This is a genomic window from Faecalibacterium hattorii, assembly GCF_003287455.1.
Lineage (GTDB): Bacteria > Bacillota > Clostridia > Oscillospirales > Ruminococcaceae > Faecalibacterium > Faecalibacterium hattorii.
Genome location: NZ_PRLC01000021.1, coordinates 1 through 46,658 on the forward strand (window position 1 = coordinate 1; position 46,658 = coordinate 46,658).

45 protein-coding genes, 4 tRNA genes and 1 pseudogene are annotated in these 46,658 nt (G+C 58.7%); 37 read left to right on the plus strand and 13 right to left on the minus strand.

What is annotated here, in order from left to right:
- Positions 1-296: 296 nt before the first annotated feature.
- The 20 genes from ybaK to C4N23_RS12545 all read left to right on the plus strand — a co-directional run bounded on the left by ybaK (position 297) and on the right by C4N23_RS12545 (position 24,374).
- A complete protein-coding gene (ybaK, locus tag C4N23_RS12455; RefSeq protein WP_112146383.1) occupies positions 297-779 on the plus strand; it encodes a Cys-tRNA(Pro) deacylase in 483 nt (160 codons plus the stop codon).
- Between the two features lie 59 nt (positions 780-838).
- Entirely contained in the window at positions 839-1,000 is a 162-nt protein-coding gene (locus C4N23_RS14105) for a hypothetical protein (protein ID WP_181567128.1), read from the plus strand.
- Positions 1,001-1,211: 211 nt separating this feature from the next.
- On the plus strand, positions 1,212-1,712 hold the full coding sequence (purE, locus tag C4N23_RS12460) for a 5-(carboxyamino)imidazole ribonucleotide mutase (protein ID WP_055189495.1): 501 nt from the start codon (positions 1,212-1,214) through the stop codon (positions 1,710-1,712).
- Positions 1,712-3,190, plus strand: a complete 1,479-nt coding sequence (purF, locus tag C4N23_RS12465; protein WP_112146385.1) for an amidophosphoribosyltransferase — start codon at positions 1,712-1,714, stop codon at positions 3,188-3,190. Before purE ends, purF begins: the two co-directional genes overlap by 1 nt.
- 4 nt (positions 3,191-3,194) lie before the next feature.
- Positions 3,195-4,241, plus strand: a complete 1,047-nt coding sequence (gene purM / locus C4N23_RS12470; protein ID WP_112146387.1) for a phosphoribosylformylglycinamidine cyclo-ligase — start codon at positions 3,195-3,197, stop codon at positions 4,239-4,241.
- Positions 4,235-4,831: a phosphoribosylglycinamide formyltransferase gene (purN, locus tag C4N23_RS12475; RefSeq protein ID WP_112146389.1), complete on the plus strand. Its 597-nt coding sequence runs from the start codon at positions 4,235-4,237 to the stop codon at positions 4,829-4,831. Before purM ends, purN begins: the two co-directional genes overlap by 7 nt.
- Before the next feature lie 130 nt (positions 4,832-4,961).
- Positions 4,962-5,756, plus strand: coding sequence for an IMP cyclohydrolase (locus tag C4N23_RS12480; RefSeq protein WP_097839226.1), 795 nt, complete (start codon positions 4,962-4,964; stop codon positions 5,754-5,756).
- A 12-nt stretch (positions 5,757-5,768) separates the two neighbouring features.
- The gene (locus C4N23_RS12485) at positions 5,769-6,950 is read left to right on the plus strand and encodes a phosphoribosylaminoimidazolecarboxamide formyltransferase (RefSeq protein WP_055189485.1); all 1,182 of its coding nucleotides are present in this window, start codon (positions 5,769-5,771) and stop codon (positions 6,948-6,950) included.
- Between the two features lie 455 nt (positions 6,951-7,405).
- Positions 7,406-8,707, plus strand: coding sequence for a phosphoribosylamine--glycine ligase (purD, locus tag C4N23_RS12490; RefSeq protein WP_112146391.1), 1,302 nt, complete (start codon positions 7,406-7,408; stop codon positions 8,705-8,707).
- 496 nt (positions 8,708-9,203) lie between these two features.
- Positions 9,204-12,899: a phosphoribosylformylglycinamidine synthase gene (locus C4N23_RS12495; RefSeq protein WP_112146393.1), complete on the plus strand. Its 3,696-nt coding sequence runs from the start codon at positions 9,204-9,206 to the stop codon at positions 12,897-12,899.
- Between the two features lie 137 nt (positions 12,900-13,036).
- Positions 13,037-14,482, plus strand: coding sequence for an adenylosuccinate lyase (gene purB, locus C4N23_RS12500; RefSeq protein ID WP_112146395.1), 1,446 nt, complete (start codon positions 13,037-13,039; stop codon positions 14,480-14,482).
- Positions 14,483-15,184: 702 nt separating this feature from the next.
- Positions 15,185-15,886 (plus strand): pseudouridine synthase, encoded by a 702-nt coding sequence (locus C4N23_RS12505; protein WP_112146397.1) that lies wholly within the window; start codon positions 15,185-15,187, stop codon positions 15,884-15,886.
- Positions 15,887-16,150: 264 nt separating this feature from the next.
- Positions 16,151-17,236, plus strand: a complete 1,086-nt coding sequence (locus tag C4N23_RS12510; RefSeq protein ID WP_055189472.1) for a PucR family transcriptional regulator — start codon at positions 16,151-16,153, stop codon at positions 17,234-17,236.
- A gap of 577 nt (positions 17,237-17,813) precedes the next feature.
- Positions 17,814-18,578, plus strand: coding sequence for a cell division ATP-binding protein FtsE (gene ftsE / locus C4N23_RS12515; protein ID WP_112146399.1), 765 nt, complete (start codon positions 17,814-17,816; stop codon positions 18,576-18,578).
- Positions 18,575-19,480 carry a cell division protein FtsX gene (locus C4N23_RS12520; RefSeq protein WP_112146402.1) on the plus strand — a complete coding sequence of 302 codons (906 nt, stop codon included), beginning with the start codon at positions 18,575-18,577 and terminating at the stop codon, positions 19,478-19,480. Before ftsE ends, C4N23_RS12520 begins: the two co-directional genes overlap by 4 nt.
- 16 nt (positions 19,481-19,496) lie before the next feature.
- A complete protein-coding gene (locus C4N23_RS12525) occupies positions 19,497-20,837 on the plus strand; it encodes a murein hydrolase activator EnvC family protein (protein ID WP_242983796.1) in 1,341 nt (446 codons plus the stop codon).
- A 160-nt stretch (positions 20,838-20,997) separates the two neighbouring features.
- Positions 20,998-22,404, plus strand: coding sequence for a S41 family peptidase (locus C4N23_RS12530; protein ID WP_112146404.1), 1,407 nt, complete (start codon positions 20,998-21,000; stop codon positions 22,402-22,404).
- 452 nt (positions 22,405-22,856) lie between these two features.
- The gene (rsmA, locus tag C4N23_RS12535; protein WP_112146406.1) at positions 22,857-23,714 is read left to right on the plus strand and encodes a 16S rRNA (adenine(1518)-N(6)/adenine(1519)-N(6))-dimethyltransferase RsmA; all 858 of its coding nucleotides are present in this window, start codon (positions 22,857-22,859) and stop codon (positions 23,712-23,714) included.
- 115 nt (positions 23,715-23,829) lie between these two features.
- A tRNA-Thr gene (locus C4N23_RS12540) sits at positions 23,830-23,904 on the plus strand.
- A gap of 164 nt (positions 23,905-24,068) precedes the next feature.
- On the plus strand, positions 24,069-24,374 hold the full coding sequence (locus tag C4N23_RS12545) for a hypothetical protein (protein WP_112146408.1): 306 nt from the start codon (positions 24,069-24,071) through the stop codon (positions 24,372-24,374).
- Positions 24,375-24,439: 65 nt separating this feature from the next.
- Here the strand turns inward: C4N23_RS12545 and C4N23_RS14340 are convergent, their stop codons facing one another.
- Entirely contained in the window at positions 24,440-24,571 is a 132-nt protein-coding gene (locus C4N23_RS14340; protein WP_280953126.1) for a hypothetical protein, read from the minus strand.
- Between C4N23_RS14340 and C4N23_RS14240 the strand changes: the two are divergent.
- The 3 genes and pseudogenes from C4N23_RS14240 to C4N23_RS12555 all read left to right on the plus strand — a co-directional run.
- Positions 24,552-24,602: pseudogene (locus tag C4N23_RS14240) on the plus strand (hypothetical protein); the annotation flags it as partial. The gene C4N23_RS14340 and the pseudogene C4N23_RS14240 overlap by 20 nt on opposite strands.
- Before the next feature lie 21 nt (positions 24,603-24,623).
- Positions 24,624-24,755 carry a hypothetical protein gene (locus C4N23_RS14345; RefSeq protein WP_280953127.1) on the plus strand — a complete coding sequence of 44 codons (132 nt, stop codon included), beginning with the start codon at positions 24,624-24,626 and terminating at the stop codon, positions 24,753-24,755.
- 24 nt (positions 24,756-24,779) lie between these two features.
- Positions 24,780-25,013: a hypothetical protein gene (locus C4N23_RS12555; RefSeq protein WP_112146411.1), complete on the plus strand. Its 234-nt coding sequence runs from the start codon at positions 24,780-24,782 to the stop codon at positions 25,011-25,013.
- Positions 25,014-25,021: 8 nt separating this feature from the next.
- On the opposite strand, the gene C4N23_RS12560 is transcribed toward C4N23_RS12555, so the two are convergent.
- Complete coding sequence (locus C4N23_RS12560) at positions 25,022-26,371, minus strand: AAA family ATPase (RefSeq protein WP_097839236.1); 1,350 nt, start codon at positions 26,369-26,371, stop codon at positions 25,022-25,024.
- Between the two features lie 174 nt (positions 26,372-26,545).
- Between C4N23_RS12560 and C4N23_RS12565 the strand changes: the two genes are divergently transcribed.
- A tRNA-Tyr gene (locus C4N23_RS12565) sits at positions 26,546-26,631 on the plus strand.
- Between the two features lie 152 nt (positions 26,632-26,783).
- Complete coding sequence (locus C4N23_RS12570) at positions 26,784-27,035, plus strand: DUF6061 family protein (protein WP_112146413.1); 252 nt, start codon at positions 26,784-26,786, stop codon at positions 27,033-27,035.
- A 98-nt stretch (positions 27,036-27,133) separates the two neighbouring features.
- Here C4N23_RS12570 and C4N23_RS12575 read toward each other — a convergent pair whose 3' ends face one another.
- The 4 genes from C4N23_RS12575 to C4N23_RS12590 form a co-directional block, all read right to left on the minus strand.
- On the minus strand, positions 27,134-27,310 hold the full coding sequence (locus C4N23_RS12575; protein ID WP_242983797.1) for a hypothetical protein: 177 nt from the start codon (positions 27,308-27,310) through the stop codon (positions 27,134-27,136).
- 17 nt (positions 27,311-27,327) lie between these two features.
- Positions 27,328-28,593, minus strand: a complete 1,266-nt coding sequence (locus C4N23_RS12580) for a plasmid recombination protein (RefSeq protein ID WP_112146417.1) — start codon at positions 28,591-28,593, stop codon at positions 27,328-27,330.
- A gap of 364 nt (positions 28,594-28,957) precedes the next feature.
- A complete protein-coding gene (locus C4N23_RS12585; RefSeq protein ID WP_112146418.1) occupies positions 28,958-30,274 on the minus strand; it encodes a DNA primase family protein in 1,317 nt (438 codons plus the stop codon).
- 73 nt (positions 30,275-30,347) lie between these two features.
- Positions 30,348-30,953 (minus strand): CHC2 zinc finger domain-containing protein, encoded by a 606-nt coding sequence (locus C4N23_RS12590; protein ID WP_112146420.1) that lies wholly within the window; start codon positions 30,951-30,953, stop codon positions 30,348-30,350.
- A 249-nt stretch (positions 30,954-31,202) separates the two neighbouring features.
- On the opposite strand from C4N23_RS12590, the gene C4N23_RS12595 reads away from it, so the two are divergent.
- The 6 genes from C4N23_RS12595 (at position 31,203) to C4N23_RS13840 (ending at position 35,265) form a co-directional block, all read left to right on the plus strand.
- The gene (locus C4N23_RS12595) at positions 31,203-32,033 is read left to right on the plus strand and encodes a helix-turn-helix domain-containing protein (protein ID WP_112146422.1); all 831 of its coding nucleotides are present in this window, start codon (positions 31,203-31,205) and stop codon (positions 32,031-32,033) included.
- Positions 32,017-32,682, plus strand: a complete 666-nt coding sequence (locus C4N23_RS12600; protein ID WP_112146424.1) for a sigma-70 family RNA polymerase sigma factor — start codon at positions 32,017-32,019, stop codon at positions 32,680-32,682. The genes C4N23_RS12595 and C4N23_RS12600 overlap by 17 nt, the downstream gene beginning before the upstream one ends.
- 64 nt (positions 32,683-32,746) lie before the next feature.
- The gene (locus tag C4N23_RS12605; RefSeq protein ID WP_112146446.1) at positions 32,747-33,277 is read left to right on the plus strand and encodes an RNA polymerase sigma factor; all 531 of its coding nucleotides are present in this window, start codon (positions 32,747-32,749) and stop codon (positions 33,275-33,277) included.
- The gene (locus C4N23_RS12610; protein WP_112146426.1) at positions 33,270-33,959 is read left to right on the plus strand and encodes a DUF4367 domain-containing protein; all 690 of its coding nucleotides are present in this window, start codon (positions 33,270-33,272) and stop codon (positions 33,957-33,959) included. Before C4N23_RS12605 ends, C4N23_RS12610 begins: the two co-directional genes overlap by 8 nt.
- A gap of 181 nt (positions 33,960-34,140) precedes the next feature.
- Positions 34,141-34,614, plus strand: coding sequence for a hypothetical protein (locus C4N23_RS12615; RefSeq protein ID WP_112146428.1), 474 nt, complete (start codon positions 34,141-34,143; stop codon positions 34,612-34,614).
- Positions 34,615-34,767: 153 nt separating this feature from the next.
- The gene (locus C4N23_RS13840; protein ID WP_146746489.1) at positions 34,768-35,265 is read left to right on the plus strand and encodes a hypothetical protein; all 498 of its coding nucleotides are present in this window, start codon (positions 34,768-34,770) and stop codon (positions 35,263-35,265) included.
- Between the two features lie 172 nt (positions 35,266-35,437).
- Here the strand turns inward: C4N23_RS13840 and C4N23_RS12620 are convergent, their stop codons facing one another.
- Complete coding sequence (locus tag C4N23_RS12620) at positions 35,438-35,794, minus strand: hypothetical protein (RefSeq protein WP_097779587.1); 357 nt, start codon at positions 35,792-35,794, stop codon at positions 35,438-35,440.
- Positions 35,795-36,027: 233 nt separating this feature from the next.
- On the opposite strand from C4N23_RS12620, the gene C4N23_RS12625 reads away from it, so the two are divergent.
- Genes C4N23_RS12625 through C4N23_RS12635 form a run of 3 tightly spaced genes read left to right on the plus strand, consistent with a single transcriptional unit; the run spans position 36,028 to position 38,157 of the window.
- Positions 36,028-36,333, plus strand: coding sequence for a type II toxin-antitoxin system RelB/DinJ family antitoxin (locus tag C4N23_RS12625; RefSeq protein WP_097779588.1), 306 nt, complete (start codon positions 36,028-36,030; stop codon positions 36,331-36,333).
- Positions 36,330-36,650 (plus strand): type II toxin-antitoxin system RelE/ParE family toxin, encoded by a 321-nt coding sequence (locus tag C4N23_RS12630; RefSeq protein WP_055187107.1) that lies wholly within the window; start codon positions 36,330-36,332, stop codon positions 36,648-36,650. The genes C4N23_RS12625 and C4N23_RS12630 overlap by 4 nt, the downstream gene beginning before the upstream one ends.
- Before the next feature lie 13 nt (positions 36,651-36,663).
- Positions 36,664-38,157, plus strand: a complete 1,494-nt coding sequence (locus C4N23_RS12635; RefSeq protein ID WP_112146430.1) for a recombinase family protein — start codon at positions 36,664-36,666, stop codon at positions 38,155-38,157.
- A gap of 355 nt (positions 38,158-38,512) precedes the next feature.
- Here C4N23_RS12635 and C4N23_RS12640 read toward each other — a convergent pair.
- Positions 38,513-38,588, minus strand: a tRNA-Pro gene (locus C4N23_RS12640).
- A gap of 28 nt (positions 38,589-38,616) precedes the next feature.
- Positions 38,617-38,690 (minus strand) — tRNA-Gln (locus C4N23_RS12645).
- A 189-nt stretch (positions 38,691-38,879) separates the two neighbouring features.
- Here C4N23_RS12645 and C4N23_RS12650 point away from each other — a divergent pair.
- Positions 38,880-39,707, plus strand: coding sequence for a CPBP family intramembrane glutamic endopeptidase (locus tag C4N23_RS12650; RefSeq protein ID WP_112146432.1), 828 nt, complete (start codon positions 38,880-38,882; stop codon positions 39,705-39,707).
- A 57-nt stretch (positions 39,708-39,764) separates the two neighbouring features.
- Here the strand turns inward: C4N23_RS12650 and tsaD are convergent, their stop codons facing one another.
- The 3 genes from tsaD to C4N23_RS12665 all read right to left on the minus strand — a co-directional run bounded on the left by tsaD (position 39,765) and on the right by C4N23_RS12665 (position 43,628).
- Positions 39,765-40,772, minus strand: coding sequence for a tRNA (adenosine(37)-N6)-threonylcarbamoyltransferase complex transferase subunit TsaD (gene tsaD / locus C4N23_RS12655; RefSeq protein WP_097839238.1), 1,008 nt, complete (start codon positions 40,770-40,772; stop codon positions 39,765-39,767).
- 3 nt (positions 40,773-40,775) lie between these two features.
- Entirely contained in the window at positions 40,776-43,343 is a 2,568-nt protein-coding gene (polA, locus tag C4N23_RS12660) for a DNA polymerase I (protein WP_112146434.1), read from the minus strand.
- Between the two features lie 96 nt (positions 43,344-43,439).
- Positions 43,440-43,628 carry a ferredoxin gene (locus C4N23_RS12665; protein WP_097839240.1) on the minus strand — a complete coding sequence of 63 codons (189 nt, stop codon included), beginning with the start codon at positions 43,626-43,628 and terminating at the stop codon, positions 43,440-43,442.
- A gap of 118 nt (positions 43,629-43,746) precedes the next feature.
- Here C4N23_RS12665 and C4N23_RS12670 point away from each other — a divergent pair, with 118 nt between their 5' ends.
- Complete coding sequence (locus tag C4N23_RS12670; protein WP_112146436.1) at positions 43,747-44,088, plus strand: arsenate reductase family protein; 342 nt, start codon at positions 43,747-43,749, stop codon at positions 44,086-44,088.
- A 112-nt stretch (positions 44,089-44,200) separates the two neighbouring features.
- Positions 44,201-45,124, plus strand: coding sequence for an Ice-structuring protein (locus C4N23_RS14350; protein WP_112146438.1), 924 nt, complete (start codon positions 44,201-44,203; stop codon positions 45,122-45,124).
- A gap of 83 nt (positions 45,125-45,207) precedes the next feature.
- On the opposite strand, the gene C4N23_RS12680 is transcribed toward C4N23_RS14350, so the two are convergent.
- Complete coding sequence (locus C4N23_RS12680; RefSeq protein ID WP_112146440.1) at positions 45,208-46,206, minus strand: glycosyltransferase family 2 protein; 999 nt, start codon at positions 46,204-46,206, stop codon at positions 45,208-45,210.
- Positions 46,207-46,658: the final 452 nt, after the last annotated feature.

Consider the following 46,658-nt stretch of genomic DNA (forward strand, 5'->3'; position numbering starts at 1 on the left):
TGCCAAGGCCTCTCACTTTGGGAGAGGTGGCATCGCGAAGCGATGACGGAGAGGGCAAGCCCGCTCACGGCGGCGCACCGCGTAAGTTTAGATCAAGCCTTTCGGAAGTCTGCCCCATCGTAAGCGCCAGTTAAAACGGGGCGACAGGGCCTTTGTTTAGCACTGCGTCAGATGAGGCCGAGGCCAAGCCCGGCAGAGGGAGTCCTGCGCCTTTGTTTCGCACTGCGCAAGATACGGCAGGGGAAAGAAACCACGAAAATTCAAAATCATTCAGAAATTCAAAGAGGGATCATACCATGGGCAAAGAAGCAAAAACGAACGCAATGAGGATCTTGGAGCGGGCAAAGGTGGCCTACACGGCCCACGAGTACCCCCACGAGGAGGGGGTGGCCGTGGACGGCATCCATGTGGCGCAGAGCTTGGGCGAGGACCCGGCGTGCGTGTACAAGACACTGGTGACACAGGGGGCGAGCCGGAACTACTTCGTCTTCGTGATCCCGGTGGCAGCGGAGCTGGACCTGAAAGCTGCCGCCCGCAGCGTGGGCGAAAAGAGCGTCGCCATGATCCATGTGGCCGACATCAACAAGGTGACGGGCTACGTCCGGGGCGGCTGCAGCCCGGTGGGCATGAAAAAGCAGTATGTGACCGTTTTTGACGAAAGCGTGCTGGCGCAGGAGAAGGTCTACGTCTCCGGCGGCCGCATCGGCACGCAGGTGTGCTGCGCTCCCGCCGACCTCATCAAGGCGGCGCGGGCTACGACGGCGAAAATTATTTTTTGAGGTCGTACATCCTTAAAAAATCATACCCTACAAATAAGTCATACTTAAAAAGAAAATGAATGTCGAAACTGCACAAAACTTTTGAAAGTTTTTTGGAGCAAGAGAACACAAGGGAGAAATTGCCCAAACACCCTTTGCAAAGCGGATATTTTGCCGTAAACTGTATCTATCAGAAGGATGGTGCGGGTCTGCCGCGCCGTTTGCAGAGGGTGGAAAAGTGAGTTTCCCATAGAAGTTCGGAGGGGTTACGGAATGCTGGAAATGCTGCATGAGGTCATTCGTCGTCCGCGTGCGGGTGCAGTGCAGGGAACCCGTGTAACTTTGTGTGGGAACACTTTGCAGATTTCGCAGGAGCAGAAGGCCGTGGTGTAGGCACACCACAGCCTTTTTTGTTTGTGTGGACACGGGAAAGAGAAAGAGAGGCTTCGGAATATGATTCGTAAAGTTGCTGTGATCATGGGTTCGGACAGTGATTGGCCGGTGGTAAAGGGTGCGTGCAGCCAGCTCAAGGCGCTGGGCATCCCCTTTGAGGCGCACATCCTTTCGGCCCACCGCACCCCTGCTGAGGCGGCGGCTTTCGCCAAGAGCGCCAAGGACAACGGCTTCGGCGTCATCCTGTGTGCGGCGGGCATGGCGGCGCATCTGGCCGGCGCTTTTGCAGCCAACACCACCCTGCCGGTCATCGGCATCCCCATGAAGGGCGGCGCGATGGACGGCATGGACGCGCTGCTGGCCACAGTGCAGATGCCCAGCGGCATCCCGGTGGCCACGGTGGCCCTGAACGGCGCGAAGAACGCCGCATGGCTGGCGGCGGAGATCCTCGCTCTGAGCGACGACGAGCTGGCTGCCAAGCTGACCGACGAGCGCGCCGCGATGGCATGGCAGATCGCCGCCAAGGAACAGAAACTGCAGAAAGAAATTGAGGAACTCTAATGTCTGATTTTGCATATCCGCTTCACGAAGAGTGCGGCGTTTTTGGCATCTATGACCGCGCGGGCACCGAGGATGTGGCGGCTGCCGCCTACTCGGCGCTGTACGCGCTGCAGCACCGCGGGCAGGAGAGCTGCGGCATCGCGGTGAACGAGGACGGCGTTATCACCGGCCACCGGGACCTCGGCCTTGTGAACGAGGTGTTCACCCCGGCGGTGCTGGCCAGTATTTCCAGCCCGGCAGCCCACATGGCCACCGGCCACGTCCGCTACGCAACGGCGGGCAGCCGGGTGCGGGCCAACGCCCAGCCCATGATCGTCCGGCACGGGCGGGGCACCATGGCCCTGTGCCACAACGGCAACCTGACCAACGCCTTGGAGCTGCGCCGCCAGCTGGAAAATGAGGGCGCCATCTTCCACGGCTCCTCCGATACCGAAGTCATCTGCTACCTCGTCACCCGGAACCGGCTGCGGATGGGCAGCATCGAGACGGCAATCAGCAAGACCATGGATGTTTTACAGGGAGCCTACAGCCTTGTTATCATGTCGTCCACCAAGCTCATCGCGGTGCGGGACCCCCGCGGCTACCGGCCCCTGTGCATCGGCGCGCTGCCCGGCGGCGGCTACGTCTTCGCCAGCGAGAGCTGCGCGCTGGACGCCGCCGGAGCGACCCTGCTGCGGGACGTGGAGCCCGGCGAGATCGTCGTGGTGGATGCCCGCAGCGGTGAGCTGCGGAGCATCAAGGATCACTGCGGCCGGAAGGATACCCAGATGTGCGTCTTCGAGTACATCTATTTCTCCCGCCCGGACAGCATCATTGAGGGCTGCTCGGTCCACGAGGCACGCAAACAGGCGGGCCGGTTCCTTGCACAGGAACACCCCGTGGAGGCCGATGTGGTCATCGGCGTGCCGGATTCCGGTCTGGACGCCGCGCTGGGCTACTCCGAGGAGAGCGGCATCCCCTACGGCATCGGCTTCATCAAGAACAAATACATCGGGCGCACCTTCATTCAGGGCAGCCAGAAGCAGCGCGAGAACAGCGTGCGCATCAAGCTGAACGTGGTGTCCAGCACCGTGAAGGGCAAACGGGTGGTGCTGGTGGATGACTCCATCGTGCGCGGCACCACCTCCGCCCGCATCATCAAGCTGCTGCGGGACGCCGGGGCGGCGGAGGTCCACTTCCGCGTGTCGGCACCCCCCTTCAAATACCCCTGCTACTTCGGCACCGACATCCCCGACCAGAAGCTGCTGGTGGCCACGGGCCGCACCGTGGCCCAGATCAACGAGATCATCGGGGCGGACACGCTGGGCTACCTTTCCACGGAGCATGTGGTCCAGCTGGCCAAGGGTGCCAACTGCGGCTTCTGCACCGCCTGCTTCACCGGGGAATATGCCGTGAAGCCCGACGAGGTGCTTTCGACCGATATTCACGAACGCCACCTGAACGACCGTCCCAAGGACGAGAAAAAGTTAGGAGAGTAAGACCATGGAAAAGAGCTATTCGGAAAGTTATGCAGCCGCCGGTGTGGATATCACCGCCGGTTACCGCTCTGTTGAACTGATGAAGCAGTATGTCGCCCGCACCATGAACGAGCACTGCATCGGCGGTCTTGGCGGCTTCGGCGGCCTGTTCGAGCTGGACTGCACGGGTTACAAGCACCCCGTCCTGATCTCCGGCACCGACGGCGTGGGCACCAAGCTGAAGATCGCCATGATCATGGACAAGCACGATACCATCGGCATTGACTGCGTGGCTATGTGCGTCAACGATGTCATCTGCGCCGGTGCCAAGCCGCTGGTCTTCCTCGACTACATCGCATGCGGCCGGAATCTCCCCGAAAAGATCGCCGAGATCGTCAAGGGCGTGGCTGAGGGCTGCGTTCAGGCCGACTGCTCCCTCGTGGGCGGCGAGACGGCTGAGCATCCGGGCATGATGCCGGAGGACGAATACGATCTGGCCGGTTTCACCGTGGGCGTCGTGGACAAGGAGAAGATCCTGAACAACGACACCATGAAGTCCGGCGACGTCATCCTCGCCCTGCCCTCCACCGGTGTGCACTCCAATGGTTTCTCGCTGGTGCGCAAGATCTTTGATATCGACAAGGACCCCGACGTGTTGAAGACTGCCCCGGCAGAGCTTTCCGGCAAGACGCTGGGCGAGGCTCTGCTGGCCCCCACCAAGATCTACGTCAAGCCGGTGCTCAAGGTGCTGGAAGAGGTGGACGTCAAGGGCATCTCCCACATCACCGGCGGCGGTTTCTACGAGAACATCCCCCGCAGCCTGAAGAAGGGATGCTGCGCCCGCATCAAGAAAGCGGACGTCCGCACCCCGGCCCTCTTCCACCTGATGCAGAAGGTGGGCAATATCTCCGAGCACGACATGTTCAATACCTTCAACATGGGCGTCGGCATGGTGCTGACCGTGCCCGCCCAGCAGGCCGACAAGGCACTGGACATCCTCCACGCCAACGGTGAGCCGGAGGCTTACAAGCTGGGCGTCATCGCAGAGGGCGAGGGGGTCGAACTGTGCTGAACATTGCCGTGTTAGTGTCCGGCGGCGGCACCAATTTACAGGCCCTGCTGGACAGCGAGGCCCGCGGGGAGAACCCCAACGGCAGGATCACGCTGGTGGTGGCCTCCAAGCCCGGCGTCTATGCGCTGGAGCGGGCCGCCAAGGCCGGGGTGGAAGGCGTGGTGGTCCGCCGCAGGGACTACGAAAGCAGCGAAGATTTCGACGCCGCTCTGCTGAACCAGTTGAAAACCCACCACATCGACCTTGTGGTGCTGGCCGGGTTCCTCTCCGTGCTGGGGCCCAGCGTCATTGCGGCCTACCCGCGCCGCATCCTGAATGTCCACCCGGCGCTCATCCCGTCCTTCTGCGGGCCGGGCATGTACGGTCTGCGCCCCCACGAAGCGGCGCTGGCCCGCGGCTGCAAGGTGACCGGTGCCACCGTCCACTTTGTGAATGAGGAGTGCGACGGCGGGCCCATCCTGCTGCAAAAGGCCGTGGACATCCTGCCCGGCGACACCCCCGAAGTGTTGCAGAAGCGGGTGATGGAACAGGCGGAGTGGAAGCTCCTGCCCAAGGCCGTTGCCATGGTTTGCAGTGGAGAGATCGAATAACCTCTCAGTCGAGCCTTCGGCTCGCCAGCTCCCCTAATAGGGGAGCCCTTGGCAGGACGGCAAACAAGTGCGAAAAACAAAAAATGTCGGGCTCCGCTGTGAGACGAAGCGTGTGCTAAAGGAGAACCTTATGGAGAAAATCAATCTGAACGAGTATCTGGCATCCAACGAGTACCCCGGCCGCGGCATCGCGGTGGCGATGGCCCCGGATGGGCGGCAGATGTTCATCGGCTATTTCATCATGGGCCGCAGCGAGAACAGCCGCAACCGGGTGTTCGACCCCATCCCGGAGCGGGGCGGCATCTGCACCATGGCCGCCGACCCCGACAAGCTGGAAGACCCCAGCCTCATCATCTATAACCCCGTGCTGACGCTGGGCAGGACCCAGATCGTGACCAACGGCGACCAGACCGACACCATCTACGACCTCATGAGCCGGGGCAAGAGCTTTGCGGACGCTTTGCGCACCCGCACCTTTGAGCCGGACGGCCCCAACTACACCCCCCGCATCTCGGCGGTGGTGTACGAGGACGGCAGCTACCAGATGAGCATCCTGAAATCGGCTGACGGCAACGGCGACAGCGTCCAGCGCTATTTCTTCGATTACCCGCAGCCCGTGGCCGGTGAGGGTCATTTCATCAGCACCTACAAGCACAACGGCAGCCCCATCCCCAGCTTTGAGGGGGAGCCGCTCCGTTTTGCGTGCCCCCGCACCATCGGCGATTTCGCCCACGGCCTGTGGCAGAACCTGAACCCCGATAACAAGGTCAGCCTGTTCGCCCGCGTCATCGACCTTGACACCGGCGAGACCGGCGACATGATCTTCAACAAATACGACGCCGTCTATAACGACGACGAAGACCCCGAAGAACCCGCCCTGCTGCCCGAAGAGCTGGAGGCTCTGGCCGCAGAGAAACAGAACTAAGGAGGAAGACCCATGAACGAACTGGCATTGAAGTACGGCTGCAACCCCAACCAGAAGCCCAGCCGCATTTATATGGAAGATGGCTCCGACCTGCCCGTGACCGTTCTGAACGGCAAGCCCGGCTACATCAATTTTCTGGATGCCCTCAACTCCATCCAACTGGTCAAGGAGCTGAAAGCGGCCTGCGGCCAGCCCGCAGCGGCCTCCTTCAAGCATGTGTCCCCGGCGGGCGCAGCGCTGGGTCTGCCCCTGACCGAGGTGGAGCGGAAGATGTACCACATCGCCCCGGACGCTGTGCTCTCCCCGCTGGCGTGCGCCTACGCCCGCGCCCGCGGTGCCGACCGGATGTCGTCCTTCGGCGATTGGATCGCCCTGTCCGATGTCTGCGACGTGCCCACCGCAAAGCTCATCCAGCACGAAGTGTCGGACGGCATCATCGCCCCCGGCTATGAGCCGGAAGCACTGGCGATCCTTGCCGGCAAGAAGAAGGGCAACTACAACGTGGTGGCCATCGACCCGGACTACAAGCCCAACCCCGTGGAGCACAAGCAGGTGTACGGCATCACCTTCGAGCAGGGCCGCAACGAGCTGACCATCAACGCCGACACCATGCTGACCAACTGGGTCACCGAGAACAAGGCCGTCTCCGACGAGCAGAAGCGTGATCTGGTCCTCGCCCTCATCACCCTGAAGTACACCCAGTCCAACAGTGTCTGCTACGCCTACAACGGCCAGACCATCGGCGTGGGCGCGGGCCAGCAGAGCCGCATCCACTGCACCCGCCTCGCGGGCCAGAAGGCCGACAACTGGCAGCTGCGCCACATGGACAAGGTGCTGAACCTGCCCTTCCGGGACGATGTCTCGAAGCCCAACCGCGACAACGCCATCGACGTTTACATCGGCGACACGCCGGAGGATGTCATCGGCGACGACGTCTGGGCCGAGACCTTCACCGAGCAGCCCGCCCCCCTGACGGCCGAGGAAAAGAAAGCCTACCTCAGCCAGATCACCGGCGTGTCCCTCGGCTCGGATGCGTTCTTCCCCTTCGGCGACAACATCGAGCGGGCCCGCCGCTCCGGCGTGACCGCCATCGTCCAGCCCGGCGGCTCCATCCGCGACCAGCAGGTCATCGACACCTGCAATAAATACAACATCGCGATGGCCTTCTGCGGCATCCGGTTGTTCCATCACTAAAAATGCTTCCTTGCAGGAACATGCGGTTTCTGTCGCATTTGGCATATCGTAGGCCCGCTTGAAACGCCCTCTCCCCACCGCAAGCACCCGCTAAACCGGGGCCCAGCGGCCACGGCGGCGGGCTTGCCCTCTCCGTCATCGCTTCGCGATGCCACCTCTCCCAAAGTGAGAGGCCTTGGCAGTCCGTAAAGTTCCCAGTTTATACTTTACGCCCTGCTGTCGCAAGGGGAGCCGAAGGCGCTGCGCTCAGACTTCACGCCTTTGCCAAGGGCTCCCACTTTGGGGGAGCTGGCGCGAAGCGCCTGAGAGGGCGAGCCCGGCAGAGGGAAGGCTGCGCCTTTGTTTAGCACAGCGTACCGCAAGGCAGAGAGGGCAAGCCCACGGACGGGTTTAGCGGGGGTCTAGGATAGAAAAATGAAACCGTATGCTCAGCAGAAAGGTTGGGAGGTTATAAAATGTCTAAAAAAATACTGGTCGTCGGCGGCGGCGGGCGGGAGCACGCCATCATCAAGGCGCTGAAGAAGAGTCCGGACTGCGGCGAGATCTGGTGCGCGCCGGGCAACGGCGGCATCGGCTACGACGCCAAGTGCAAGAACATCAAGGCCACCGATGTGGAGGCCATGGTGGCCTTTGCGGCGGAGGAAAAATTCGATTATGTGGTGGTGGCGCAGGACGACCCGCTGGCACTGGGCATGGTGGATGCGCTGGCGAAGGTCGGCATCCCGGCCTTCGGCCCGGACAAGGCGGCTGCCCGCATCGAGGCCTCCAAGGTCTTCTCCAAAGACCTGATGAAGAAGTACGGCATCCCTACCGCCAAGTATGAGACCTTCGACGACCCCGCCAAGGTCATGGACTACATCAAGGCCGAGGGCAAGTACCCGGTGGTCATCAAGGCGGACGGTCTGGCGCTGGGCAAGGGCGTGCTCATCTGCGAGGACGAGCAGCAAGCCGCTGACGGCGTCAAGGAGATCATGCTGGACAAGAAGTTCGGTGCGTCCGGCAACCACGTAGTCGTGGAGGAGTTCCTCACCGGCCCGGAGGTCAGCGTGCTGAGCTTTACCGACGGCAAGGTGGTCAAGCCCATGGTGTCGTCCATGGATCACAAGCGGGCCAACGACCACGACACCGGCCTGAACACCGGCGGCATGGGCACCGTGGCCCCGAACCCCTACTACACCCCGGCCATCGCCGCCGAGTGCATGGAGAAAATTTTCCTGCCCACCATCAAGGCCATGAACGCCGAGGGCTGCCCCTTCAAGGGCTGCCTTTACTTCGGCCTGATGCTGACCCCGGACGGCCCCAAGGTCATCGAGTACAACTGCCGCTTCGGCGACCCGGAGACGCAGGTGGTGCTGCCGCTGCTGGAGAGCGACCTGCTCAAGATCATGACCGCCTGCACCGAAGGCACGCTGGCCGACACCGAGGTGAAGTTCTCGGACGGCGCGGCGGCGTGCGTCATTCTGGCGTCCGGCGGCTACCCGGTCAGCTATGAAAAGGGCAAGCCCATCTCCGGCCTGACCGACGGCCAGCTGGCAGGGGAGGCCAACATCACGGTCTACCACTCCGGCACCGCCATCCGGGAGGACGGCACCCTCGTCACCAACGGCGGCCGTGTGCTGGGCGTCACCGCCACGGCTCCCCGCCTGACCGCCGCCATCACCCAAGCCTATGCCGCCGCCGAGAAGATTCACTTCGAGAAGCTGCATAAGCGGACGGATATCGGCCTGCGGGCGCTGAAGGCGATTGCGGAGCAATAACAAAGGCCTGATATCCAAACTGAGGTGCAGCCTTGCCGGAAGCGGGCTTGCCATCGCCCCGGTTTAGCTGGCGCGAATGATGGGGCAGACTTCCGAAAGGCTTGATCTAAACTTACGCGGTGCGTTCTTGTCAGCGGGCTTGCCCTCTCCGTCATCGCTTGCGCGATGCCACCTCTCCCAAAGTGAGAGGCCTTGGCAGTCCGCCAAGTTTCCGGTTTTATACTTTACGCCCTGCTGCCGCAAGGGGAGCCGTCAGGCGCTGCGCGGAGACTTTCCGCCTTTGCCAAGGGCTCCCACTTTGGGGGAGCTGGCGCGAAGCGCCTGAGAGGGCAAGCCCGCTGCCGTGGCCGCTGAGCCCCAGTTTAGCGGGTGCTTTCGGTAGGCCGAGGGCAAGCCCGGCGGAGGGAAGGCTGCACCTTTGTTTAGCACAGCGTACCGCAAGGCAGAGAGGGCAAGCCCGTGGGCAGTTGAATTTGAACATATGGAGGAAAATCCTATGGTATATCGTATCTACGTTGAAAAGAAACCCGGCTTCGATGTGGAAGCCGAGGGGCTGAAGAAGGAGCTGGTGAGTCTGCTGGGGGTAGCGGGCCTGACGGGGCTGCGGCTGCTGAACCGGTACGACGTCGAGGGCATCGACGAGGCGCTGTTTGAGCAGTGCGCCTCCACGGTGTTCAGCGAGCCGCCGGTGGACAACACCTACGCCGAGCTGCCCCAGTCCGAGGGCGTGTCCTTCGCGGTGGAGTACCTGCCCGGCCAGTTCGACCAGCGGGCCGATTCCGCCGCCGAGTGCATCCAGCTCATCAGCCAAGGCGAGCGCCCGCTGGTGCGCTCCGCCAAGGTCTACCTGCTGCAGGGCAGCCTGACCGAGGCCGAGGTGGCCGAGATCAAAAAGTACGTCATCAACCCGGTGGAGGCCCGCGAAGCCTCGCTGGAACCCAAGACCACCCTCAAGATGGAGTACCCCGTCCCCACGGCGGTGAAGGTGCTGGACGGCTTCAACCAGCTGGACGAGGAGGGCCTGAAGGACTTCATCGCAAAGCAGGGCCTTGCCATGGACCTCGGCGACATCAAGTTCTGTCAGGAGTACTTCCGCAGTGAGAAGCGGGACCCCACCATCACCGAGATCAAGATGATCGACACCTATTGGTCCGATCACTGCCGCCACACCACCTTCGGCACCATTCTGGATGATGTCCAGATCGACGACGAGGTGGTTCAGGCTGCGTTCGACCGCTATATGGCCATGCGGAAGGACCTTGGCCGGGAGAACAAGCCCCGCTGCATGATGGATCTTGCCACCATCGGTGCCAAGGAGCTGAAGAAGCAGGGCATCCTGAAGAACCTCGACGAGTCCGAGGAGATCAACGCCTGCACCGTCAAGATCAAGTGCGACGTCAACGGCAAGGACGAGGATTGGCTGTTCCTGTTCAAGAACGAGACCCACAACCACCCCACCGAGATCGAACCCTTCGGCGGCGCGGCTACCTGCATCGGCGGTGCCATCCGCGACCCGCTGTCCGGCCGCAGCTACGTCTATCAGGCCATGCGCGTGACCGGCGCGGGCGACCCGCTCAAGCCCGTCAGCGAGACGCTGCCCGGCAAGCTGCCCCAGCGCAAGCTGGTGACCACTGCCGCCGCCGGTTACTCCTCCTACGGCAACCAGATCGGCCTTGCCACCGGGCAGGTGGATGAGATCTACCACCCCGGCTATGTGGCCAAGCGGATGGAGATCGGCGCAGTGGTGGGTGCAACGCCCGCTTCCCACGTCCGCCGGGAGTGCCCGGCCCCCGGTGATGTCATCGTCCTGCTGGGCGGCCGCACCGGCCGTGACGGCATCGGCGGCGCTACCGGCTCCTCCAAGGCCCACAACCTTGAGAGCCTCGACCACTGCGGTGCCGAGGTCCAGAAGGGCAACGCCCCCATCGAGCGCAAGCTCCAGCGCCTGTTCCGCCGCGAGGATGCGTGCAAGATGATCAAGCGCTGCAACGACTTCGGCGCGGGCGGCGTGTCCGTGGCCATCGGTGAGCTGGCGGACGGTCTGTACATCGACCTGAACAAGGTTACCAAGAAATACGACGGCCTCGACGGCACCGAGCTGGCCATCAGCGAGAGCCAAGAGCGCATGGCCGTGGCCCTTGCCCCGGAGGACGTGGACAAGTTCATCGCCATTGCCACCGAAGAGAATCTGGAGGCTACCCCTGTGGCGAAAGTCACCGAGGAGAAGCGCCTGAACATGGTGTGGAACGGCGTGTCCATCGTGAACATCAGCCGCGAGTTCCTGAACTCCAACGGTGCCGAGAAGCACCAGAACGTCCACATCGAGAAGGGGACGGTCTGGCAGCCCCAGTGGTCCGGCATCACCTTTGCCCACAAGATGAAGGCGATGGTGGGCGACCTGAACGTGTGCAGCAAGAAGGGCCTTGCGGAGCGGTTCGACTCCACCATCGGCGCGGCCACCGTGCTGATGCCCTTCGGCGGCGCCTACCAGCTGACCCCGCAGAACGCCATGGTGGCAAAGCTGCCTGTGGACGGCGAGACCAGCACCTGCTCCGGCATGGCATGGGGCTACAACCCCTATCTGATGAGCGCCAACCAGTACGTCGGCGCCCGGATGGCTGTGGTGGAGAGCGTGACCAAGCTGGTGGCCACCGGCTTCCGGTATGAGGACGCTTACCTGACCTTCCAAGAGTACTTCGAGCGTTTAGGCTCCAAGCCTGAACGCTGGGGCAAGCCGCTGGCCGCTCTGCTGGGCGCACTGGATGCCCAGATTGGCCTCGGCATCGGCTCCATCGGCGGCAAGGACAGCATGTCCGGCTCCTTCGAGCAGCTGGATGTGCCCCCGACGCTGGTCTCCTTCGCCACTGCCATCGGCAAGGCCAACCGCGTGGTCTCCACCGAGTTCAAGAAGCCGGAAAGCACCGTCGTGCTCATCCGGCCCATTCTGGACCCGGAGACCGGCTGCCCCAACTTCTTCTCCCTGAAGGCCAACTACAAGATGGTCGAGCAGATGATCGAAGAGGGCATGGTGGCGGCGGCCTGTTCCGTGGGCTACGGCGGCTTGGCCGAGGCCCTGTTCAAGATGGGTCTGGGCAACCGCATCGGCTTCAAGATGATGGCCGACAAGTCCACCGCCGAGATGTTCGCGCCCATGTACGGTTCCATCGTGCTGGAAATGGTCTCCGATTCGCCCGCCGGTGAGCTGCTGGGCGAGACCACCAAGGAGTACACCTTCGAGTGCTGCGGTGAGAAGATGGATATGGCCGAGCTGCAGGAGATCTGGGAAGCCAAGCTGGAGCCGGTGTACCCCTACCGCAAGGCCGGGGCCAACGTAGAACCCATCGACGGCAAGCTGGCGGCTCCCGCAGCCGCGCCCAAGATCGGCATCGCAAAGCCGAAGGTCATCATCCCGGTCTTCCCCGGCACCAACTGCGAGTACGACACCGCCAAGGCCTTTGCACGGGCCGGTGCAGACCCTGAGATTCTGGTCATCCGCAACCTGACCCCGGCGGACGTTACCGCCAGCTGCGAGGCACTGGTGAAGGCCATTGGGGAGAGCCAGATCGTCATGCTGCCCGGCGGCTTCTCCGGCGGCGACGAGCCGGACGGCAGCGCCAAGTTCATCGCCTCCTTCTTCCGCAGCCCCGCCGTCACCGAGGCGGTTCGCGAGCTGCTGCACCAGCGCGACGGCCTGATGCTGGGCATCTGCAACGGTTTCCAAGCCCTCATCAAGCTGGGTCTGGTGCCCTACGGCGATATCCGCCCCATCACGGCCTATGATCCGACCCTGACCTTCAACACCATCGGCCGCCACCAGAGTATGCTGGTGCGCACCCGCATCGCCTCCACCGGCAGCCCGTGGCTGTCCAAGTGCGCGGTGGGCGACGAGCACACCGTGGCCATCAGCCACGGCGAGGGCCGTTTCGTGGCCCCGCAGAATGTGCTGGACGAGCTGGTGAAGAACGGACAGGTCGCCACCCAGTACGTTGATCTGGATGGTCAGCCCACCATGGACCAGAGCTACAACCCCAACGGCTCGCTGCTGGCCATCGAGGGCATCACCAGCCCCGACGGCCGTGTCTTCGGCAAGATGGGCCACTCCGAGCGCAGCGGGGAGTACCTGTACAAGAACGTCACCGGCGATAAATATCAGCCGATCTTTGAAGGCGGCGTAGACTATTTCAAGATTTGATGGTATGATATAAGAAAACTCCTTCCGTCACGGCTGACGCCGTGCCACCTCCCTCAGGGAGGGAGGCTCAAGGCCCCCTCTGTGAGGGGGCTGTCGCCGGAGGCGACTGGGGGAGTGATTTCAGGAGGAAACCTTAAATGTCTCAGCATGACCGCTATATCAGCCCGTTTTCGACCCGCTATTCCTCCGACGAGATGCAGTACATCTTCTCGGACGACAACAAGTTCCGCACGTGGCGCCGCCTGTGGGTGGCGCTGGCCCGCGCGGAGATGAAGCAGGGCCTGACCAACATCACCCCCGAAATGGTGGCAGAGCTGGAAGCCCACGTGGATGACATCAACTACGATGTGGCCATCGCCCGCGAAAAGCTGGTGCGCCACGACGTGATGAGCCACGTCTACGCCTACGGCCAGCAGTGCCCCAAGGCCGCCGGCATCATCCATCTGGGTGCTACCAGCTGCTATGTGGGCGACAACACCGACATCATCGTGATGCGGCAGGGGCTGGAGCTCATCCGCAAAAAGCTGATCGGCGTGCTGGCAAAGCTGGCCCGCTTCGCCGAGGAGTACAAGGACATGCCCTGCATGGCTTACACCCACTGCCAGCCCGCCCAGCCCACCACCGTGGGCAAGCGCGCGACCCTGTGGGCCAACGAGCTGGTGATGGACCTTGCCGAGATCGACCACCGCCTCGCGACGCTGCAGCTCCGCGGCGTCAAGGGCACCACCGGCACACAGGCCTCCTTTATGGAGCTGTTCAAGGGCGATGCGGACAAGATCCGCGCCGTGGATGCGTCCATTGCGTCGGAGATGGGCTTCGACCCCGAAGCCGTCATCCCCGTGTCCGGCCAGACCTACAGCCGCAAGGTGGATTCCTTCATCCTCAACGCGCTGGCGGGCATCGCCCAGAGCTGCATGAAGTTCGCCACCGACCTGCGTCTGCTGGCCAACTTCAAGGAGATGGAAGAGCCCTTTGAGAAAAACCAGATCGGCTCCTCCGCCATGCCCTATAAGCGCAACCCCATGCGGTGCGAGCGCATCTGCGCCCTCGCCCGCTACCTGATGGTGGATGTGCTGAACCCCAGCTTCACCACCGGCACCCAGTGGTTCGAGCGCACGCTGGACGACAGCGCCAACAAGCGCGTCGCCATGGCGGAGGGCTTCCTCGCGGCGGACGCCATCCTGAACATCATGCTCAACGTCACCGACGGCATCGTGGTCTACCCCAAGGTCATCCGCAGCCGCCTGATGGCCGAACTGCCCTTCATGGCCAGCGAGAACATCATGATGCAGGCCGTGGAGAAGGGCGGCAACCGGCAGGAACTCCACGAGCGTCTGCGCCAGCACGCCATCGCGGCGGGCAAGCAGGTCAAGGAAGAGGGTCTGCCCAACGATATGGTGGACCGCATCGCCGCCGACCCGGCTTTCGGCCTGACCAAGGAAGAGATCGTGGCGGGCCTCGTGCCCGAAAACTTCGTGGGCCGCGCTCCCCAGCAGGTCGAGGAGTTCATCGCCCACATCCTCAAGCCCATCTTTGATGCCAACCCCGATGCCGTGGAGCAGCATGCAAGCTTGAGCGTGTAATTTCTCTATAAAATCGTACAGGTCCCGTCCTCGTTGGCAGCGGTCAGTGGGGGCGGGGCTTGCTTTTTTGGGGAGATTGCTTTTTAACGGGGAGCGGAGGGGGTTGCACTCTCCCTGATGTAAGCTCAAGCTAAACCGGGGCGAAGTCTCCCCGGCAGCGTCCTCGCCCTCTCAGGCCGCCTAACGGCGTCCAGCTCTCCCAAAGGGAGAGCTTTTTCGAGAAGGCAAACTTTCCGGTATATCCAAAACCTCTCACTTTGGGAGAGGTGGCATCGCGAAGCGATGACGGAGAGGGCGAGCCCGCTGACAAGAACGCATCGCGTCCGTTCAGATCAAGGCTTTCGGAAGTCCGCCCCATCGTAAGCGTCATCTAAACCTACGCCCTGCGCCGCCTCTGCCGGGCTCGCCCTCTCAGGCCGCCTAACGGCGTCCAGCTCCCCCAAAGTGGGAGCTTTTTCGAGAAGGCAAACTTTCCGGTATATCCAAAACCTCTCACTTTGGGAGAGGTGGCATCGCGAAGCGATGACGGAGAGGGCAAGCCCGCTGACAAGAACGCACCGCGTAAGTTTAGATCAAGGCTTTCGGAAGTCTGCCCCATCGTAAGCGCCAGCTAAACCGGGGCCTCGCTGCCAGCGAGACTTTGCATTGCGATAGATGAATCGTATGATAAGATTGAAATCAAGATAAAAAGGAGATCAACCTATGCGCCTAGACAAATACCTATCCGAAACGGCCCAATGCACCCGGAGCGAGGCGAAGACGCTGTTAGCGAAGGGGAAGGTGACGGTGAACGGGGCGGTCTGCAAAAAGGGCGACGTGCAGGTGAAGGAGGGCGACGCAGTGGCCGTGGAGGGCCGGGCGCTGCGCTACCAGAGATTCGTCTACCTGATGCTGAACAAGCCCGAAGGGGTGGTCAGCGCATCCACAGACAAGCGGGATACCACGGTGGTGGACCTTGTGGGGGACGCCTACCCCCGGCGGGAGCTGTTCCCGGCGGGTCGGCTGGACAAGACCAGCACCGGCTTCGTGCTGCTGACGGACGATGGCGGCTTCGCCCACGACATTTTGGCCCCGAAGCGCCATGTCTCCAAGACCTACACGGTGGAGATCGACACGCCGCTGACCGACGAGATGGTGGAAGGCTTTGCCGCGGGCGTGACGCTGGCGGACGGCACCGCCCTCTCCCCGGCGGTGGTGGAGCCGGTGAGCGCGGACAAATGCACCGTGCGGGTGCTGCTCAAGCAGGGGGTCTACCACCAGATCAAGCGGATGTTCGGCGTCTACGGCGCGGGGGTGAACAAGCTCCACCGGGACGCCATCGGCGGCCTTGCCCTCGACCCGGCGCTGGCACCGGGGCAGTGGCGGGAGCTTTCGGACGCTGAAGTGGCAAAAATTACTGGATGAAAGGGTCGGCTTTTCACCACGATTTCAAAAAACCGTCACATTTTCCCGGTAGAATACAGGTAAGAACCACGCAAAAAGGTGCTTTTTCGGCCGGTTGGAGGCCCCGAAAGATAATTTCAACAAGAAAGATAAAAATTTTTTGGTGAAATATGTTGCAAAAGTAAATTCTTTTGTGTAAAATAGAAAATGTAATGCGGCGAAATTGTGTAAAAATAACAATCTCGCCCCTGCGGCTTGCACAAAAGAGAAAAGGGGTATCCATTTATGGCCAATAGAGTATTCCAGAGCGTGATCTACCAGATGAAAGACGCCATCGACCGTGTGGTGGGCGTGGTGGATGAGACCGGCGCTGTGATCTCCTGCTCGGAGCTGAATCTGATCGGTGAAGTGCGTGAAGGTTTTATGGCCGAGCGCCTGACAGCGGGCGACCGCTTCGTGCGCGATGGCTACACCTACCAGCAGTTCTCCAGCGCAAAGCACAACGACTACGCCGTCTTCGTGGAGGGTGCCGACGAGACCGCCGGCCAGTTCGCGGCGGTGCTGTCCATCAGCTTGCAGAGCATCAAGCAGTACCACGACGAGAAGTTCGACAAATCCAACTTCATCAAGAACGTGGTGCTGGACAACATCCTGCCCGGCGACATCTATGCCAAGGCCCGTGAGCTGCACTTCGCCACCGACGTGTCCCGCGTGGTGTTCATCGTGCGGGTGACCAGCGGCGGCGACATCTCCGCTTACGATGTGGTCAGCAGCCTCTTCCCCGACAAGCAGAAGGACTTCGTCTTCAACATCAGCGAGACGGATACCGTGCTGGTCAAGGAGATCCGCAAGGGCATCGACCGCACCGACATGGAGAAGCTGGCTGCCAGCATCGTGGACACCCTCTCCGGCGAGCACTACATCAAGGCAGTGGTGGGCATCGGCACCCCCATCTCCAACGTGAAGGATCTGGCCACTTCCTTTAAGGAAGCCCAGATCGCCATGGAGGTGAGCAAGGTCTTCGATACCGAGAAGCAGATCATCCGCTACGACAACCTCGGCATCGCCCGCCTGATCTACCAGCTGCCCACCACCGTCTGCGAGATGTTCCTGCGGGAAGTGTTCAAGCAGGGCAGCATCGAGAGCCTCGATCAGGAGACGCTCTTCACCATTCAGCGCTTCTTCGAGAACAACCTGAACGTCTCCGAGACCAGCCGCGGCCTGTTCGTCCACCGCAACACGCTGGTGTATCGTCTGGAAAAGATCAAAAAGCTGACCGGTCTGGATCTGCGTGAGTTCGACGACGCAATCGTCTTCAAGGTAGCCTTGATGGTCAAGAAGTACCTGTCCAACAACCCGGCCAAATATTGATGCACACGCTGCGCGGCATTCCCCGCCGGCGTACCCAACCGGCCGCTCGAAACCGATGCTGGCCGGTTTTTTTGTGGGTCTTGGCCCAGCGGAAGCATAGCCCCATCGGAAGCACGATCTGAACCGAGGCTCCGCGCCGCCGTCAGCGGGCTTGCCCTCTCCCTACCGAAAGCATCTGCTAAACAAAGGCCCTGCCGCCCCGTGAGCGGGCTTGCCCTCTCCGTCATCGCTTGCGCGATGCCACCTCTCCCAAAGTGAGAGGCCTTGGCAAAGGCGTGAAGTGTGAGCGCAGCGCCTGACGGCTCTTTTTGCGGCAGCAGGGCGTAAAGTATAAAATGGGAAACTTAGCGGACTGCCAAGGGCTCCCACTTTGGGGGAGCTGGACGCCGTTAGGCGGCCTGAGAGGGCGAGCCCGCTGGCGGGAACTCTGCGCCTTTGTTTGGCACAGCGTAAGATAAGGCGAGGGCACCCCTTCTGCCGGGAACGCGGCACATTGGTTTAGAACAGGCCAAAATAGGCCGAAAACAAAGGAAAATCAAGCGATCTTTAGACGAAATAATTATCGGGAGTAAGACTCATGATCGACTTTGAACACGTTACGAAGCAATACAAGCACGGCGAGAAGCCCGCGCTGGAAGACATCAACTTCCATGTGGACGACGGCGAGTTCGTATTTTTGCTGGGCCACAGCGGCGCGGGCAAATCTACGCTGCTCAAGCTGATCCTGCGGGAGGAGCGGGCTACCAGCGGCCAAGTCCTTGTGGACGGCAAGGACGTGGCCAAGCTCCGCCGCCACAAGATCCCCTATCTGCGCCGCCAGATGGGCATTATTTTTCAGGATTTCCGGCTCATCCCCACGATGACCGTTTACGAGAACATCGCGTTTGCGATGCACGTCACCAACATCGGCCGTAAGCAGATCAAGGAGCGTGTGCCCTACATGCTGGAGCTGGTCCACTTGGAGGACAAGGCCAACGTCTACCCGGAGTTCCTCTCCGGCGGCGAGCAGCAGCGCGTGGCCGTGGCCCGTGCGCTGGCCCATGCCCCCAAGCTGGTCATCGCGGACGAGCCCACCGGCAACATCGACCCGGAGCTGAGCCTTGAGATGATGGAGCTGCTGGAACGGGTGAGCGATATGGGCATCACCGTGCTGGTGGTCACCCACGAACACGAGCTGGTCCACCGGTTCCACCGCCGAGTGGTGACGCTGAAGGGCGGCCAGATCATTTCCGACATCCCTGCCGACGGCAGGGCCGACCTTGACCTGCCCCTGAACGGGCTGGACACCACCGGCGAGATCACGCTCAAACCCGCCGCAGAGGGAGAGGAGGCGCTGGTATGAAACTTTCCACCTTTGGGTTCCTGACCCGCCGCGGCGTGCGCAACCTTGGCAAACACTGGGCCATGACCATTGCGTGCATCGCCTCCCTGAGCGTCTGCATGACGCTGAACACCTTTGCCACGCTGGCTGAGGTCAACGTGGACAGCATGGTCAACTATCTGGGCCAGCAGAACGAGATGGTCGTCTTCGTGGACCCGGCGGCCGACGACGCCACCACCGCTTCGGTGGGGGAGCGGATCACCGCCACCCCCGGCGTCAGCAGCGTGCAGTACATGTCCAAGGAGGACACCCTGAACGCCTACCGGGGCTTCCTGTCCGACTATGCGTCCCTGCTGGACGAGTTTGAGAACGACAACCCCTTCAAAGCCAACTACCGGGTCTCCCTGAGCGACCTGAGCCAGATGTCCGCCATCAGCCAGCAGTTCCAGACCATCCCCGGCGTATACAGCGTGTCCGCGCCGGTGGAGATGACCAACACCTTCGTGGAGATCCAGAAGGTCGTCACCAAGGGCGGACAGGCCATCATCGCGGTGCTGATGATCGTCAGCATCATCACGGTGGGCAGCACCATCCGCCTCAGCGTCTTTGCGCGGCGGCGGGAGATCGAGATCATGAAGTACGTCGGTGCCACCAACGCCATGGTCACCCTGCCCTTCTTCATGGAGGGCCTGACCATGGGCCTGATCTCCGGTGCCATCACCTCGGCAGCGGGCATCGGCGGCTACTATTATATCGTGGAAGCATCCAGCACCTTCGGCGGCCTGTGGCAGATGCTCATGGGCGCAGCCCTTGTGCCGGTGGAGAACGTCTGGCTCACCATCCTGACCTACAGTCTGGCGGGCGGCGCACTGGTCGGTGCGCTGGGCAGCACCTTCTCCATCCGCAAGCATCTGAACGTGTAAGGGAGGGGAACAGAGCATGAAAGCACGCCATTCCGCCGGTTTCCGGCTCTACCACCGCCCCGAACACGCCAAGCCCTCCCGGCATCACAACCGGGCCATGCGGGCGGCCAGCCTCTTTCTGGCGGCGGCCTGTCTGCTGCTGAGCGTGTCGGTCTACCCGGCCACGGCGGCCACCAGCATGTCCAGCCTCCAAAATAAGCTGAATAAGCTGAGCCAGTCCATCGAACAGCACAAAAAAGAACTGTCCGACGCGAAAAAGAAGGAACAGGCCGCGAAAGCCCTCGAATCCGAGCTGAAGGAGAAGGTCACGGTGGTCCAGAGCCAGATCGGTGTGCTCAAGAGCCAGATCGCCGTGGTGCAGAACAGCATCGGCGTCAAGGAACAGGAGATCGCCGCCAAGGAGCAGGAGATCACCGCCAAGAAGCAGGAGATCACCGCCAAGCAGGGCGAGATCGACACCCAGTGGACGGCCTTCAAGGGCCACATGGCCGCCATGCAGGAGCTGCGGGAGGGCGGCAGCGTCGCCATGCTCTCCTCGGTGACGAACCTGTATGAGCTGCTCACCTTCAACCAAGCCCTGCAGGACATCTCGGTGAAGGATACCGAGATCCTGACCAATATGCGCAACGCCAAAGAGGCGCTGGAAAACGACAAGGCCCAGCTCGAAGAGCAGAAGACCCAGTTGAACAGCCAGCGGGCGGAGCTGCAGAGCAAGAAGAGCGAGCTGGACAGCCAGAACGCCCAGATGACCGCCAAGCAGAGCGAGCTGAACTCCAGCGTGGCTGCGGCCAAGCTGAGCGCCGCCGAGGCCCAGAAAGCCCAGAAGGACGCCCAAGCCGCCATCGAGTCGGACGAGATGAACTATGAAGCCGTCAAGAAAGAGGTCCAGAAGCTCATCGCAGCCGCGGCCTCCTCCAAGCCGCAGCTGAGCTTCACCGGCTTTATCTGCCCCCTCAAGAGCTATACCCGCATCTCCAGCGAGTATGGCTGGCGCAAGAATCCGGTCTCCGGCGTGAACAAGCTCCACGCGGGCACGGACTTCGCCGCCCCGGGGGGCACCCCCATCTACGCAGCCGCCAGCGGCTATGTGCAGGTGGCAGGCTGGTCCAGCGGCGGCTACGGCAACTATGTCATCATCTACCACGGCAAAATGTCCGATGGCCAGCAGTACAGCACCCTGTACGGCCATATGAGGTCGGTGGCTACCTCGGCGGGCAAGTATGTCCAGCAGGGCGAACTCATCGGCTACGTGGGTTCCACCGGCAACTCCACCGGCAACCACCTCCACCTCGAAGTCTGGAAGGGCGGTTCCAAGGCCAATGCCGTGAATCCTAGAGGTTATATCCCCATGAAATAATTCCTGTCTGTATCAAAGGAGGTCGTTCGGACGATGAACGATAAAAAACGCAAGCGCATCCTGCGCGTGGGCTGCCTGATCTTGGCATGCGTGTTCGGCCTGTCCCTGCTGGGCAGCTTGGTCATGATGCTGCTGGTCTGAGCGGGAGGGAAAAGCAACTATGAATCGCAAGATATCCGTTGGCATGGCGGTCAGCATCGTCATCCTTGCCATGACCGTGACCTTCTCCATCACCATGCTGGTGGCGATGCGCCTGTTCGACAGCACCGTTTCCAGCGTGAAGGAAAAGGAGAGCATGTACAATAAGATCGCGGAGGTGGACCGCTACGTCCGCAGCAACGATTATTATACCATCGACGAAACGACCCTGTACGACCGCCTGACGGCGGGCTACCTGCTGGGCACCGGCGATAAATACGCTCGGTATTATACCGCCCAAGGTTATACAGACCTGATGAACACCCAGAACGGAACCCTCGTGGGCATCGGCGTGGAGCTGGCCATCGACCAGTCCGGCTACGCCAAGGTGACCAAGGTCTATGATGACTCCCCGGCCCATGAGGCGGGCATCACCGTGGGGGATTACCTCACCGCCGTGGACGGCACCGACATCAAGAACCTGACCGGCGTGGAAGCCGTCCAGACCAAGCTCCGGGGCGAGAGCGGCACCACCGTGAACGTCACGTGGCTGGACAGCGAGGCCACCGAGCACACCGCCGACCTGACCCACTCCGGCTATAATACCACCACCGTAGATTATGAGATGCTCCAAGACAACGTGGGCTACATCCGGATCCGCCAGTTCGACGGCTCCACCCCCAGTGAGCTGGACTACGCCCTGCGCAGCCTGAATGCGGGCGGCGCGGTCAGCTTCGTGTTTGACCTGCGGGACAACGGCGGCGGCATCCTCGACGACGCCATCAGCTGCATCGACCTCATCGTGCCCGAAGGCACCGTGGCCTACGCCGAGGACAAGAACGGCAACCGCACCGCGCTGGGTTCCAGCACCGGCGACAGCATCATCACGCAGCCGCTGGTCTGCCTCGTCAACGGCAATACCGCCAGCGCGGCGGAGCTTTTCGCCAGCAGTCTCCGCACCATGAGCGGCGCCCGCCTTGTGGGCACCACCACCATGGGCAAGGGCACCATCCAGAGCAGCCCCCAGCGCCTGTCCGACGGCAGCGCCGTGGTGGTCACCGTGGCAAAGCTGCTCTGCGGCGACGGCTCGTCCTTTGACGGCACCGGCCTGACCGTGGATGTGGATCGTACCCTGACCGCCGACGAGCAGACCGCCTACTACGACTACACCACCTCCACCGACCCCCAGATCCAGCGCGCCGTGGCCACCGCCCAGCAGATGACCGGCACCACCACCGTCTCCGGCGTCAATGAAGCCGACAGCACCGCTGACAGCGCCGCTGACAGCGCCGCCGCCGCACCCGCCGCACCCGCCGAAGGTGAGGCAGAGAGCGAAGCCGCCAGCGCAACGGAAAGCGAAGCCGCCAGTGGGAGCGAACCCGCCGCCAGCAGCGAACCCGCCGCCAGCAGCGAGGGAGCGGGGGAATAAGGGCCTGTCGGAAGCACAATCTAAACCTAGGCTCTGCGCCGCCTCTGCCGGGCTTGCCCTCTCCGTCATCGCTAACGCGATGCCACCTCTCCCAAAGTGAGAGGCCTTGGCAGTCCGGGAAGTTTCCCAGTTTATACGTTACGCCCTGCTGCCGTAAGGGGAGCCGAAGGCGCTGCGCGGAGACGTTTCGCCTTTGCCAAGGGCTCCCCCTTTGGGAAAGACTCCCTCCGGCCGGAGGGAGATGTCGCATATGCGACAGAGGGAGGACAGCTGGCGCGAAGCGCCTGAGAGGGCGAGCCCGGCAGAGGGAACCCTGCGCCTTTGTTTAGCACTGCGCAAGATAAGGCAAAAGCAAGCCCGCTTCCGGCGAGACTTCGCCCCGGTTTCGCTTGAGCTTACGACAAGACCCCCCAACCGATCCACGAAAAAAATCTACCAACAAAGGAGCCCCTATGCCAGAACTCACCGACCTGTCCTATGTCCGTGCGCTGTGCGAAAAGTACGATTTCGCGCTGTCGAAGGGCTTCGGCCAGAACTTCATCATCAACCCCGGTCTGCCCATCAAGATCGTGGACGCCAGCCGGGTGGACAAGCGCTACGGCGTCATCGAGATCGGCCCCGGCATCGGCGTGCTGACCCGCGAGCTGGCCAAGCGCGCGGCCAAGGTGGTCTCCATCGAGGTGGACGAGCGGCTGCCGCCCCTGCTGACTGAGACGATGGCCGGCGTGGACAACTTCAAGCTGGTCATGAACGACGTGCTCAAGGTGGACCTGAAGGCCCTCATCGCCGAGGAGTTCCCCGGAATGCCGGTGGCCGTCTGCGCGAACCTGCCCTATTACATCACCAGCCCCATCGTCATGAAGCTGCTGGGCGACCGCCTCCCGGTGGAGAGCCTGACCGTCATGGTCCAGAAAGAGGCCGCCGACCGGCTGGCCGCAGCCCCCGGCACCCGCGCTTCCAGCGCCATCAGCTGTGCGGTGAGCTACTACGCCCAGTCGAAGATGATGTTCACCGCCGCGCCGGGCAGCTTCTACCCGGCCCCCAAGGTGACCAGCGCCGTGGTACGGATGGACATCCGCCCCACCCCCGCCGTGGAGGTGGCCGATGAGGAGGGCTATTTTGCCCTCATCCGCGCCGCCTTCGGCCAGCGCCGCAAGACCGCCGCCAACGCCATCGCCAGCGGCCTTTCCCGCCCCAAGGAGGGCATCATCGCCGCCATCGAGGCTGCGGGTTTCGACGCCCGCATCCGCCCCGAAGCCCTCACGCTGGAGGACTTCGCGAAGATCCAAGCGGCACTGGCAGACCAATAACGCCCTGCGCCCTTCGGCCCCTGCCGGAGGGCTTTTGTTTTGCCGCCCGGCCCAAAACCCGAAAATCAGCCTTGCCAAACCCGCCCGCCAGTGGTATACTATTCAGGTAACGTGTGCTAGTGTGGCGCAATGGCAGCGCAACTGATTTGTAATCAGTGGGTTGCAGGTTCAACTCCTGTCACTAGCTCCAAGAAAAATCCTACGATATACCGTTAGAATGACGGCGTGTATCGTGGGATTTTTGCTTTTCTATGCGCTGCAAACTGCACAATGTTAACGGTTCTGTTTGATGCAAATTATACGTTGACGGTTATATCATGAACGGTTATACTATAGTAAAGAGGGGGTGCTGTAATGGCTGTATCTGATGCACACAAAAGAGCATCGGTCAAGTACAACGCAAGCAAGGATAATATCATGCTCCGCCCATCCAAAGAGGATGGGGCAAGGATTCGCAAGGCTGCTGCGGACGCTGGCAAGAGCGTTCAGCGGTATTGTCTGGATATTCTGCTGAAGTCTGTACCAGATGAAACGCCGAACGCTGACACTCTGGAAGCCTTTGAAGAACTGGATAACGGTGGTGGGGAACATTTCAGTGGAACGGCAGAAGAACTTTTCAAAAAGATTCTTTCTGAACCAGATGGAGAGGAAACCGCCTGATGGAATTGACAATAGAGAATCTGCGCACACTAGCCAGCAGCGGAGAAATCTTCCTTACAGCGCACTCACAGGCTCGCTTGTATGAGCGCGATATCCTGCTGGCAGACATTCGGCAAGCCATCCAGAGCGAAAGAAGAAAGGGGAATGAACATGACTTGCTTTTTCTGCAAAGGCGAAATGAAGCCCAGCACCACCATTCACACGGTACAACTGAAAAACTGCGTTGTCGTTATCAAAAATGTTCCCTGCATGAAGTGTGAACAATGCGGCGAGGTGGTTCTGTCTGCTGCTACGGTGGAGAAGATAGAACGCATTTTGCAGACCGTTGAAAAGGCTGTGGCGGAGATTACTGTGGTGAACTACCCGGACTGTGCAGCCTGATAGAGTGAAAGGAGCGGTGCTGGAATGTCGTTTCCTGTCACTCGCTCCACGAAAAAAGACCCCAGAGCTTCACTGCTCTGGGGCCTTTTGCATCCCTACTGCAAGCTGGTTTGGTGGCCAACATCGGAAATAATAGCGAAGCATCGCCGTAAATCGAACTTGGCCAGCATGGCCGGGTTCAACAGGGGGGTGACCAAGTTCGAACTTGGCCAGCAACCGAAGTTGGCCAACCAGACCAACATTCAAATTAAAACATAAGAACGTAGTTATTTTTTAAGTTGGTCATCGGATTTACTCCAGTCGGAGAAGGAGTACCACCGGTTGCAGCCATCTCTCTCCCGGATCGCCTTCTTCGTGATGCGGCCGCTCTTTACCAGCTCCGCGTAGGCGCGGTTGTAGGTCTTCTCGCTGCACCCGACCTCCTTGGTGACGGCGGCGCGCAGCTCGCTGCTGGCCATGCTGCCAAGGCGGCTCTCGGCCAGCGCGTTGAGGATGGCGGCGGTGGTGTCGTCCTTGGTCTGGGCAAGGCGGAGGCGGCGCTCCTCCATGAAGTCCGCGTCCTTCTTGTCGGTGGAGCCGTCGAAGATGGCCCGCGCGGTGGGCACGCCGTCCACGGTCACGTCCTCGATGTGCATCAGCACGGTCTGGGCGGGCTTGGAGTAGCTGCTCTTCTCGTGGCTGAGGTAGATCTGGCCCTCGGTGCTGTTCTTGCAGCGGCCCATCATCAGCACGCTGCGGGCGATGTCCCACAGGTCCGAGCTGTCGGCGAGGCGGCCACGGCCCGAAACGCCCGGCCGCTTGTTGGTGTGCATGGAGATGAGGGTGGCGAGGTGGTACTTGGTGCTCAGGCTCTTCAGGGGCAGCACGGCGCCGCGCATCTGGTTGCGGCTGGCCATCTCCACGTCAGGGGGCAGAAAGCTTTGCAGCGGGTCTAAGATCAACAGGATGGGGTTGATCTTCGCCACAAAGGTGGTGATGTCGTCGTCTCCGATGCAGAGCTGGTGGCCGGTGCGCAGGTAGTAGTCGTCGGCACTGACGACCATCACCTTGGACATGTCGGCTCCGGCGGCGGCGATGCGGCCCTTGAGCACCTTGCCGGGGTCGTCCTCGCCCGCAAGGATGAGCACCCGGCCGGTCTGGGCGGGCGGTTCGGGGAAGAAGCCGCTGGTCTGCCCGGCGGTGACGTAGGCGATGAGCTGGGCTTGCCAGATGCCCTTGCCGGTGCCGCCGTCGGCACCCAGCAGGGAGATCTCGCCCCGCGGCAGGACGTCCGGCACCAGCCATTCGGTCTCCTCGCAGGGCACATCGCTCAGGCAGTAGGGCTCCGGGGCCTTGGCGTAGTGGTGGTCGTGCCATGCCATTGCGGATTCCCAAAATGCGTTGTCGTCCTCACGCTGGCGCTTGGCGCACCCGGCACGCCATGTGTCGACCTGAGAAAACTTCGTGCCTACGGTAGAAACGGCATCCACAAGGTACTGGTATCGTTCTTGCTCATCGTAGGGGTCGTGATTGATGTATATCAACAAATAGGTGTAGTCGTTCAGCAGTTCCACAGCCGGGGTGGTGGCAAGATACTCCTTGAACGATGCGAGAAATGCTTCGCGGTCAGTCGTCATAAAGAATAGTCTCCTTTCTGTTTTAATTTGTGCGTCTGAACCACAATCATTGGTTGTAGTATACACCGGCTGACAAAAGATGTCAAGATTTTTTTGCAAAAAATGGTTGACAAATTTCAGATTCGATGGTAAGATATACAGGCGGTAAGCGATGGCCGCGTAAAAAATGAATCTGGGCGTGTTCCCGAGTGGCCAATGGGGACAGACTGTAAATCTGCTGCTTTTCAGCTTCGGTGGTTCGAATCCACCCGCGCCCACCAAACAAGAAAAATCCGAACCTGTTTCCGATTGGAGAAGGGTTCGGATTTTTCGTTTTCTTCGGGTACAACAATGAAGGCTCCCGTGGACGGCACAAAACTCCGATACCTTGTCATAGACCGTAAGACAATCACAAGATTTGGAGGGTATGATTATGAAGTACGATGCAAGAGCTTGCCATTTCAACATGGATACCGGGTGCGTGGAACTGCTACTCCGGGATGGGAGAAAAATTTCCATTGACTGCACCGGGGCCGAGGATGCTCTGGATGTTACCATGGAGCAGAGGTCAGAACTGGACTACCTCATCTACAATGACCCGCTGGGCTATGCGGACTTGATTTTGAATGGCGACCCAGAGGAATATTTGAAAAATGCAACCGGGAGCCATGGGCTAGAAGATTAAGGACAAAAAAATAAGAGGTGTGCCCAACTGGACACACCTCGGTGAGATACATCTATATAAGGCAGGGCGTTCCCTTTACTGGGAGCGTCCTGCTGTTTTTATGCGGCAACAGGCAAGGCTTGTAGTGCTTCCTGCTCTTTCAGCCATTCCTCATATTCGCGCTGGCCTTCCTCGCTGTTGAAAAACTCAACCATGGAGGGATAAAAGCAGCGTGCAAGGATTTTGATGGCTTCATCCGGGTAGCCGGATTTGTTCGACTTCTTCTTTTTGTTCAAATGGTATCCTCCGAAAATCAAAGTTCCATATCCTGCCCACGCTTGCGGTTTCGCTGCGGCACATTCATGGTGCGCTCCTGCTTGGGGGCAAGAATCTTTTCCAGAAAGCCGCGCACCAGTTCGGGCGCACGGTGGAGAGCATCCAGATAGGGTTTCACGTCGTACCACAGGTCGTGGTACTTGTTGCTCCAACGAACGGCCTCCTTCTTAGCGGTGAAAAGTTCTTCTTTCAAGCGGCGGTTCTCCACGTCCATCATATAGCCGTGGTCAGCCTGTTTTTTCAGTTTGGAAAATTCTTCTTCGGTCAGCGAGTAGTTGCCGAGGAAGGTGCGCTTGCCGATATAATCCAGATCGCGCGCGTGAATGAGGGCTTCTTTCGTGAGCGTGGCCTTTTTCTGCACAGCGGCAAGTTCCTTTTCGGTCTTGGAGAGGGTTTTGTTGGTTTGGGTGAGGTGCTGCTCTTTCTGGTCAATCTGGGCGGTCAGGCTGTCCAGCCGCTCCTGCTCCCGCTGGACTTTGAACTGGGTGACGGTCAGGTGTTCTTCGGTACTGCCGCGCTCGCCGCGCTCCACATCCGTGTATCCGGCGTTGCGCATATAGTTGAAGAAATCGTCTTGCAGGATGCTGTACGACTTCTTCAGGACTGGTTTGCCGTTCTTTTGCAGGACGGGCTCTCCAGCATCGTCCATCAGGGGCTTGGATGCCCACTTCTTGCTCCGGCTGACCTGCATGACGGTCTCCTTGACTGTGCCGACCAGTGCCTTATCCTTGCAGCGTTTCGACCAGAGGATCTGCTTTTCCACCACAGGCACATAGACCACATGGAGATGGTAGTGGTAGACCTCCCGGCCTAATGCTTCTGTCATGGCACGGTTGATCTCATCGGCATGCATGACAGCCGAGAGGATATACTGCTCACCGCCTACGATTTGGATAGCAGCTTTGTAGGCATCTGCATAGAACTGCTTAGCGAACTCATAGCCGCCGTGGTTGTCAAAGTAGGCCGAGTTGACATCAAAGACAAGCTCGCAATAATGGGTGGCATCCGGCTTCAGGCCGCGCGTTGAAATCGTACCAGCGGTTTCCAGTTGGGCGAACAGGTCAGTGTAGCTGGCGGTTGGCTTTTTGAAGTGGACGTTCCATGCAGTGCGCTGGGGGATAATGTCGGGGTTCCGATAGCTGTCCTTTTCGCGCTCATTGTGCTGCTGAGTGTTGCCAACGGCCTTATCCGAAACGGCGAGATTTCGGACACTGGTGCGGTCAATACCATCATTTCTTGCCAAGGGCATCCCTCCTTTCAAGGTTCATCGAGAGGTGACGGGGAACGGAGATGCACTTCTGCGGAAGTGTAATAACCCACTATGACACTTTCATCCCTATGGTCTGCAAAGTGTAGTGGGCTCTCCGAGGGGGAACGTCTCCTGCGGGAGAGTTACAATCAAGTTCGCACAATGCGAACTTGATTGCTCCGTACGCATCTGAAAAAATTGCGTACGGACTTCAAATAACCTGTACGGTTCGTACGACGTACGGAAATGCGAAATATAAACGATAACACGTTTTAAAACGCTTTAATTCGCCGTACAGATGCGTACAAGTACAGACCGTACAGGTTGTACGAACTTCTTCCGTGAAAAAATGCACTTTTTACGGACAGGGGTGGACAAGCGGCTCGATGCCTACAAAACCCCGCACCCTGCGGCCACCGGGCAGATAGATATTGTTGGTGGCTTCAAGGTTGTAGCGGCGGTCATTCTGGCGCAGTTCTGCGCTGAAACGGATCGCCGATACGCTGTGACAGGCGTTATCTTCGCACCACAGTTTGTAGATTTCATAGAAATCTTTGGAACTGATGGAGTAGTCTGCCTTAAAGCGGAAGTAGCCCTCGGATTCCATGAAGTCAATGACATTGTTGCTGCTGCGCTTGATGGTGTCCACGTTGGCGGCGGCTCGTTCGCTGACCGTGAAGCGGAAATCGTTCTGCACCAGCCGGTGCAGCCCTTCCAGACACCAGAGCAGGATACCCTCCAATTCGGCGCACATCTTCTCCACAAGGAAGGGGTCATCCATGCGGTCGGCAGGCTTGTCCTTGGTGGTCAAGATAAGCTGGCGGCGAAAGAAACCGTCCGAATGGTCGTACAGTGAGGTCAGCGTACCGTTGCCGAAACAGAGGAACCGGGCATAAATGTCCCGCTGGTAACTCTGGACACCTTTGCGCTCCAAGTCCAGCTTGGCTTCGGCGGTCACGATGGTCTTGATATAGTTGGTCTTGGGCAAGGCGTTCATGTCCATATCATCGTCGATCATCAGCAGGCGGCGTTCCAGATCGGCACGGGCAAAGCGGTTGTTCTCCACTTTCTGGACGCTGCCATTGCTGGCGGCATCTCCCATGAGCCGTTTCAGCACCAGCCCGATGCGGGACTTGCCCTCGCCGCCCTTGCCGACAATGAGCATCATCTTCTGCCCTTTGGTGCTGGGGATCAGGCAGTAGCCCAGATACTCCTGCAAGGTGGGGATGTCAGCATCGTCCAACAGCTCGTGCAGAAAGGTCAGCCAGCGGTCAGGGCTGGCGGCTTTGGGGTCATACTTCACAGGCAGGCGGTTCTGGCAGAACAGGCGGCTCTCCTGAAAAGAGCCGTCCGGCAGATGGTACACACCGTTCTGGAGGTGGATGCAGTCCTGCTCGATGGGGAACGGGTCGGAAAAGGCCAGCAGCTTGATGGTCTCCAGAATGTTGGTGACCTTTTTTGACAGGCCGGAGGTGACATATTCCTCGATGTTCTCCAAGATGCGCTGCTTGATCTCGCTCTCATCCTCTACCGGGCCGTCCAGCGTATACAGCGTTCCGTTGACGCATTTCAGCGGCCACTGTTCCAGAAAGGCACGGCCAAACTGGACTTCATCGATCTTCTTTCCGTTGTACCAGTCCGGCCATAAGGGGTTGCGGGAAATGTTTTTCTTCATAGGGTGGTTCTCCTTTAGAAAAGTGAAGTGGTGGGTCTCACGGTGAGACCCACCACTTCGGGTGAATAAATTATCAGGCGCACTTTGCCAGAGCAAGGCGGTTGGTGCGCTCTTCCAGCATCAGCAGGTACGACCCGGACAGCAGCCGCGCAGCGGCGTCGGCCTTCTGCTGGGGCGTCCCAAATACAACGCAGTCCGTCAGGTGCTCGATGGTCTCGGTCGTGTGGAGGGCTTCTTCAAACCGTGGGTCATGCGGCTCCTCCGGGGTGGCGGGCTTGTAGCGCTCCTGCCAGTCGTGCAGCAGGTCAAGATAATCGGTCAGCACCCGCAGGCAGTAGGCGATGTCTGCCCACTGCTCGTCCGTCAGGCCACGCTTGGGCGGCAGGGCGATGGCATTGGCGGGCGGCTTATCCGGGTCAAGCCCGAAGTCACTTGCGAGCTTCTCGGCGGCTTGCCGGGGGTTCAGGTCAAACAGCTTGGCGGTGAGGTCGATGGCATCTCCGTTGGCTCCACAGCCGAAGCAATAATAATAGGTGTCGTTCAGCTTCATGCTGGGGTCGCTGTCGGAATGGAACGGACAGCACACCATGCTATGGCGGTCGGGCTCCATGCCATACATTTCTCCCACCTGCCGAACGGTGATGGCGGACTTGACAGTTTGATACAGACTCAAGGGCATTTCTCCTTTGTTTCGTGCGTTGCACCAGAGTACCCCAAAGTGGGAACTCTGGTGTTTTTTGCTTCCTGCCTGAATATACGGAAAATTTTGCAGGAAAGGCGAAAAAGCGGCAGAACTGCAACGGAAAAAGAAAAATGCCCTCACTGGTTGCAGGACTGCAACAGCAAGGGCGGAGCGGTAACCGTATATTGAACAAAACGGCAGAGCGTATTATAATGAGGAAAAAGCTCAAAAAGGAGGGCCGACCACATGGCACAGGAATATCTGCCCGCACCATCCAACATCCGTCTTGCGGACTTGATGAAAGAGCACAACATCAGCCAACCAGAACTTGCCAAGGAACTCGGCTGCTCCAAAAGCACCATCAGCCGCTTCATAAGCGGTGCAAAAGGGACGCTGACCCATGAGCAGGTGCTGAAAATCGCAAGGCTGTTTAATGTGTCCACGGATTTCCTGCTGGGAGAAACCAACATCCCCGACCGCAAAAATTACGACATTGCCGAACTGGGCTTGTCCGTAGAAGCCGCAAAGAACCTCTACACAGGGCGTGTCAATGCAGAGGTGGTCAACCTGCTGTTGGAAAACGCCCGCTTTGCAGAGCTTACTTACCGCATAGCGCAGTATTTTGATGATACCTTCGCATCCGGCATCGCAGCACAGAATGCCATGCTCACGACATTGAGCACCCTGCTGCGCACAAAGGTCAAGACCCCGGAAGCAGCCAAAGCCGCAAAGGACATCAGTCTCCGAAGAAAGCCAGTGTACCAAGGCGACCTTGATGACATTGAAATGTACTTCATGGCAACGGTCAAGGAAATCAAAAAGGACATCGGGAGCCATTACGCCGAACAGGAAGCCATGAGCAAGAAAGTGGCGGAGAAGATGTTCACCGAATTGACCAAAGGGCAGGATGTGCAGCACCCAACGATTACGGCAGAGCAGTTGACAGATGCAATGTTGGACAGCGTTTCGGGTATGGAAGGAGCCACGCCGGAAGCACTGGAACAGCTGCGGAACGGTCTGCTGGGAATCTTGCAGTCTGCCGCAGAGCAGGAAAAAGCCCATGAAGCAGACGAATGAACGGCTTTGTGCGCTGGCGCAGAAAGGCGATGCCGCCGCACTGGACAGCCTGATCGACAACAACAAGTCCTTTATTGGCAAGGTGGCAAATGACCTTTTCCGCAGCATGAATCTGGCACAGTCCGGCCTGAACCTTGACACGGACGATTTGAAACAGGCAGGGAATATGGGCTTGTGGAGGGCCGTGCCAAAGTTCGATGTAGCGCGCGGCATGAAGTTCCTGACTTATGCGGCTCCTGCCATCCGCAACGCCATGATGGATATGGTTCGGGATGCCTTTACTGCTTTTGAGCAGCGGATGGTGACAGAGGACAAGGATGGTATCTGCTACCAGCGTATTTCGCTGGACGATGTTCTGTCGGGAGAAGAACAACTACGGCGCATTGAAGCCATAGCCGACCCCTACGCCATGCAACCGCAGAGCATTATAGAGGAGCAGGAATCGCGCCGGGAACTGTACGATGGCCTGAAACGGCTGACCCAACGGGAGCAGACCTATTTGCTGTATCGTTATGGCTTTACCGATGGCGAGGAACATCCGCTGATTGGCACGGCGATATACTTTCACCTGACGAAAGGCCGCGCCAAAAAGACCGAGGAACAAGCTATGGATAACCTGTGGCTGGAACTGCCGTGGTGGTTTATCTGAATGGGCAGAGAGGAATTGTGTCAAATTGACATAATTCCTCCCGATAAGAGGGATGTGGGCGAAAATGCTGGCAATGTATCTGGCAGTTCTGGATGACCGGAGCAGCGAAGAACAATTTATAGATGTATATAATACCTACAAGCGGCTGGTCTACCATACTGCTTACAAAATCATGGGCGATTCGTATCTGGCAGAGGATGTGCTGCAAGAGGTGTTTTTATACGTCACCAAAAATTTTTCTAAAATTCATCGAGAAAACTGTCACGAACTCGCCGCTTATCTCGTTAGTTGTAGTAGAAGCCGTGCATACGATATGCTTCGCAAGCAGCGAGAAGAACCGCTGGAAGAAGTCCCGGACGCACCAGATGATGCCCCGGTGCCGGATGATGCCGTAGTCAGCACCGATAACATCCAACACCTGACAGAACTGATCGGACAGATGAAACCGATGTACCGTGATCCTCTGCGCCTTTTGGCGATGGGCTACACCAACCGGGAGATTGCCGAATCGCTTGGACTGACAGATGAAGTGGTTCGGATGCGGCTTTTCCGTGGAAGAAAATTATTGTGGAAGGAGTTGAACAGCCATGAGTGAGCGGACAGAAGTTTCTTTTGATGCAGCGTTGATGATGGCACTCCGTGCAGATGCACAAAAAGAACTGGACGAGCTGCCAACTCCGGCACAGCTTAAGGAACGCTACCCGGACACTTCCCGATGGGATGCTCGCCTGAAAGCAGCATTGCATAAACGCCGTCCGGTGCTGAAACGAGTGCTTGTTGCAGCCATGACGCTGGTAATTTTAACTCTCGGCGCGCTTGCAGTAAGTGCAGACTTCCGCAAGGCAGTCTATACGATGATTCAGAAGTTCCTGCCCATTGAGATGCAGCTGACGTATCAAGTGGATGGAGAACCATTGGAACAGCTTCCGAATGGATACAGCGATTATTATGTGCCGGATGGATTTGAACGAGATCGTGAGCAGGAATTTGAAAGAGCAGAAAACTTTTTGCACGTTTACTCGTCAAAAGAAAGCGGCAAGGGATATACTGTTCGCTGCTCCATTATACAGCCGGGGCAGCAGTCCTCGTTTGATAATGAGCATACAACTTATGAGAATGTAAAAGTTGGAGACGCAGATGCAACTTTGGGAACGAGTGCAAGCGAAAACGGAGACACCGTTTATATTTTAAGCTGGGAGCAAGGAGGCGTTTCAAACACGATTATGGGAAACATTTCACGAGATGAGATTATGAAAATTGCTGAAAACGTATTTTAATATGAAACTCCATGCTATTTGTTAGAATCAACAAATAACATGGAGATTCTTTGTATAAGCGTACAAACATAACGAAAAGCAGAGATTTTTTCAAAAAAGCTGTCACAAACATAAGGCGTGCTACGTTGACTAAGCAAAAGCTCCTATTAGGAGCAAAAGATTGGAGGTGTATTGTCTATTTATGATGAGAAAAAAAGAAAAAGTAATCACAATGACTGTGACCTTGATTTTGGTGGTCATACTGATTTGTATAAAAGTCACTCACTTTGTGATAATAGAACGTCCATTGAAACAATGCAGGATAGTATCAGCATACCATCTTACAGTAGACACTAATGGTGCTCAAATTGACCAGTCTTGGCTATTTGAAAAGGATGACCTGACATATATAGATATTGCCAAAACTTTTGAGCAGACATATTTTGTCACTGATTATGCTGGTGGTTCTGGTGATAGCGGTGCACTCAATGAACTCACGATAGCTTTTGGTGAAACAATGGACGGAATGCCAGATATTCGCATAACGGTTTCTGAAAATGGCTACATTCAAATCAATGGTAAAAGAGCATATCCGCTTTCTCTTAAATATGCAGGCAATAGGCTTTATGGACATCTTTTGGAGTGCTTGCAGGATGGAGCTGATCGGCAGCAATAAGAATGACTAAGCAAAAGTTCATGTGGAAGGTAAATGCATAAAAGTTTGCGTAGAGGTGATTCCGATGCAGAATTAAAGAGAAAAGAACATGAAACATAGCCAAAGTAATTGCAACAGTTAATAAAACATAAGGAGAAAATCACCATAAAAAAGATGACTCGTAACGAATTCCTCAAAATGGCTGGAACGAGTGCTGCGCTGGTCGTAATCAACACTGCTTTAGTGCCTACTGCTATTGCGGCTGAACCTATCGGTACAGTACTTTCTGCAAAAAAGTCAGTTAATACGGGAACGGCTGTAAGCTCTGCAACGTTCGAACTTGTTCCAATTTCTCGCCAAACTTTCTGGGGCGATTCTGGTTCATGCACACTCGATTATCTGTCTGAAGGATATATCCAATGGACGATTACCATCCCCGGCACAGTAATCACTTCCTTTGAAGCTAATCTACATTTCAATAAACTTGGAACACCCTTCGGTACATTTGATTATGCTATCTCTACACGTAGTACAAGCGGTACGGAAGATGTAAAATACGGGCTGTCTAAGGGAAAATGGGAGGTTGAATTTACAGGAATTGCAACCGCTGCCAACGGCGATATGTATAGTGTTGTCGATGGCGCAAAGCTGACTTTCAGTGTTACTAAATAATCCGATTGTCACGAAACACTATATAACTTATATGTGCAATCCTTTATAAAGCAGTATATAGTATAAAGTGAACCCCATCTGCAACAGGCATTTCAATTAAAAGAGTCTGTTTCAGGTGGGGTTTTAGAATGAGCATGATTCCTCAGGCTACCTTTAAGAACTGAAGACTTTTTTACAATTGATGACTTTCTTGTTCAGCCAACCAAGCGAGTTTATTCCATCCGTTTGCATGACACTGTTTATTGATAAATTCCAAGATTTTTTTGTGATTTTCTTTTGATAGAGTATCGCCATTATGACATGCAAGAAATGTAAAAGGCTTCGGAATATCTTCTTTTTTGTCGGCTAGTAATAAAATATATCCGATATATTTCCCGTTTTCAGATATTACATAAAATTCAGGCAAGGTTCCTTCTTTGCTGCTCCGAACGAATTTTTCAAAAGTATCAAGTGGTATTTGTTTAGGAACCGCATAATCGTAGACGTAATGGATAGCGTCAACTTCCGTATTTAACCATACAATCTCCATAATTATCCCCTTTGTGTTTTTATAAATATTGGTAAAGCGACAAATATATAATCTAATGAATATACGGAAAATGCGTTTTATTTGTTGCAAATAAAATAGCAGCTTGAAAATGTTTGGTACTTTAACCAATATATCACGAGAAATATTGTGCAACTGAGAGAACTTTGATTGAGGTTGCGCACTCGGTTGACTTGTAAAGCAAAAAGCATTACAATAATTTCGAGGTGATAACCATGGAAAAAACGATGATGCTGAACGTCCGAGTCAGCCCCAGCGTTAAACAGCAAGCCGAGGATGTGCTGAAGCAGCTCGGCATCCCAATGGCAACAGCCATTGATATGTACCTGCGCCAGATTACCCTGACTGGCGGCATTCCGTTCTCGCTGTCCCTGCCGAAGGCTCCGGCTGCGCTGAACGCTGACACTATGACCGATGACCAGCTCCATGCAGACTTGCAGGTGGGCATCAAAGAAATACAGAACGGTGACACCGTGGATGCCGCAAGCGCATTCGCCCAGTTCAGGGAACAGCACAGATGAAACAGTATGATGTGAAAATTTCCCGGATGGCACTCAGCGATATGGAGCAGATCTACAGCTACATTGCCGACCGTCTGTTGGAATCTGACACCGCAATGCGACAGTATGACCGCATTGCAGAAGCAATCCAGTCGCTGAACATCCTGCCGGAACGCTGTGCGCTAGTGGAAAGCGAGCCGGAGCGCACCCAAGGGCTGCGGCAGATGCTGGTGGACAACTACTCGGTGTTCTACATCGTGAGCGAGGATGCGGTGTCGGTAGCCCGTGTGCTGTACAGTGCATCCGACCTTGTGCGCCGCCTGCGGAGAATGAAGTGAAAGGGGTGTTTGCATGACCGCCGTGATTTATGCTCGCTATTCCAGCGATAACCAGCGCGAAGAATCCATCGAAGGTCAGATTCGCGAGTGTACGGCCTACGCCGAAAAGAACGGCATTACCGTGGTCAAGCACTACATTGACCGCGCCCTTTCCGCCAAAACCGACAACCGCCCGGACTTCCAGCAGATGATCAAGGACAGCGAGAAACGGTTGTTTGACATTGTGCTGGTCTGGAAGCTTGACCGTTTTGCCCGAAACCGCTATGATTCGGCCCACTATGAGTATCAGTTGGAACGAAATCATGTCAAGCTGGTATCTGCCACGGAGCCTATCTCTGACAGCCCTGCAGGTATCATGGTCAAGAGTATGCTCACCGGCATGGCTGAATATTACTCGGCAGAACTTTCTGAAAAAGTCGTGCGCGGCATGACCGAGAATGTTCTGAAGGGGAAGTACAACGGCGGCACGATTCCCATTGGTTTTAAGGTGGATGAGGAGAAGTTCTTTCAAGTCGACCCGCTGAAAGCTCCCTTTGTGGTAGAAGCCTTTCAGCGGTACAACGATGGCGCGACCATGAAAGAATTGATGAACTGGCTGAACGACAGCGGCGTGACCACCAACCGCAACCAGAAGTTTACCTACAACAGTGTTCAGACGCTGCTGACGAACAAACGGTACATCGGAGAAAACCACTTCAAGGACATTGTGATGCCCGACAGCATCCCGGCCATCGTGGACAAGGACTTGTTTGAAGAAGTGCAGCAAAAAATCAAGAAGAACAGCCGCGCTCCTGCCCGTCACAAGGCCGAGGATGATTATCTGCTCACCACCAAGCTGTTCTGCGGAATGTGCGGTGCCATGATGTTCGGCGAGTGCGGCACAGGCCGGAACAAGGTCGTTCATCATTATTATAAGTGCTCTACTGCTAAGCGTTTCAAGACCTGTAAGAAAAAGACCGTTCGTAAGGAATGGCTGGAAGATTTGGTCGTGGCTGAAACCATGAAGCTGATTCAGAACGATGCCGTGATTGATGCCATCGTTGCGGAAGTGATGGAGCTGCAGGATCAGGAAAACACCACGCTCCCTTTGCTGGAAAAGCAGATGCGCGAGGTAGAGAACGGCATTGAAAATATGCTGAACGCCATTCAAGCAGGTGTGCTGACCAACTCCACCAAATCGCGTTTGGAAAAGCTGGAAGCCCAGCAGAAAGAACTTGAGGTTCGAATCGCCGAAGAAAAAATCGCTCGGCCTCGGTTAAGCGAAAATCAGGTTCGTTTCTGGCTGACCCGGTTCCGCAAGCTCGACCCGAACGTGAAAAGCCACAGGGAGACGCTTATCAACACGTTCGTGAACGCGATTTATCTCTATGATGAAAAAGTTTTGATTACATTCAACTATAAAGACGGCACAAAAACCATCACTTTCGATGAAATTGCCGCCAAAGATGCCCCAGAGGGCAATGGTTCGGATTTAGGTTGCTTCGCTCCACCAAAAAAACCAGCGTAGAAAATACGCTGGTTTTTTGTTTTGCCCGGCATCTTAAGTCACACCCACGAGGGTGGATTCGAACAGCATCGACCCGCCGAACAGTCCGGCGGGGAAAAAAGCCCCTGCGGGGCTTTTTTAGATGCGCGGCTCGCGTAATCCACCCGCGCCCACCAAAAAGCTCAACGCATGAACGTGCGCTGAGCTTTTGTTTTGGCAGAAGGTTTTCTTATTGCGAGGGTGCTGTACCGTGCATCCGACCTTGTGCTTCTTGCCTGAAGATACGGAGGATTTTGCGGAACGGGCGAAAACGCGGCAGGATGGCGGCGGAAAAAGAAAAAAGCACGTCAATCCTCAATGGATCAACGTGCAATTTTGGTCGGAGCAGCGGGATTTGAACCCACGGCCTCTTCGTCCCGAACGAAGCGCGCTACCAACTGCGCTATGCCCCGAAAATACCGCAGCTTTTCGGCTGCGGTCTGGTTGGGGATGAGAGAATCGAACTCCCACAAGTAGAGTCAGAGTCTACCGCACTACCACTATGCAAATCCCCAATATTCGGTTTTGTCAGGAGCGGTAAGCGCCGCTGACAAGGGATATTATACTATCAAACACCCCTCTTGTCAACACTTTTTTCGAAGTTTTTTTCGTGGGCTCCGAGCTGGCGCTGCATCGTTTTATTTGAACAATTCCTCTCAATATGGTACAATAAAAGCAACATTTCAGCAACGGAGGAAATCGCCATGCTCAAACGTCTGCGCAAGAACCATCCGCTCCTCTATTGTATCGGGGCGGAGGCAGTGTTTCTGGGGAGCCTGTTCGTTTCATCGTATCTTGTGGTGATCGCCCTGCTCCTGTTCCGCTTCAACTTTGCCTATGCGGATGATTACCTGCTGGGCTGCATTCAGGAGCTGGTGGGCATCGGCGTGGCGGTGGCGCTGCTGCGGCGCACGGGCAAGGCGCAATTGCTGACGCGGCGGGGCTGCGGCTTTTTCAATGGGCTGCTGGTGGGCATGTACCCGGCGGCGCTGCTGGCCTATAACCTGTACGCCAAGCTCTTGTTCGGCCTCCCGGCGGACGGCACCCTGCTGCCCCTGTGGCGCATCCTGTGCTTTTTCGCCAACATGATGCTGGTGGGCGTCGCGGAGGAGTTTCTGTTTCGGGGCGTCGTCGCGGAAACGCTGCTGGAGCACTTCGGCACCAGCCGGGGCGGCATCTGGAAGGCGTGTCTGCTGTCCGGCGTGCTGTTCGGCTGCGCCCACCTGACCAATCTGTTCACCAGCGCCCCGCTGGGGGTGCTGATGCAGTGCGTCTTCGCCACGTCGCTGGGCGTGCTGTATGGGGCCATCTATTTCCGCACCGGCAACCTCTGGGTCACGGTCTTCCTCCACGGCGGGATGGACATTCTGTCCATGCTGATGGGCGGGCTCTACGGCACCGAGACGGTGGCCGAAAGCGTCAGCGGCTACGACATCACGATGCTCTCGTCGGTGCTGGTCTACCTCATCCCGGCGGCCTTCCTGCTGCGGAAAAAGAAGATCGGCGAGGTCCGGTTCTATTTCAAATACTAACGTGGAACAGGAAAAAGCAAGAGGTCTGCGCGTGGCGCAGACCTCTTGCTCTCTTTCTTATTCGTAGTCGATGGGCAGGGTGGGCAGACCGTTCAGCTCCAGCCCGGCGGTGTGGCCGGCGATGTACTGGTAGTAGCCTTGGGCTGCGATCATGGCACCGTTGTCGCCGCAGAACTTCAGCTCCGGTAAGTAGACCTTGGCCCCAAGCTTCTGGGCCCCATCGTTGACCAGTTGGCGCAGACGGCCGTTGGCGGCTACGCCCCCCGCAAGGCAGACCTGCTTCGCCCCGGTGTCGGCGGCGGCGAGGAGCAGCTTTTCGGCAAGGATGCCCGCGATCCGCTCTTGGAAGCTGGCCGCGAGGTCGGGCACGTTGACTTCCGTGCCCTTCATCTGGGCCTGATTCACTTCGTTCAGCACGGCGGTCTTCAGGCCGGAGAAGCTGACGTTGTACTTGCCCTCTACGTGGGGCACCGGCAGGCGGTAGGCCTTGGGGTTGCCGGTCTTGGCGGCGTTGGCCACGCTGGGCCCGCCGGGGTAGGGGAGACCCAGCGTCCGGGCCACCTTGTCAAAGGCCTCGCCCGCCGCATCATCGACAGTGTGGCCGAGGATGTGGTAGTGGGTGTAGTCCTGCACTTCCACGATGTGACTGTGGCCGCCGGAGGCCACAAGGCAGAGGAAGGGCGGCTTCAGCTCCGGGTGGGTCAGGTAGAGGGCGGCGATGTGGCCCCGCAGATGGTGCACGGGGACCAGCGGCTTGTCTGCCGAATAGGCCAGCCCCTTGGCGAAGTTCACCCCCACCAGAACGGCCCCGATGAGGCCGGGCGCAAAGGTCACGGCCACGGCATCCACGTCGTCGATGGTCTTGCCCGCGTCCAGCAGGGCCTTTTTCACGGTGGCGCTGATGAACTCGCAGTGGCGGCGGCTGGCGATCTCCGGCACGACGCCGCCGTACAGCGCCTGTTCCTTCACGCTGGTGGAGATGACGTTGCTCAGCAGCTTCCGTCCGTCCTCCACAAGGGCTGCGGCGGTCTCGTCGCAGGTGGATTCGATTCCTAATACGATCATGATTCAGTGGGCCTCCAGCCAGTTTTTGCCGATGTGGACGTCGGTGCTCAGGGGCACGGCGTACTGCACACAGCCTTCCATCTCTTCCCGCAGGATGGCGGCGGCCTTTTCGGCCTCCGCTTCCGGTGCCTCCACGATCAGCTCATCGTGGACGGTCAGGATGAGACGGCTCTCCATTTTTTCGTCCCGCAGCCGCCGCCAGACCCGCACCATGGCCAGCTTGATGACGTCCGCTGCGGTGCCTTGGATGGGGGTGTTGCGGGCCATCCGCTCGCCGCTGGCCCGGATGTTGTGGTTGGTGCTGGTCAGCTCCGGCAGGGCGCGGCGGCGTCCGAACAGGGTGGAGACGTAGCCGCAGGCCCGCGCGTCGGCGATGGTCTTGTCCATATAGCCGCTCACCTTGGGAAAAGCGGCCAGATAGCTCTTGAGGAAGGCGTCGGCCTCTTTCACCGACACGCCGATGTCCTTGGAAAGGCTGTAGGCACCCTTGCCGTACATGATGCCGAAGTTGATGGCCTTGGCCGAGGAGCGGATGCGGGGCGAGACCTGATCCGGCGGCAGATTGTAGATCCGGGCCGCCGTGGAGCGGTGGATGTCCTCGCCGGAGAGGAAGGCGTGCTGCATGTGTTCGTCGCCGGTGACATGGGCGAGGATGCGCAGCTCGATCTGGCTGTAGTCGGCGTCCACCAGCACCCAGCCGGGCTTCGCGATGAAATAGGCCCGGAGCTGGCTGCCCAGCTCGGTGCGGATGGGGATGTTCTGCAGGTTGGGGTTGTCGGAGGAAAGGCGGCCCGTCCGGGCCTCGGTCTGGTTGAACCGGGTGTGGACCCGGTCATCCTCGCCCATGACCTTCAAAAGCCCTTCCACATAGGTGGAATTCAGCTTTTGGTAGGCGCGGTACTGCAAAATGTCCTCCACCAGCGGGTAGTCCCGCAGGGCTTCCAGCGTTTCTGCGTCGGTGGACCAGCCGCGCTGGGTCTTTTTGCCGTGGGGGAGGCCCATGGTGTCGAAGAGCATTTCGCCCAGTTGCTTGGGGCTGTTGGGGTTGAAGCTGGTGCTGCCGGTCTCCATCTGGATGCGGGCCAGCACCTGCGAAAGCTCGGTGCGCATCCGCAGCCCGAACTCCTCGATGCCCTGCCGGTCCACAAGGATGCCGGTGCGGGTCATGTCGGCCAGCACCTGTGCCAGCGGGAATTCGATCTCGTTGTAGAGCTTGTCCTCGCCCAGCGCGGTGATCTCGGCCTTCATCTTGGCGAACAGGTCGGCAAGGCCGCCTGCGTCGGGCCACGCCTCACAGGTGAAGGCGGCCTTGGCGCGGTAGCTGGTCAGCAGCTCGGTGACCTGATACTTGGAGGCCGAGGCGTCCAGCAGGTAGGCAGCCAGCTTGCCGTCCCAGACGATGCTGCTGCCCCAGCCGCCGTGGGCCATGGCCAGCGCGTAGAGGGGAGCGGAGTCGAAGACGTCCAGCGTCACGCCGGGGGCGTCCAGCAGCTGCACCAGCGCGCCGCTGTTCAGGGGGTAGACGGTGCTGCCCTGCACGGCGTACCACGCTTCCGGCTGCAAAACGACATTTTTCACGCCCGCGCGGCCCATGACGGCGGGGCGGGTGGCCACCAGATAATGTCCGGCGGGGGTTTCGGGCAGCTGGGAGACGGTGCCCTCCAGCGTGGGGACCTCTTCGGGCCCGGCCTCCGGGGCTACGCCGTCCAGCCCGAACCGGGGGATGAGGCTGTGGAGCTCCAGCTCCTGCATCAGCCGCACGGCGGCGGCCTTGTTTCCTTCGCCGACCTTGTAAGCCCCCTCGGCGGTGTCGATGGGCGCATCGGTGCGGATGGTGCCGAGCACATGGCTCAGTTCCGCATCGGCCCGGCACTCCAGCAGGTGTTCCCGCTGCTTGGGCTTGATGATCTTATCGTCGAGGTTGGCGTAGACGTTTTCCAGCGTGCCGAACCTCTGCACAAGGGCGAGGGCGGTCTTTTCGCCGATGCCCCGCACGCCGGGGATGTTGTCGGACGCATCGCCCATCAGGCTCTTCACCTCGATGAGCTGCCTCGGCTGGATGCCGTACTTTTCCTCGATGGCGGCCACATCCATGGCCACGGTCTTGCTGCGGCCCAGCGCCGTGGTAGCCAGCAGCACGGTGGTGGTCTCGCTTACCAGCTGCAGGCTGTCGCGGTCTCCCGTGGCAAGGAAGCAGTCGTCCTTCCGGGCGTCACAGGCAGCGGCCAGTGTGCCGAGGATGTCGTCGGCCTCCCAGCCTTCGGCGGTGACCTGCCGGTAGCCGAGGTCGGTCAGGAGCTCCTTCAGCACCGGCATCTGCTGGGCCAGCTCGTCAGGCATCCCGTGGCGGGTGGCCTTGTAGCCGTCGTACATCTTGTGGCGGAAGGTGGGGGCTTTGAGGTCGAATGCCACGGCGACCTCGTCCGGGGAGCACTCCTTGAGCAGGGAGTTCAGAATATTCAGAAAGCCGAAAATGGCGTTGGTATAGCGGCCGTCCTTGGTGGTCAGCAGCTTGATGCCGAAAAAGGCGCGGTTGGCAATGCTGTTGCCGTCAATGACCAGTAAACGCATGGGCGATTTTCCTCCGATCCATAATTTCACACCTTACAGTATAGCACAAAATCGCAGGGATCGGAGGGATATTTGAAAATTTTCAGGGAGTTTTCCTTATTCCGAGACCGTGATCGCCGAGACGGGGCAATTCTGCGCCGCGTCGATGGCGGCGGGGACCAGTTCGCCGGGGAGTTCGCCGGGCTGGGCCACGGCCAGCGTGCCCTCCATGGAGAACACCTCCGGGCAGATACCGGCACACTGGGTGCAGCCGATGCACAGGTCAGGGTCAACGAATGCTTTCATAAAACATACCTCCAAACTTCAGTCTGCCGCTAGTCTGCCCGGCGGGGCCGTGAAATATCCCTATGCAACCGGGCCGGAGTATGATACAATGAAAAGAGACTTTTGGGAGGACAAACGCATGAACATCCAGATCTTCGGCACGAGCAAGTGCTTCGATACCAAAAAGGCCCAGCGCTACTTCAAGGAGCGGGGCATCCGGTTCCAGATGATCGACCTGAAGGAAAAGGAGATGAGCCGCGGCGAGTTCGAGAACGTCGCCCGCGCGCTGGGCGGCTGGGAACAGATGGTGGACCCGGCGGCCAAGGACAAGCAGACCCTCGCCCTGCTGGACGCCCTCGTGGACTGGCAGAAGGAGGATAAGCTCTTCGAGAACCAACAGCTCTTCAAGACGCCCATCGTCCGCAACGGCCGCAAAGCCACCGTGGGCTATCAGCCGGATGTCTGGAAAACGTGGGAATAAAACGCGCTTTCACAAAAAATCCACTCCCCGGATTTTGCACTTCGGGGCAAAACGTGGTATACTAAGACCCGGTATGACCGACTACAGTCCAATTTAGGAGACGAAAATCAAGATGAAAACCTATATGACCCCGGAAGAACACGCCCGGCTTCACCGCCGCCGTGCCCGTCAGGCCCTTGGCCTGTTGGTGGCAGTGCTGGTGCTGGTGGGCGCGGTCACCGTGGTGCGCGCGGGTGTGCGCACCGTGGCAAAGCTGTTTGACGATACCCAGCAGCGGCAGGAATACGAGGATGAGCTGGAAGGCCTTGTCCTCTTCGACCCCGTGCCCTTCGACGGCATTGAGAACATCGACGACCTGACCCTCCGCGAAGCGGCGGTCTGGGGCTGCGTGTACAGCATTCAGGAGACGCAGGGCAGTTTCGACAACTACAACACCGACCCCGACACCGAGCAGCTCCTGCTCCCCTCGGTGGATGTGGACGCCTACCTTGCCAAGCTGGTGGGCCCCAGCTTCAAGATGAACCATAAGACCTTCGAGATGGAGGATATGACCGTCGAGTTCGACGAGACGACCCAGTGCTACAAGATCCCCGTCACCGGCAGTGTGGGCAGCTACAGCGCCACCGTGACCAAGCTGTTCAAGAAGGACGGTCTGCTCCATGTCACCGTGGGCTACATCCCCACCCAGAGCACCGACGACAGCATCCTGAACACCTTGTCCGACACGCCCACCAAGTATATGGATTATCTGTTCCGCCGCCAGAACGGCAGCTGGTATCTCACCGGCCTGACGGACAGCGAGACCAAGCCCGAATCCACCGCCGCAGCCGCCTCCGAGCCGGCCCCCATGGCCGAGAGCGAGGTGCAGGACGCCATCCTCGCCGCCGCCGGTGACTCCACCGTCTCTTCCGAGGCGGCCGCCCCCGCTGAGTCCGCGGCCAGCACCCCGGCGGAGAGCACTCCCGCTGCCGACAGCACCGCTGCGGAAAGCACCGCTGCTTCCGGCGAGGCCGCTGCGGCGAGCACCGCCGCGTAAGGCAAACCGCAGAAACAAAACACCACCCCGGCTCCAAGGCGCTTGCAGCGCCCGGAACCGGGGTGGTTCTGCTTTATGGGAGATCATTTCAGATCGAACCGCACCACGACCAGCCGATACCACAAATAGGGGATCATGTTCCAGATCATCCACACCTCCATGAGCAGGTAGTGGGGCAGGTCCTTCAGCCGGAAGGGGCGCTTGCCGAGGTTGCCGGAGCGGAGCAGGTCGAAGGCTTCGTGCATCCCCTTGTCCCATGCGCTGCCGAAGCCCTGCTTGTGGAACTTGTAACACTTGAGCAGATAGCCCAGCGCCAGCGGGAGAAAGTTGACGATCAGCATCAGCAGCGGCTCGTTCTTGAGCGGGAGCAGGATGCTGTTGCGGCCGCTCTGCTGGCTCTTGAAGGCGTTATACTTGACCGCACCGGTGCTGGCTCCGCAGATGTGGTAGCACTTGGCGGTGGGGCAGAGGATGTTTTTGTAGCCCGCATTGTTGGCCCGCCAGCTCAGGTCCACATCCTCGAAGTAGGCGAAGAAGTTCTCGTCGAAGCCGCCGATCTCGTCCAGAATGCGCTTGCGGTAGAGCGCCGCGCCGCCGCACGCCGAGAAGATCCGCTTCTGCTTGGTATAGCGGCTGGCCCGGCGGCCGTCGCCGGTCTTGCAGGCAAAGCCCATCCATGTCACATAATCGCCCGCATCGTCGGCCAGCTCCCGGTCAAAGTGACGGATCATCAGGCTTTGCACCGCAAAGATCTTGGGGTCGCTCTCGGCGGCCCGGATCAGCTCGGCCAGCCATTCCGGCTCGGCGAAGGCGTCGTTGTTGAACAGCACCACGAATTCGCTCTCTGCCCGTGCAATGCCCTGATTGACCGCGTGGGAAAACCCGGTGTTCCGCCCGTTTTCGATCAGCGTGAAGTTGGGGCGGCTGCAATAGCTGCGGGCCTGTTCCAGACTTTCGTCGGTGGAGCCGTTGTCCACCACGATGAGCTGGAAGTCCTGCTCGGTCTGGGCATAGACGGACTCGATGGAGTCCTTCAGCCAGCCCTTGCCGTTGATGTTGGGGATGACGATGGTTGCTTTCATAAATGCGCTCCTGCAAAGTTTCGATTTCGGGGCAAGTATACCATATTTGCAGGAGAAATGGAATAGGTGAGTCGGGGCGGCCTCTTTCGACCGTAAGCAAGCATCCTCGCTTTTGCCTTCTCTTGCGCAGTGCTAAACAAAGGCGCAGGGTCCCCTCTGCCGGGCTCGCCCTCTCAGGCGCTCCGCGCCAGCTGTCCTCCCTCTGTCGCATATGCGACATCTCCCTCCGGCCGGAGGGAGTCTTTCCCAAAGGGGGAGCCCTTGGCAAAGGCGTGAAGTCTGAGCGCAGCGCCTGACGGCTCCCCTTGCGGCAGCAGGGCGTAAAGTATAAAACCGGAAACTTTGCGGACTGCCAAGGCCTCTCACTTTGGGAGAGGTGGCATCGCGAAGCGATGACGGAGAGGGCAAGCCCGCTCACGGCGGCGCAGGGCCTAGGTTTAGATCGTGCTTCC

Bases quoted from the DNA above. Each gene is read 5' to 3' on its own strand.
- C4N23_RS12620 (WP_097779587.1), bottom strand. From the start codon at position 35,794: ATGGAGATTGTATGGTTAAATACGGAAGTTGACGCTATCCATTACGTC.
- purF (WP_112146385.1), top strand. From the start codon at position 1,712: ATGTCTGATTTTGCATATCCGCTTCACGAAGAGTGCGGCGTTTTTGGC.
- purB (WP_112146395.1), top strand. From the start codon at position 13,037: ATGTCTCAGCATGACCGCTATATCAGCCCGTTTTCGACCCGCTATTCC.
- C4N23_RS12625 (WP_097779588.1), top strand. From the start codon at position 36,028: ATGGAAAAAACGATGATGCTGAACGTCCGAGTCAGCCCCAGCGTTAAA.
- C4N23_RS12605 (WP_112146446.1), top strand. From the start codon at position 32,747: ATGCTGGCAATGTATCTGGCAGTTCTGGATGACCGGAGCAGCGAAGAA.
- C4N23_RS12495 (WP_112146393.1), top strand. From the start codon at position 9,204: ATGGTATATCGTATCTACGTTGAAAAGAAACCCGGCTTCGATGTGGAA.
- C4N23_RS12570 (WP_112146413.1), top strand. From the start codon at position 26,784: ATGAAGTACGATGCAAGAGCTTGCCATTTCAACATGGATACCGGGTGC.
- C4N23_RS12680 (WP_112146440.1), bottom strand. From the start codon at position 46,206: ATGAAAGCAACCATCGTCATCCCCAACATCAACGGCAAGGGCTGGCTG.
- C4N23_RS12520 (WP_112146402.1), top strand. From the start codon at position 18,575: ATGAAACTTTCCACCTTTGGGTTCCTGACCCGCCGCGGCGTGCGCAAC.
- C4N23_RS12525 (WP_242983796.1), top strand. From the start codon at position 19,497: ATGAAAGCACGCCATTCCGCCGGTTTCCGGCTCTACCACCGCCCCGAA.
- C4N23_RS12650 (WP_112146432.1), top strand. From the start codon at position 38,880: ATGCTCAAACGTCTGCGCAAGAACCATCCGCTCCTCTATTGTATCGGG.
- tsaD (WP_097839238.1), bottom strand. From the start codon at position 40,772: ATGATCGTATTAGGAATCGAATCCACCTGCGACGAGACCGCCGCAGCC.
- rsmA (WP_112146406.1), top strand. From the start codon at position 22,857: ATGCCAGAACTCACCGACCTGTCCTATGTCCGTGCGCTGTGCGAAAAG.
- C4N23_RS12670 (WP_112146436.1), top strand. From the start codon at position 43,747: ATGAACATCCAGATCTTCGGCACGAGCAAGTGCTTCGATACCAAAAAG.
- C4N23_RS14340 (WP_280953126.1), bottom strand. From the start codon at position 24,571: ATGGTGGTGCTGGGCTTCATTTCGCCTTTGCAGAAAAAGCAAGTCATG.
- C4N23_RS12530 (WP_112146404.1), top strand. From the start codon at position 20,998: ATGAATCGCAAGATATCCGTTGGCATGGCGGTCAGCATCGTCATCCTT.
- C4N23_RS14105 (WP_181567128.1), top strand. From the start codon at position 839: ATGTCGAAACTGCACAAAACTTTTGAAAGTTTTTTGGAGCAAGAGAAC.
- C4N23_RS12545 (WP_112146408.1), top strand. From the start codon at position 24,069: ATGGCTGTATCTGATGCACACAAAAGAGCATCGGTCAAGTACAACGCA.
- C4N23_RS12585 (WP_112146418.1), bottom strand. From the start codon at position 30,274: ATGAAGAAAAACATTTCCCGCAACCCCTTATGGCCGGACTGGTACAAC.
- C4N23_RS12505 (WP_112146397.1), top strand. From the start codon at position 15,185: ATGCGCCTAGACAAATACCTATCCGAAACGGCCCAATGCACCCGGAGC.
- ybaK (WP_112146383.1), top strand. From the start codon at position 297: ATGGGCAAAGAAGCAAAAACGAACGCAATGAGGATCTTGGAGCGGGCA.
- ftsE (WP_112146399.1), top strand. From the start codon at position 17,814: ATGATCGACTTTGAACACGTTACGAAGCAATACAAGCACGGCGAGAAG.
- C4N23_RS14345 (WP_280953127.1), top strand. From the start codon at position 24,624: ATGAAGTGTGAACAATGCGGCGAGGTGGTTCTGTCTGCTGCTACGGTG.
- purE (WP_055189495.1), top strand. From the start codon at position 1,212: ATGATTCGTAAAGTTGCTGTGATCATGGGTTCGGACAGTGATTGGCCG.
- C4N23_RS12610 (WP_112146426.1), top strand. From the start codon at position 33,270: ATGAGTGAGCGGACAGAAGTTTCTTTTGATGCAGCGTTGATGATGGCA.
- C4N23_RS12510 (WP_055189472.1), top strand. From the start codon at position 16,151: ATGGCCAATAGAGTATTCCAGAGCGTGATCTACCAGATGAAAGACGCC.
- C4N23_RS12560 (WP_097839236.1), bottom strand. From the start codon at position 26,371: ATGACGACTGACCGCGAAGCATTTCTCGCATCGTTCAAGGAGTATCTT.
- purD (WP_112146391.1), top strand. From the start codon at position 7,406: ATGTCTAAAAAAATACTGGTCGTCGGCGGCGGCGGGCGGGAGCACGCC.
- C4N23_RS12485 (WP_055189485.1), top strand. From the start codon at position 5,769: ATGAACGAACTGGCATTGAAGTACGGCTGCAACCCCAACCAGAAGCCC.
- C4N23_RS14350 (WP_112146438.1), top strand. From the start codon at position 44,201: ATGAAAACCTATATGACCCCGGAAGAACACGCCCGGCTTCACCGCCGC.
- C4N23_RS12635 (WP_112146430.1), top strand. From the start codon at position 36,664: ATGACCGCCGTGATTTATGCTCGCTATTCCAGCGATAACCAGCGCGAA.
- C4N23_RS12590 (WP_112146420.1), bottom strand. From the start codon at position 30,953: ATGCCCTTGAGTCTGTATCAAACTGTCAAGTCCGCCATCACCGTTCGG.
- C4N23_RS12480 (WP_097839226.1), top strand. From the start codon at position 4,962: ATGGAGAAAATCAATCTGAACGAGTATCTGGCATCCAACGAGTACCCC.
- C4N23_RS12665 (WP_097839240.1), bottom strand. From the start codon at position 43,628: ATGAAAGCATTCGTTGACCCTGACCTGTGCATCGGCTGCACCCAGTGT.
- polA (WP_112146434.1), bottom strand. From the start codon at position 43,343: ATGCGTTTACTGGTCATTGACGGCAACAGCATTGCCAACCGCGCCTTT.
- purM (WP_112146387.1), top strand. From the start codon at position 3,195: ATGGAAAAGAGCTATTCGGAAAGTTATGCAGCCGCCGGTGTGGATATC.
- C4N23_RS12615 (WP_112146428.1), top strand. From the start codon at position 34,141: ATGATGAGAAAAAAAGAAAAAGTAATCACAATGACTGTGACCTTGATT.
- C4N23_RS12555 (WP_112146411.1), top strand. From the start codon at position 24,780: ATGTCGTTTCCTGTCACTCGCTCCACGAAAAAAGACCCCAGAGCTTCA.
- C4N23_RS12595 (WP_112146422.1), top strand. From the start codon at position 31,203: ATGGCACAGGAATATCTGCCCGCACCATCCAACATCCGTCTTGCGGAC.
- C4N23_RS12600 (WP_112146424.1), top strand. From the start codon at position 32,017: ATGAAGCAGACGAATGAACGGCTTTGTGCGCTGGCGCAGAAAGGCGAT.
- C4N23_RS13840 (WP_146746489.1), top strand. From the start codon at position 34,768: ATGACTCGTAACGAATTCCTCAAAATGGCTGGAACGAGTGCTGCGCTG.
- C4N23_RS12630 (WP_055187107.1), top strand. From the start codon at position 36,330: ATGAAACAGTATGATGTGAAAATTTCCCGGATGGCACTCAGCGATATG.